The organism is Amycolatopsis sp. NPDC004772 (assembly GCF_053601215.1).
In genome coordinates this window covers 1-55,283 of record NZ_JBSGBK010000048.1, presented here as the reverse complement: position 1 = coordinate 55,283, position 55,283 = coordinate 1, and the positions used below count along the sequence as shown (strand labels likewise).

General features: G+C 71.2%; 56 protein-coding genes (1 of these 56 running past the window's edge). 36 read left to right on the top strand and 20 right to left on the bottom strand.

Annotated elements, in window-relative coordinates; translation table 11 throughout:
* The 6 genes from ACWEF6_RS26265 to serC all read left to right on the top strand — a co-directional run.
* On the top strand, positions 1-95 hold the end of the coding sequence (locus ACWEF6_RS26265; RefSeq protein ID WP_449678793.1) for an ABC transporter ATP-binding protein. It extends 745 nt beyond the left edge of the window; 95 of the gene's 840 nt are visible here — the last part of the coding sequence; its start codon lies off the left edge, out of view; its stop codon occupies positions 93-95.
* Positions 92-901, top strand: a complete 810-nt coding sequence (locus ACWEF6_RS26260; protein WP_449685370.1) for an ABC transporter permease — start codon at positions 92-94, stop codon at positions 899-901. The genes ACWEF6_RS26265 and ACWEF6_RS26260 overlap by 4 nt, the downstream gene beginning before the upstream one ends.
* Positions 898-2,058 carry a sensor histidine kinase gene (locus tag ACWEF6_RS26255; RefSeq protein WP_449685373.1) on the top strand — a complete coding sequence of 387 codons (1,161 nt, stop codon included), beginning with the start codon at positions 898-900 and terminating at the stop codon, positions 2,056-2,058. Before ACWEF6_RS26260 ends, ACWEF6_RS26255 begins: the two co-directional genes overlap by 4 nt.
* Positions 2,055-2,675 carry a response regulator gene (locus ACWEF6_RS26250; RefSeq protein ID WP_013230184.1) on the top strand — a complete coding sequence of 207 codons (621 nt, stop codon included), beginning with the start codon at positions 2,055-2,057 and terminating at the stop codon, positions 2,673-2,675. Before ACWEF6_RS26255 ends, ACWEF6_RS26250 begins: the two co-directional genes overlap by 4 nt.
* 108 nt (positions 2,676-2,783) lie before the next feature.
* The gene (locus ACWEF6_RS26245; RefSeq protein ID WP_449685369.1) at positions 2,784-4,124 is read left to right on the top strand and encodes a serine hydrolase domain-containing protein; all 1,341 of its coding nucleotides are present in this window, start codon (positions 2,784-2,786) and stop codon (positions 4,122-4,124) included.
* 352 nt (positions 4,125-4,476) lie between these two features.
* Complete coding sequence (gene serC / locus ACWEF6_RS26240; RefSeq protein WP_310968674.1) at positions 4,477-5,601, top strand: phosphoserine transaminase; 1,125 nt, start codon at positions 4,477-4,479, stop codon at positions 5,599-5,601.
* Here the strand turns inward: serC and ACWEF6_RS26235 are convergent.
* The 6 genes from ACWEF6_RS26235 to ACWEF6_RS26210 all read right to left on the bottom strand — a co-directional run bounded on the left by ACWEF6_RS26235 (position 5,594) and on the right by ACWEF6_RS26210 (position 12,109).
* A complete protein-coding gene (locus ACWEF6_RS26235; RefSeq protein WP_449685368.1) occupies positions 5,594-6,829 on the bottom strand; it encodes a glycosyltransferase 87 family protein in 1,236 nt (411 codons plus the stop codon). The two genes, serC and ACWEF6_RS26235, sit on opposite strands and share 8 nt — an antisense overlap.
* Before the next feature lie 47 nt (positions 6,830-6,876).
* Positions 6,877-8,403 carry an amidohydrolase family protein gene (locus tag ACWEF6_RS26230; protein WP_449685367.1) on the bottom strand — a complete coding sequence of 509 codons (1,527 nt, stop codon included), beginning with the start codon at positions 8,401-8,403 and terminating at the stop codon, positions 6,877-6,879.
* Positions 8,404-8,593: 190 nt separating this feature from the next.
* Complete coding sequence (locus ACWEF6_RS26225; protein WP_449685366.1) at positions 8,594-9,799, bottom strand: ABC transporter permease; 1,206 nt, start codon at positions 9,797-9,799, stop codon at positions 8,594-8,596.
* Entirely contained in the window at positions 9,796-10,482 is a 687-nt protein-coding gene (locus tag ACWEF6_RS26220) for an ABC transporter ATP-binding protein (RefSeq protein WP_449685365.1), read from the bottom strand. The genes ACWEF6_RS26225 and ACWEF6_RS26220 overlap by 4 nt, the downstream gene beginning before the upstream one ends.
* Positions 10,479-11,573, bottom strand: a complete 1,095-nt coding sequence (locus ACWEF6_RS26215) for a peptidoglycan-binding protein (protein ID WP_449685364.1) — start codon at positions 11,571-11,573, stop codon at positions 10,479-10,481. Before ACWEF6_RS26215 ends, ACWEF6_RS26220 begins: the two co-directional genes overlap by 4 nt.
* Positions 11,570-12,109, bottom strand: a complete 540-nt coding sequence (locus tag ACWEF6_RS26210) for a hypothetical protein (RefSeq protein ID WP_449685363.1) — start codon at positions 12,107-12,109, stop codon at positions 11,570-11,572. Before ACWEF6_RS26210 ends, ACWEF6_RS26215 begins: the two co-directional genes overlap by 4 nt.
* Before the next feature lie 112 nt (positions 12,110-12,221).
* On the opposite strand from ACWEF6_RS26210, the gene ACWEF6_RS26205 reads away from it, so the two are divergent.
* The 3 genes from ACWEF6_RS26205 (at position 12,222) to sepH (ending at position 15,070) form a co-directional block, all read left to right on the top strand.
* Positions 12,222-12,884, top strand: a complete 663-nt coding sequence (locus ACWEF6_RS26205) for a response regulator transcription factor (RefSeq protein ID WP_086844992.1) — start codon at positions 12,222-12,224, stop codon at positions 12,882-12,884.
* Positions 12,881-14,032 carry a sensor histidine kinase gene (locus ACWEF6_RS26200; RefSeq protein ID WP_449685362.1) on the top strand — a complete coding sequence of 384 codons (1,152 nt, stop codon included), beginning with the start codon at positions 12,881-12,883 and terminating at the stop codon, positions 14,030-14,032. The genes ACWEF6_RS26205 and ACWEF6_RS26200 overlap by 4 nt, the downstream gene beginning before the upstream one ends.
* A 192-nt stretch (positions 14,033-14,224) precedes the next feature.
* Complete coding sequence (gene sepH, locus ACWEF6_RS26195) at positions 14,225-15,070, top strand: septation protein SepH (RefSeq protein ID WP_310968682.1); 846 nt, start codon at positions 14,225-14,227, stop codon at positions 15,068-15,070.
* Here sepH and ACWEF6_RS26190 read toward each other — a convergent pair.
* Positions 15,067-15,417: an MmcQ/YjbR family DNA-binding protein gene (locus ACWEF6_RS26190; RefSeq protein WP_449685361.1), complete on the bottom strand. Its 351-nt coding sequence runs from the start codon at positions 15,415-15,417 to the stop codon at positions 15,067-15,069. The two genes, sepH and ACWEF6_RS26190, sit on opposite strands and share 4 nt — an antisense overlap.
* Positions 15,418-15,457: 40 nt before the next feature.
* Between ACWEF6_RS26190 and ACWEF6_RS26185 the strand changes: the two genes are divergently transcribed.
* Positions 15,458-16,891, top strand: coding sequence for a hypothetical protein (locus ACWEF6_RS26185; RefSeq protein WP_449685360.1), 1,434 nt, complete (start codon positions 15,458-15,460; stop codon positions 16,889-16,891).
* Here ACWEF6_RS26185 and ACWEF6_RS26180 read toward each other — a convergent pair.
* Together ACWEF6_RS26180 and ACWEF6_RS26175 are read right to left on the bottom strand one after the other, a co-directional pair.
* The gene (locus tag ACWEF6_RS26180) at positions 16,888-17,499 is read right to left on the bottom strand and encodes a DUF2537 domain-containing protein (protein WP_310968685.1); all 612 of its coding nucleotides are present in this window, start codon (positions 17,497-17,499) and stop codon (positions 16,888-16,890) included. The two genes, ACWEF6_RS26185 and ACWEF6_RS26180, sit on opposite strands and share 4 nt — an antisense overlap.
* A gap of 31 nt (positions 17,500-17,530) precedes the next feature.
* Positions 17,531-18,337: a TrmH family RNA methyltransferase gene (locus tag ACWEF6_RS26175; protein ID WP_449685359.1), complete on the bottom strand. Its 807-nt coding sequence runs from the start codon at positions 18,335-18,337 to the stop codon at positions 17,531-17,533.
* Positions 18,338-18,547: 210 nt separating this feature from the next.
* On the opposite strand from ACWEF6_RS26175, the gene ACWEF6_RS26170 reads away from it, so the two are divergent.
* The 5 genes from ACWEF6_RS26170 to ACWEF6_RS26150 all read left to right on the top strand — a co-directional run bounded on the left by ACWEF6_RS26170 (position 18,548) and on the right by ACWEF6_RS26150 (position 23,121).
* Entirely contained in the window at positions 18,548-20,047 is a 1,500-nt protein-coding gene (locus tag ACWEF6_RS26170; RefSeq protein ID WP_449685358.1) for a glutamate-cysteine ligase family protein, read from the top strand.
* Positions 20,048-20,062: 15 nt separating this feature from the next.
* Entirely contained in the window at positions 20,063-20,659 is a 597-nt protein-coding gene (locus ACWEF6_RS26165; RefSeq protein ID WP_449685357.1) for a TetR/AcrR family transcriptional regulator, read from the top strand.
* 72 nt (positions 20,660-20,731) lie between these two features.
* Positions 20,732-21,391 (top strand): biliverdin-producing heme oxygenase, encoded by a 660-nt coding sequence (locus ACWEF6_RS26160; protein WP_449685356.1) that lies wholly within the window; start codon positions 20,732-20,734, stop codon positions 21,389-21,391.
* Between the two features lie 189 nt (positions 21,392-21,580).
* Positions 21,581-22,204 (top strand): superoxide dismutase, encoded by a 624-nt coding sequence (locus ACWEF6_RS26155; protein WP_003088226.1) that lies wholly within the window; start codon positions 21,581-21,583, stop codon positions 22,202-22,204.
* 104 nt (positions 22,205-22,308) lie between these two features.
* On the top strand, positions 22,309-23,121 hold the full coding sequence (locus tag ACWEF6_RS26150) for an arylamine N-acetyltransferase family protein (RefSeq protein WP_449685355.1): 813 nt from the start codon (positions 22,309-22,311) through the stop codon (positions 23,119-23,121).
* Positions 23,122-23,359: 238 nt separating this feature from the next.
* On the opposite strand, the gene ACWEF6_RS26145 is transcribed toward ACWEF6_RS26150, so the two are convergent.
* Positions 23,360-24,616, bottom strand: coding sequence for an MFS transporter (locus tag ACWEF6_RS26145; RefSeq protein ID WP_310968692.1), 1,257 nt, complete (start codon positions 24,614-24,616; stop codon positions 23,360-23,362).
* A gap of 113 nt (positions 24,617-24,729) precedes the next feature.
* On the bottom strand, positions 24,730-25,161 hold the full coding sequence (locus ACWEF6_RS26140; RefSeq protein ID WP_086844964.1) for a MarR family winged helix-turn-helix transcriptional regulator: 432 nt from the start codon (positions 25,159-25,161) through the stop codon (positions 24,730-24,732).
* 110 nt (positions 25,162-25,271) lie between these two features.
* On the opposite strand from ACWEF6_RS26140, the gene ACWEF6_RS26135 reads away from it, so the two are divergent.
* The gene (locus ACWEF6_RS26135) at positions 25,272-25,844 is read left to right on the top strand and encodes a hypothetical protein (RefSeq protein ID WP_449685354.1); all 573 of its coding nucleotides are present in this window, start codon (positions 25,272-25,274) and stop codon (positions 25,842-25,844) included.
* On the opposite strand, the gene ACWEF6_RS26130 is transcribed toward ACWEF6_RS26135, so the two are convergent.
* The gene (locus tag ACWEF6_RS26130) at positions 25,845-27,314 is read right to left on the bottom strand and encodes an NCS2 family permease (RefSeq protein ID WP_449685372.1); all 1,470 of its coding nucleotides are present in this window, start codon (positions 27,312-27,314) and stop codon (positions 25,845-25,847) included.
* An 82-nt stretch (positions 27,315-27,396) separates the two neighbouring features.
* Between ACWEF6_RS26130 and ACWEF6_RS26125 the strand changes: the two genes are divergently transcribed.
* Positions 27,397-27,624, top strand: coding sequence for a DUF2530 domain-containing protein (locus ACWEF6_RS26125; protein ID WP_310969660.1), 228 nt, complete (start codon positions 27,397-27,399; stop codon positions 27,622-27,624).
* Here the strand turns inward: ACWEF6_RS26125 and ACWEF6_RS26120 are convergent.
* Positions 27,621-30,428 carry a sacsin N-terminal ATP-binding-like domain-containing protein gene (locus ACWEF6_RS26120; protein WP_449685353.1) on the bottom strand — a complete coding sequence of 936 codons (2,808 nt, stop codon included), beginning with the start codon at positions 30,426-30,428 and terminating at the stop codon, positions 27,621-27,623. The two genes, ACWEF6_RS26125 and ACWEF6_RS26120, sit on opposite strands and share 4 nt — an antisense overlap.
* The gene (locus ACWEF6_RS26115) at positions 30,425-32,662 is read right to left on the bottom strand and encodes a DUF3027 domain-containing protein (RefSeq protein WP_449685352.1); all 2,238 of its coding nucleotides are present in this window, start codon (positions 32,660-32,662) and stop codon (positions 30,425-30,427) included. The genes ACWEF6_RS26120 and ACWEF6_RS26115 overlap by 4 nt, the downstream gene beginning before the upstream one ends.
* A 51-nt stretch (positions 32,663-32,713) precedes the next feature.
* On the opposite strand from ACWEF6_RS26115, the gene ACWEF6_RS26110 reads away from it, so the two are divergent.
* The 3 genes from ACWEF6_RS26110 to ACWEF6_RS26100 are packed head-to-tail and all read left to right on the top strand — an operon-like array spanning position 32,714 to position 35,999.
* Positions 32,714-33,481: a glutaminyl-peptide cyclotransferase gene (locus tag ACWEF6_RS26110; protein WP_449685351.1), complete on the top strand. Its 768-nt coding sequence runs from the start codon at positions 32,714-32,716 to the stop codon at positions 33,479-33,481.
* 50 nt (positions 33,482-33,531) lie between these two features.
* Positions 33,532-35,511, top strand: coding sequence for an MFS transporter (locus ACWEF6_RS26105; RefSeq protein WP_449685350.1), 1,980 nt, complete (start codon positions 33,532-33,534; stop codon positions 35,509-35,511).
* Between the two features lie 11 nt (positions 35,512-35,522).
* The gene (locus ACWEF6_RS26100; protein ID WP_449685349.1) at positions 35,523-35,999 is read left to right on the top strand and encodes a DUF2771 family protein; all 477 of its coding nucleotides are present in this window, start codon (positions 35,523-35,525) and stop codon (positions 35,997-35,999) included.
* On the opposite strand, the gene ACWEF6_RS26095 is transcribed toward ACWEF6_RS26100, so the two are convergent.
* The gene (locus ACWEF6_RS26095; RefSeq protein ID WP_013230216.1) at positions 35,996-36,382 is read right to left on the bottom strand and encodes a cold-shock protein; all 387 of its coding nucleotides are present in this window, start codon (positions 36,380-36,382) and stop codon (positions 35,996-35,998) included. The two genes, ACWEF6_RS26100 and ACWEF6_RS26095, sit on opposite strands and share 4 nt — an antisense overlap.
* Positions 36,383-36,513: 131 nt before the next feature.
* On the opposite strand from ACWEF6_RS26095, the gene ACWEF6_RS26090 reads away from it, so the two are divergent.
* Positions 36,514-36,747, top strand: a complete 234-nt coding sequence (locus ACWEF6_RS26090) for a hypothetical protein (RefSeq protein ID WP_449685348.1) — start codon at positions 36,514-36,516, stop codon at positions 36,745-36,747.
* Between the two features lie 53 nt (positions 36,748-36,800).
* Here ACWEF6_RS26090 and ACWEF6_RS26085 read toward each other — a convergent pair whose 3' ends face one another.
* Positions 36,801-37,418: an HAD family hydrolase gene (locus ACWEF6_RS26085; protein WP_449685347.1), complete on the bottom strand. Its 618-nt coding sequence runs from the start codon at positions 37,416-37,418 to the stop codon at positions 36,801-36,803.
* Positions 37,419-37,513: 95 nt separating this feature from the next.
* On the opposite strand from ACWEF6_RS26085, the gene ACWEF6_RS26080 reads away from it, so the two are divergent.
* Positions 37,514-38,113 (top strand): TetR family transcriptional regulator, encoded by a 600-nt coding sequence (locus ACWEF6_RS26080; RefSeq protein WP_449685346.1) that lies wholly within the window; start codon positions 37,514-37,516, stop codon positions 38,111-38,113.
* Entirely contained in the window at positions 38,110-39,078 is a 969-nt protein-coding gene (locus ACWEF6_RS26075; RefSeq protein ID WP_310968702.1) for a R2-like ligand-binding oxidase, read from the top strand. Before ACWEF6_RS26080 ends, ACWEF6_RS26075 begins: the two co-directional genes overlap by 4 nt.
* A gap of 154 nt (positions 39,079-39,232) precedes the next feature.
* Here the strand turns inward: ACWEF6_RS26075 and ACWEF6_RS26070 are convergent, their stop codons facing one another.
* Positions 39,233-40,372 carry a hypothetical protein gene (locus ACWEF6_RS26070; RefSeq protein ID WP_449685345.1) on the bottom strand — a complete coding sequence of 380 codons (1,140 nt, stop codon included), beginning with the start codon at positions 40,370-40,372 and terminating at the stop codon, positions 39,233-39,235.
* A 90-nt stretch (positions 40,373-40,462) separates the two neighbouring features.
* Positions 40,463-42,121: an AMP-binding protein gene (locus ACWEF6_RS26065; RefSeq protein ID WP_449685344.1), complete on the bottom strand. Its 1,659-nt coding sequence runs from the start codon at positions 42,119-42,121 to the stop codon at positions 40,463-40,465.
* Between the two features lie 102 nt (positions 42,122-42,223).
* Here ACWEF6_RS26065 and ACWEF6_RS26060 point away from each other — a divergent pair, with 102 nt between their 5' ends.
* From ACWEF6_RS26060 to ACWEF6_RS26005, 12 genes are all read left to right on the top strand, one after another.
* Entirely contained in the window at positions 42,224-43,123 is a 900-nt protein-coding gene (locus ACWEF6_RS26060; protein ID WP_449685343.1) for a hypothetical protein, read from the top strand.
* A 37-nt stretch (positions 43,124-43,160) separates the two neighbouring features.
* A complete protein-coding gene (locus ACWEF6_RS26055; RefSeq protein ID WP_449685342.1) occupies positions 43,161-44,765 on the top strand; it encodes an AAA family ATPase in 1,605 nt (534 codons plus the stop codon).
* Entirely contained in the window at positions 44,762-44,977 is a 216-nt protein-coding gene (locus tag ACWEF6_RS26050; RefSeq protein ID WP_176174579.1) for a DUF2997 domain-containing protein, read from the top strand. Before ACWEF6_RS26055 ends, ACWEF6_RS26050 begins: the two co-directional genes overlap by 4 nt.
* Positions 44,965-45,540 (top strand): 4Fe-4S single cluster domain-containing protein, encoded by a 576-nt coding sequence (locus ACWEF6_RS26045; protein ID WP_449685341.1) that lies wholly within the window; start codon positions 44,965-44,967, stop codon positions 45,538-45,540. The genes ACWEF6_RS26050 and ACWEF6_RS26045 overlap by 13 nt, the downstream gene beginning before the upstream one ends.
* A complete protein-coding gene (locus tag ACWEF6_RS26040) occupies positions 45,537-45,980 on the top strand; it encodes a hypothetical protein (RefSeq protein WP_449685340.1) in 444 nt (147 codons plus the stop codon). The genes ACWEF6_RS26045 and ACWEF6_RS26040 overlap by 4 nt, the downstream gene beginning before the upstream one ends.
* Positions 45,977-47,152: a helix-hairpin-helix domain-containing protein gene (locus ACWEF6_RS26035; protein ID WP_449685339.1), complete on the top strand. Its 1,176-nt coding sequence runs from the start codon at positions 45,977-45,979 to the stop codon at positions 47,150-47,152. The genes ACWEF6_RS26040 and ACWEF6_RS26035 overlap by 4 nt, the downstream gene beginning before the upstream one ends.
* A gap of 23 nt (positions 47,153-47,175) precedes the next feature.
* Positions 47,176-47,877 (top strand): ESX secretion-associated protein EspG, encoded by a 702-nt coding sequence (locus ACWEF6_RS26030; protein WP_449685338.1) that lies wholly within the window; start codon positions 47,176-47,178, stop codon positions 47,875-47,877.
* Between the two features lie 72 nt (positions 47,878-47,949).
* Positions 47,950-48,444: a hypothetical protein gene (locus tag ACWEF6_RS26025; protein WP_449685337.1), complete on the top strand. Its 495-nt coding sequence runs from the start codon at positions 47,950-47,952 to the stop codon at positions 48,442-48,444.
* Complete coding sequence (locus ACWEF6_RS26020) at positions 48,444-48,998, top strand: DUF3558 family protein (RefSeq protein WP_449685336.1); 555 nt, start codon at positions 48,444-48,446, stop codon at positions 48,996-48,998. The genes ACWEF6_RS26025 and ACWEF6_RS26020 overlap by 1 nt, the downstream gene beginning before the upstream one ends.
* 14 nt (positions 48,999-49,012) lie before the next feature.
* The gene (locus ACWEF6_RS26015; protein WP_449685335.1) at positions 49,013-50,422 is read left to right on the top strand and encodes a hypothetical protein; all 1,410 of its coding nucleotides are present in this window, start codon (positions 49,013-49,015) and stop codon (positions 50,420-50,422) included.
* A 47-nt stretch (positions 50,423-50,469) separates the two neighbouring features.
* Positions 50,470-51,216 carry a PhzF family phenazine biosynthesis protein gene (locus ACWEF6_RS26010; protein WP_449685334.1) on the top strand — a complete coding sequence of 249 codons (747 nt, stop codon included), beginning with the start codon at positions 50,470-50,472 and terminating at the stop codon, positions 51,214-51,216.
* A complete protein-coding gene (locus ACWEF6_RS26005) occupies positions 51,216-51,590 on the top strand; it encodes a YccF domain-containing protein (protein WP_310968715.1) in 375 nt (124 codons plus the stop codon). The genes ACWEF6_RS26010 and ACWEF6_RS26005 overlap by 1 nt, the downstream gene beginning before the upstream one ends.
* Here ACWEF6_RS26005 and ACWEF6_RS26000 read toward each other — a convergent pair.
* Together ACWEF6_RS26000 and ACWEF6_RS25995 are read right to left on the bottom strand one after the other, a co-directional pair.
* Positions 51,587-52,387: a metallophosphoesterase family protein gene (locus ACWEF6_RS26000; RefSeq protein WP_449685333.1), complete on the bottom strand. Its 801-nt coding sequence runs from the start codon at positions 52,385-52,387 to the stop codon at positions 51,587-51,589. The genes ACWEF6_RS26005 and ACWEF6_RS26000 overlap by 4 nt on opposite strands.
* A 37-nt stretch (positions 52,388-52,424) precedes the next feature.
* The gene (locus ACWEF6_RS25995) at positions 52,425-53,219 is read right to left on the bottom strand and encodes an HAD-IIA family hydrolase (protein WP_449685332.1); all 795 of its coding nucleotides are present in this window, start codon (positions 53,217-53,219) and stop codon (positions 52,425-52,427) included.
* Positions 53,220-53,409: 190 nt separating this feature from the next.
* On the opposite strand from ACWEF6_RS25995, the gene ACWEF6_RS25990 reads away from it, so the two are divergent.
* Positions 53,410-55,185, top strand: coding sequence for a multicopper oxidase family protein (locus ACWEF6_RS25990; RefSeq protein ID WP_449685331.1), 1,776 nt, complete (start codon positions 53,410-53,412; stop codon positions 55,183-55,185).
* Positions 55,186-55,283: the final 98 nt, after the last annotated feature.

Genomic DNA, 55,283 nt, shown 5'->3' with positions numbered 1-55,283 from the left:
AGCTCTCGGCCGGGGGCCGGGAGCTCGCGGGCCTGACGGTGACCCGGCCGAGCCTGGAGGACATCTACCTGGACCTGATCGGAGACAAGGCATGACCACGCTCGTTCTCCCCGGCCCGCTGACGCTCGGGCTCGCCCGCGGCGGCACCGAGCTGCGGCAGTTCTTCCGGCACAAGGAACAGGTGGTCTTCACCTTCTCCCTGCCCGCAGTGCTGATGATCCTGCTCGGGTCCATCCTGGACGGTCCGACCGCGCTCGACGGCGTCACGTCCGGCCAGCTGCTGGCGGCCGGGATGATCGGCTCCGGCATCGTGTCGACGTCGTTCAACAGCATCGCGACCGGCGTCTCGGCCGACCGCGAAACCGGGGCCCTCAAGCGCCTGCGCGGCACGCCGATGCCGCCGGCGTCGTACTTCATCGGCAAGATGGTGCTGGTCGCGGTGTCCAGCCTGGCCCAGACGGTGCTGATGGCCGGGGTCGCCGTGCTGCTGTTCGGGCTGCAGCTGCCGTCCGACCCGGCGAAGTGGCTGACGCTGCTGTGGGTGTTCGCGCTCGGCATCGTCTCGTGCACCCTGCTCGGGATCGCCATCAGCTCGCTCGCGAAGTCCACCAACGGCGCGGTCGCCATCGTGCAGATGCTGTACCTGGTGCTGCAGTTCATCTCCGGCGTGTTCGTCTCGCCGATCACGAACCTGCCGAAAGTTATGGTGGACATCGCGTCGTTCTTCCCGCTGAAGTGGATCTGCCAGGGGTTCCGGTCGGTCTTCCTGCCGGACGGCGCCGTGAGGATGGAGATGGCCGGGACATGGGAGCTTCCGCGGGTGGCGCTGGTGCTGGGGATCTGGTGCGTGGCGGGGGCGGTGCTGGCGCGGCTGACCTTCCGGTGGACCGACGCGAAGTGAAGGACGCCTGGGACCGGTTCAACTGGCTCTGGGAGATCCTCTTCGCGGTGGCCTACCTGGCCACGACCACGCTGGTGCTCCTCGACGGCGCCGACCCGGGGTGGACGGCCGTCGCGGCCGGGGCGCTCACCGCGCTCGCGCTGAGCTACCTGCTGTGGGGCCGCCGGCTCGTCCGGGACGACGACTCGTCCATCCGGCAGCGGTGGGTGTTCGCCCTCCTGGTGCTGGTGCTGGTCGGGATCGCCATGCTCGCCGAGGGCACGTCCGGCTTCATCCTCTTCATGGCGTGCCCGCTGCTGTTCTCGACGCTCGAGTTCCGGCCGGCCGCGGTCCTCACCACGGTGGCGATCCTGCTCAACCCCGCGGCGGCCGTCGTCAACGACGGGTTCACCGGCCCGACGCTGCACATCATGCTTCCGATGACGGCCATCCTGGTCGTCTTCGGCGTGCTGTGCGGCAAGTTCATCGGGCACGTCATCGAGGAGAGCCGCGGGCGCGCGGACCTGATCGCGAAGCTCGAGGCGAGCCAGGCGGAAGTCGCCCGGCTCTCCCGGGAGGCGGGCACCGCGGCGGAGCGCGAGCGGCTGGCGCGGGAGATCCACGACACCCTCGCGCAGGGGTTCACCAGCATAGTGACCCTCGCCCAGGCCATCGAGTCCGAATTGGACACCGACCCGGCCGCGGCCCGGCGGCACGCCGAGCTGGCCGCCCGCACCGCGCGGGACAACCTCACGGAGGCCCGCGCGATGGTCGCCGCGCTGGCCCCGGCCGACCTCGCGGCCGGCTCGCTGGTGGACGCCGTCCGGCGGCAGGCCGACCGGCTGGCCGATTCGTCCGACGTGGTGGTCCGGTACGAAGTGGACGGTCCGCTGCCCGCGCTCGGCATGGCGGGTGAGGTGGTCCTGCTCCGGGGCGCACAGGAAGCGCTGAACAACGTCCGCCGGCACGCGGCGGCGTCGGCGGTGTCGGTGCGGTTGTCCGCTGTGGACGGTTCGGTGCGGCTGTCCGTGCGCGACGACGGCGCCGGCTTCGACCCCGACCACGCCACGGGTTTCGGTCTGCGTGGGATGCGATCCCGGGCCGAGCAGGTCGGTGGCAGACTGAGTGTCCGGAGTGGCCCCAGCGGCACCGAACTCACCCTGGAGGTGCCGGCTTGATCCGCGTCATGCTCGTCGACGACCACCCCGTCGTCCGCGAAGGCCTCCGCGGCATGCTCGAAGCGGAGCCGGACCTGACGGTCGTCGGGGAAGCGGGTTCCGGGGACGAAGCCGTCGCGCTCGACCGGGTCGCCGTTCCCGACGTCGTGCTGATGGACCTGCGGATGCCGGGCCTCGACGGCGTCGGGGCGACCAAGCGGATCCTGCGCGAGCAGCCCGGCCGCCGGATCGTCGTGCTGACGACGTACGAGACGGACGCGGACATCCTGCGCGCGGTGGAGGCGGGCGCGTCGGGCTACCTGCTGAAGGACGCCTCGCGCGCGGAGCTGGCCAACGCGATCCGGGCGGCGGCCCGCGGGGAGACGGTGCTGGCGCCGTCGGTGGCCGGGAAGCTGGTCAACCGCGTCCGCAACCCGGAACCGCAGCCGCTGTCGGCCCGCGAGGTGGAGGTCCTCCGGCTGGTCGCCAAGGGCGGGACGAACGCCGACATCGGCCGCGCGCTCCACATCAGCGAAGCCACGGTGAAGACCCACCTGCTCCGGGTGTTCGGCAAGCTCGGCGTCTCGGACCGCACGGCCGCGGTCACCACGGCGATGGCCCGCAACCTCCTCGGCTGACCGTGACCCGGCGGGCATCACCCCTCCGGACACGCGCGATGCCTCTTCCCGCACACGGTGGGCGGGCCGGGGCCTGCTTCGCCCGCCCGCGCGCGGCAGAATGCCCCCATGCTTGCCTCGACCGAACTCGCCCTGCTCCGCCGGATCGCGCACGAGCAGGCCGCCTGCCGGGCTCCGTCGCTGGTCGCCGCCGTCGTGCGGGACGGGGAGATCGTCTGGTCCGGTGGCCGGGGACGCGTCGGCGGCGAGACCCCGGGCACCGACACCCAGTACCGGCTGGGCTCGATCACCAAGACCCTCGTCGCCACCGCCGTCATGCGGCTGCGCGACGAAGGCCTGCTCGATCTCAACGACCCCCTGGAAAGGCACGTCCCGGGCACGCCGTTCGGCGCCGCCACCGTCGCCCAGCTGCTGTCCCACACCTCCGGCCTGACGTCCGAGTCGCCCGGCCTGTGGTGGGAGCGGACCCCGGGCGCCGACTGGGACGCGCTGGTCGGCAGCCTCGCCGAAGGCGCGACCAAGCACCGGCCGGGCGCGCGGTTCCACTACTCGAACGTCGGCTACGGCGTCCTCGGCGAACTCCTCTCCCGCCACCGCGGCAAGGGCTGGCTGTCCGTGGTCGACGAGGAGGTCCTCGGCCCGCTCGGGATGACCCGCACGACCCCGCACCCGGTCGGCGCGCACGCCGAGGGCTTCGCCGTCCACCCCTTCGCCGACGTCCTGCTGCCCGAGCCGAGCCCGGACGCCGGCGCGATGGCCCCCGCCGGGCAGCTGTGGTCGACCGCGCGGGACCTCGGCCGCTGGACGGCGTTCCTCGGCGGCGAGACCGGCGGCGTGCTCGCGCCGGAGACCGTCGACGAGATGCGGACCATGGTCACCGTCGACGACACCGACGTCTGGACGACCGGGTTCGGCCTCGGCCTGATGGTCGTGCGCTACCGCGGCCGCCGGCTGGCCGGCCACACCGGCTCGATGCCCGGCTTCCTGGCCGTGACGCTGGTCGACCCGGCCGCGCAGACCGGCGCGCTGGTGCTCGCCAACTCGACGTCCGGCGTCGGCATCACCCAGCTCTGCCTCGACCTGATCACCATGACCGACGAGCTGGAGCCGCGGCTGCCCGCCGAATGGCTGCCGTCGCCGGTGGACCCCGAGCTGCTGGCGCTGACCGGGCTCTGGCACTGGGGCCCGACGGCGTACCACCTGCGCATCCAGGGCGACGGGCTGCTGCTGCTCGCGCCGGTGGAGGGCGCCGGGCGCAGCTCCCGCTTCCGCGCCACCGGCAAGGACACCTACGTCGGCCTCGACGCGTACTACGCCGGCGAGACGCTCGAAGTGGACCGGAACGCCGACGGCGTCGCCACCCACCTCGACCTGGCGACGTTCGTCTTCACCCGCACGCCGTACGACCCGGCCGCCCCGGTGCCGGGCGGCGTCGAGAACTGGCGGTGAGCCGGGCCCCGCTCGCACCCCCAGAGTGGCGAGCGGGACCCTCGGTTCAGGGCGGCGGTACGCGCCGAGTGGGCGAACCAGTTGGCCGCCGATGGCCGCGACCCCGGCGGGGAGCGCGTTCCACGGCGCGGCGCCGGAAAACTCTGCTCGGCCGGGGACGCTACCGGCGCCCCGGCGGGCCGGTAACCGTGTTTTTACCCCCACCGCGGTGCAGCCCGATGGCGTAGCCGCCGCCGTCCGGAAGGCCGTGGCGCGCTGCACCGGCGGCGTGGCCGATCGCCCGTCGATTCCACATTCCGGACACCGCCCCACCTCTGTTACCTGCCTTGTCCCGACCTGAGAGACTGGCCACATGACCGACGCTGAGTTGACCATCCCCGCCGACCTCAAGCCGGCCGACGGCCGCTTCGGCTGCGGCCCGTCGAAGGTCCGCGCCGAGCAGCTGAGTGCCCTGGCGGAGTCCGGCTCCACCTACCTCGGCACGTCGCACCGGCAGAAGCCGGTCAAGTCCCTCGTCGGGCGCGTGCGGGCGGGTCTGTCCGAGCTGTTCTCCCTGCCCGAGGGCTACGAAGTCATCCTCGGCAACGGCGGCACCACGGCGTTCTGGGACGCGGCCGCCTTCGGCCTGGTCCGCGAGCGCGCGCAGCACTTCACCTACGGCGAGTTCTCCTCGAAGTTCGCCACCGTGACCAAGGGCGCGCCGTTCCTGGCCGACCCGATCGTCGTCAAGGCCGAGCCGGGCAGCGCCCCGGACATCGCCTACGAAGCCGGCGCGGACCTGGTCGGCTGGGCGCACAACGAGACGTCCACCGGGGTCGCCGTGCCGGTCCGCCGCCCCGAGGGCAGCGAGGGCGCCCTGGTCGCGATCGACGCCACCTCCGGCGCCGGCGGTCTGCCGGTCAAGGCGGAGGACTTCGACGTCTACTACTTCGCGCCGCAGAAGTCCTTCGCCGCGGACGGTGGGCTCTGGATCGCGCTGGCCTCCCCGGCCGCGGTCGAGCGGATCGGCGAGATCGGCGGCGGCGACCGCTGGATCCCCGAGTTCCTGTCGCTGACCACCGCGCTGGACAACTCCCGCAAGGACCAGACGTACAACACCCCGGCCGTGGCCACGCTGTTCCTGCTCGCCGAGCAGATCGAGTGGATGAACGGCCAGGGCGGGCTCGCCTGGACGACCTCGCGCACGAAGGACTCTTCGTCGCGGCTGTACGAGTGGGCCGAGAAGACGAGCTACACCACGCCGTTCGTGAAGGACCCGGACCTGCGCTCGCAGGTCGTCGGCACGGTGGACTTCAGCGACGACGTCGACGCCGCCGCGGTCGCGAAGGTGCTGCGCGCCAACGGGATCGTCGACACCGAGCCGTACCGCAAGCTGGGCCGCAACCAGCTGCGCGTCGGCCTGTTCCCGGCGATCGACCCGGACGACGTCACCAAGCTGACGCAGGCCATCGAGTACGTCGTCGAGCGGCTCAGCTGACCTGAGGTTCCTTGGAGGGGACCTCCGCCGCTTCCGCGGTGGGGGTCCCCTTCTTCGTGGCCAGGCGGCGGGCGCCGAACGCGGCGAGGGCCAGCAGCGCGAAGCCGTACAGCTCGTAGGACTCCGTCGCCAGCCACCAGCCGGCCGACGGCGCCGGCCGCGGGGCGAACCACATCGGGCCGACGATGAACAACGTCAGCCCGGCGACGACGACCGCGGCCGCCACCCACCGGATCGCCCGGTCGAAGCGCCACGCGTACCAGCCGGCGAGGACGAGGACCGGCACGCACCACGTCCAGTGGTGGGTCCACGAGATCGGCGAAACCAGGAGCCCGCCGACCGCGCACGCGGTGAGCCCGAGCACCGGCTCGGCGGCGCGCACGATGATCACCGCGACCACGGCCATCACGGCGACGGCGGCGAGCAGCCAGGCGACGTTGCCCGCGGTTTCCGGCAGCCCGATCCGCGTCACCAGCCCCTTGAGCGACTGGTTGCCGACGTAGTCGACACCGCCGATGCGGCCCGCGTCGAAGACCAGCTTCGTCCAGTAGGTGAAGGACGCCGACGGCCGGATCAGCCACAGCAGCGCGCCGGCCACCACGAACCCGCCGACCACCCGCGCGGCCGACCGGAAATCGCGGCGGAACAGGAAGTAGACGACGAAGACGGCCGGGGTCAGCTTGATCGCCGCGGCCACGCCGATCAGCAGGCCCTTCGTCCGCTTCCGCTCGCCGGGCAGCAGGACGTCGAGCACCACCAGCACCATGAGCAGCGCGTTGATCTGCCCGAAGCCCAGCGTCGAGCGCACCGGCTCGAGCAGGGCGCCGGCGAGCTGCGCGCCGATGGCGACCAGCGCGGCGACCACCCGGCCGCGGACCTTGGTGGCGTCGGTCAGCGAGCCGTTGAGCGTCGCGACGTAGAGGTAGGCGACCACGCCGGTCGCCAGGATCGAAGCGATGCTGACCAGCTTCATCGTGACGGCGAACGGCAGCAGCGTGCCGGGCCAGAACGCGGCCGCGGCGAACGGCGTGTAGGTGAACGGCAGCAGGATCTGGTGCGTGGTCGGCACCCAGGCGTCGTACGGCGAGCCCTGCTCGGCCAGCGCCTTGGCGCCGCCGAGGTAGACCTCCAGGTCGAGGCCGTCGAACCGCTTGAGCACGAGCACCAGGACGACGGCGGCGATTTCGAGCACGACGAGCGCCCCGACCAGCTTCCGCCCAGTGAGCACACGTCCCCCTCGAACCAGGTCTTCGACCGGCCGAGATTACCCGGCGCTCAGCAGCAGCCGTGCACCGGCAACCGCACTGACCTGGCGTTCGCCGTCGCGGCCGGCCGGCTCGCGGCGGCTTCGACGCCGGCGAGCAACCCGCGCAGCGCGGCCCGGTCGAGGACGCGGCCCGCGGTGACGACGGTGTCGATCCGCCGGACCGCGCGGATGTCGGCGAGCGGGTCGGCGTCGAGCAGCACCAGGTCGGCGACCTTGCCGGGGGTGATCGTCCCGGCCGTGGCCGCCAGGCCGAGGAACGCGGCGGCGTCGCGGGTCACCGTCTGCAGCGCCTTCCGCGGGCCGAGCCCGGCCGCGACGAGGTAGTCGAGCTCGTCGTGCAGGCTGAAGCCCGGGTAGACGTACGGGTTCAGGCAGTCGGTGCCGCCGAGCACCCCGACCCCGGCGCGGTGCGCCTCCCCGATGAGCCGCAGCTGCGCCTGGAAGTAGGCCTCCTGCTCGGCGATCTGCTGGGGTGTGACCGGGGTGAACAGCGGCAGCCGGTCGGCCCAGAGGTCGAGGATCACCTTCGGGATGTACTTGTTCCGCGGATCGTTCGCGAACGCCCCGACGGGGCGCGAGATGACGCGGTTGACCGCGAAGGTGGGGCTGAGCCGGCTGCCGGCCTCCTTGAGACCGGCGAAGTGGCGGGCCGCCGTGGCCGGGTCGTAGGCCTGCGCGGCCTGCCGGTCGAGTTCGCGGGCCAGGTTGAAGAAGTCGCGCGGGGACGCGGGGTCGAACGGCGTCGCGTCGAGGCGGGCCAGGAACTCGTCCCGGCGGCTCGAGGTGGCGATCGGCAACCCGAAGTTGTGCTCGAAACTGCGCTGCCCGGCCCGGGCGGCTTCGAGCACGCGAAGCCGGTAGGGCCAGTGCCCGGCGAAGGGCAGGCCGTGGCGCCGGCATTCGTCGGCGATCGCGGCGAACACGTCCCGCGGCAGGTAGAAGTAGACCTTCACGAAGTCCGACCGCTGGGCGACGGCCTCCCGGACCGCGGCCCGCGCTTCCGCGACGGTCCCGACCTGGACGACCGGCGGGCCGAGCAGCGTCACCGGGCCGTCGATGATCCCGCTGGCCAGCACGATCCGCGGGCCGAGCAGCGCACCGGTGTCGAGCTTGTCGCGGGTGGCGCGGTTCTCGTCGTAGCCCTGCATCTCGCGGATGCCGGTGATGCCGTTGGCCAGGAAGAGCGGCGGCGCGATGTCCTCGAATTCGATGCCGTGGCTGTGCATGTCCCAGAGCCCGGGCACGAGGTACCGCCCGCGGCCGTCGACGACCCGCGCGCCCCCGCACGGCGGCACCTCGCCGGCCGGCCCGACCCAGGCGATCCGGTCCCCGACGACCACGACGGAGGAGCCCGGCCGCGCGGGACCATCGGTGCCATCGACCACGGTGGCACCGCTGACGACGACAACCTCACGCCCGGCCGCGGCAGCCTCTTGAGCGAAGACGGCAGGAGCCACCCCACCGGCGGCGAGCCCGGCCCCGGCTGTCGTCAGCCACCGCAGGAAATCACGCCGATTCGCCTCGACTCGCAGCACGCCGCCCCACCCTTCGATCGGCTCCCGTCCGGTAATCCAACACCGGGCGACGGGGGTGGGGAATCTTCCGACGTGCTGGGTTTCGCGTCGGAAGTAACCGGCGGACGGGTGATTGTGCATGCTCGACGACAGGACCGGGACGGGCCCCGCAACCACACAGCGCCGCAGAACCCGCCCGGCCCACCTCACCTCAAGCCAGCGCCCGCGTGGGTGCCAGCCGAGCCGCCCGCACCGCCGGGTACGCCCCCGCCACCGCGCCCACCAGCGCGGCGACTCCGACGCCGCCCGCCAGTGCCCCCGTCGGCAGCACCGCGGGCCACCCCTGGCTGAGCGCGTAGCCCGCCGTCACCAGCACCCCGGCCAGCACCCCCGCCAGTCCGCCCAGGCCCGACAACAGCACCGACTCCGCCAGGAACTGTCCCCGGATCTGCCTCCTCGTCGCCCCGAGCGCGCGCCGCATGCCGATCTCGCGCCTTCTCTCCAGCACCGAAATCACCATCGTGTTCGCCACCCCGACGCCGCCGACCAGCAGGGCCACGCCGCCGAGGCCGAGGAACAACGCGCTGTACGTCGTGTCCGTCAGCTTCTGCGCCGCCAGTGCGTCCGACGGCCGCCGGACCTCGACCTCGTTCGGGGCCTGGGGGTTCAGCGTTGCCGCCAGGACCGAACGGACCTCGTCCACCGCGGAATCCGCCGCGCGGACGTACACAGTGGACGGATGGCCGTCGAACTCCAGGAGCCGCTTGGCGACGTCCCAGCCGACCATGGCCGACCGTTCGATCTCGGGCGCCAGGGGCATCGGCGCGAGGAGGCCCACCACCGTGAACCACTGCGTCCCGATCAGCACCTGCGGCGGCCTCGCCGGGTCGATGTGGTCGATGCCCAACCGAGCGGCGGCCTGGGAGCCGAGCACCGTCACCGGGTAGTTCTGGTTGCCCGTCGCCAGGAACGCGCCGGCGCGGACCTTGCCGTTCAGCACGGCGAGCAGGTCCGGGCGCGCCGCGTACACCGACAGCCCGGACGTGTCGTCCGGCGTGATCTTGTCGCTGCGGCGGACGCTCGCCGACGTCGTCCCGGTGCCCGCCGCGGCCTGGACCGGGCCGATCCGGCGGGCCATCGCGACCGCGTCGTCCGGCAGGGTCGCGTTGGCCCCGAACAGCGTCTGGCCCGGCCCCGCCGTCAGCAGGTTCGGGCCGAGCGCCGCCAGCCGGTCGTGCAGCGCCTGCGCCCCCGACGCCGGGATCGCCAGCACCGCCACCATCGCGGCGACGCCGATCGCGATGCCCAGCGCGGACAGCACCGCCCGCACCGGCCGCGTGCGCATGCCGTGCGCCCCCAGCGCGACGACGTCCGGCGGCTTGAGCCGGGCCGGCTCCGGCAACGTCACCAGCGTCATCGCGCACCCACCAGGCCGGTGTCCAGCCGCAGGCGGCCGTCGAGCAGCTCGATCCGGCGCGGCATGCCCGCCGCGATCTCGCGGTCGTGGGTGATCACGACGATCGTGGTGCCCTCCGCCGACAGCTCCCCGAGCAGCGCGAGCACAGACGCGCCGGTGCCGGTGTCGAGGTTGCCGGTCGGCTCGTCGGCCAGCAGGATCGCCGGGTCGTTGACCACCGCCCTGGCGATCGCGACGCGCTGGCGTTCGCCGCCGGAGAGTTCGCCGGGCCGGTGCCACGCCCGGTGTCCCAGCTTGACGCGGTCGAGCGCCGCCAGGGCCCGCGCGCGCCGCCGCCGGCGCGGCACCCCGGCGTAGAGCAGGCCGGTGCACACGTTGTCCACCGCACTCATCCCTTCGTCGAGGAAGAACTGCTGGAACACGAACCCGATCCAGCGCGAGCGCAGCGCCGAGACCTTCCGGTCGGGCAGCGCGGCGACGTCGTGGCCGCGCAGCTCCACCCGTCCCGCCGACGGCCGGTCGAGGGTGCCCATCAGGTGCAGCAGGGTGGACTTGCCGGATCCGGACGGCCCGACGATCGCCACCATCTCGCCGTCTTCCAGCGCGAGCGAGACGCCGTCGAGCGCGGCGACCCCGCCGGGGTAGGTGCGCGTGACCTCGTGCACGCGCAGCACGGGCGTCACGACGTCGTCACCACCCGCAGGCCCGCCTCCAGGCCGGCGCCGGTGACCTCGACCTTCCCGCCGCTGAACAGTCCGGTTTGGACACCGATCAGCCGCCGCCGGCCGTTTTCGTCGACCTCGACCGCGTACCCGCCTTCGGCGAGCGCGAGCAGCGCGCCGACCGGGACCGCGAGCACGCCCCGGCGGACGTCCTTGGTGAACCGGACGGTCGCCGGCGAGGAGTCGAGCGTGCCGGCCACGGCCGGGTCGTCGAGCCGGACCGTCACGGTGATCTTGGGCTTGCCGTCGTCCTGGCCCGCCTGGTCCTTGCCCTCGACCGCGGTCCGCCCGACGTCGGTGATCGTGCCCGGCGTCGTTTTCCCGTTGATCGTCACGGACGCCTTCGCGCCCTGCTGGGCGAGGCTCTGCTTCGCCGCGTCGAGCTTCACCTGCACCGACCGGACGGTGCCGGTCGTCTTGAGCACCTCGCCCTGGGCCGGCGAGCCGGGCTTCGCCGACAGCGCCGACACGCGGACTTCGCCCGCCGCCAGCACGACGTCGCCCTGCCCGAACGTGCCGGTCTGCTCCAGGCCGAGGGACTTCTGCCACTTCTTCAGCGCGGCCGCCGTCGCCGACGTGAACTTCTTGTCCGGCGTGCCGAAGCCGCCGAAGCCGCACGCCTTGAGGTTCTCCTCCAGCTGCTTGACGTCGGCGCCATCGTCCACGCCCGCGGCGAGGTCGCGGTAGAACGGCAGGGTGCCGTAGAACAGCGGCACCGGCTTCGCGTCCACGCCGTACACCGCTTTGCAGCGGGTCAGGGTGGCGCCGGCGTCCGGCAGCGACGTGATCGTGCCCGGCTTGCGGCCCGCGACGACGGATTCGTCGCCGTAGCCGAGGGTGCCGTCGGCCTCCTCTTCCTCGCTCAGGTCGGTTTTGACCACCTCCGCGGTCTCGACGGCGGGCGGTGCGGCCTCCTTGACCGGCGTCGCGCTCGACACGCGCGTCAGGATCACGACCGAGCTGGTGCCCAGGACCACGACGAGGACGGCGCCGGCGATGAACCACCGCGTCCGGCCGCGGCGGCGGGGCTTCAGGAGCGTCACTTCGTTCACTTGCCCGCCCTCGAACTGATGCTCATGCCGAGCCCGCACGCCTTGGCGGCCTCTTCGAACTTCTTCGGGTCGTCGCCCGGCCCGCCGATCCGCGTTGCGCCCTTCCCGTTGGGGTCGGGGTCCGGCATGTCGATGCCGTGCTCGCGCATGCACTTGGCGTCCTTGCGCATCTTGTCGAGCTCTTCGGCGCTCGGCGGCTTCATCTCGCCGCCGTTGGGCATCAGGTGCTTGCACGCCTTCTGCGCGGCCTCGAGCTTCGAGGAGTCGACGCCGTCGCCACCGAGGGTGATCGCCATCCCCCCGCCCTCCCCCGCCGGCTTCGGGTCGGGCATGTCGATGCCGTGCTCACGCATGCACTTGGCGAAGTCGCGCATCTTGTCTTCGTCGCTCTTGCCGCTGTTGTCGGCCGCGGTGGGCCCGCCCGTCTTCGGCGGCGTCGAGATCGAGGCGACCTTCGACCCGTCGTCGGGCTTCGCCCCGCAGCCGCCGAGCAGCAGGGCTGTCCCCAGTGCCGCGACGACGATCCGTGTCCGCATGGCTCGCTTCCTTTCGTCCGGTTGGGGGTCAGGTCTACGGATCGGGGGATTCGGGCGCGCTAAGCGACGTCGCTTATGCGGTCCTTATGGCCTCCCTGCGCAGACTGGGCCGGTGCGGGTGCTGGTGGTGGAGGACGAGCGGTTGCTGGCCGACTCGGTCGCGGAGGGGTTGCGGCGCTTTTCGATGGCCGTCGACGTCTGTTACGACGGCGAGCAGGCGATGGAACGCGTCGGCGTGCACGGCTACGACGTCGTCGTCCTCGACCGCGACCTGCCGAAGGTGCACGGCGACGACGTCTGCGCGGCGGTGGTCCGTGCGGGCGGCGAGGCGCGGGTGCTGATGCTGACCGCGGCCGCCGACGTCACCGACCGGGTCGCCGGCCTCGGCCTCGGCGCCGACGACTACCTGACGAAGCCGTTCGCGTTCGCCGAGCTGGTCGCCCGGGTGCAGGCGCTGTCGCGGCGCGCGCGGCCGGCGTTGCCGCCGGTGCTGGAACGCGACGGCGTCGTGCTCGACCTGCCGCGCCACCAGGCCGCGCGCGACGGCCGGTTCCTGCTGCTCTCGCCGAAGGAGTTCGCCGTGCTGGAGGTGCTCATGCGGGCCGAGGGCACGGTGGTCAGCGCCGAAGAACTGCTGGAAAAGGCCTGGGACGAACACGCCGACCCGTTCACCAACGCGGTGCGCGTCGCGGTGATGACGTTGCGGCGCAAGCTGGGCGACCCGCCGGTGATCGAGACCGTGCCGGGCGCCGGCTACCGGTTCGGCGCGCCGTGAACGGCCTGTCCGTCCGGACGAAGCTGACGGCCTGGTACGGCGGGCTCTTCCTGGTCGCCGGGGTGGTTCTGGTCGTCATCAACTACCTGCTGGTGCGGAGCACGCTGCCGGATCCCACCCGGGCCGCCTTGACGACGGTGGGCTCGGCCGACGTGACCTTCGGCGTCGCGGCCCGCGCGGCGATCCCGTCCCCGGGGGCCGCGGTACAGCTGCTCAGCGGCTCGCTCGACGAGTACCGCTCCTCGACGCTGTCGACGCTGCTGGTCGGTTCGGCGATCGCGCTGGTGGCCACGGCGGCGCTGGCCGTGCTGTTCGGCTGGCTGATGGCGGGCCGGGCGCTGCGGCCGCTGCACGACATCACGACGGCCGCGCGCCGTCTGGAAGCGGGCAAGCTCGACCGGCGGATCAACCTCGAAGGGCCGCCGGACGAGCTGAAGGAGCTGGCGGACACCTTCGACGGCATGCTCGACCGGCTCGCGGAGTCGTTCGACAGCCAGAAGCGGTTCGTCGCGAACGCGTCCCACGAACTCCGGACGCCCCTGGCGGTGCAGCGGACGCTGATCGAGGTGGCGATGGCCGACCCCGACGTCCCGCCGGAGCTGAAGAAGCTCGGCACGCACCTGCTGCACACGAACGAGCGCAGCGAGCGGATGATCGAGGGGCTGCTGATCCTGGCCCGCAGCGACCGCGGCCTGCACGCGCGCACGCCGGTGCGCCTCGACGAGGTCGCCGCGGCGGTCGTCCGGGCGACGTCCGCCCAGGCCGAGGCGGCCGGGGTGAGGGTGGAGACCCGCCTCCGGGCGCGAGTGGTGGCGGGCGACCCGGTGCTGCTCGAGCGGCTGGTGACGAACCTGGTGGTCAACGCGATCACGTACAACGCCCCCGCCGGGTGGGTGTACGTCGAGGTGCGCGGTGACCCGGCCCTGGAGGTGCGGAACTCGGGTCCGGTGGTGCCGCCCGAGGCGGTGCCGACGCTGTTCGAGCCGTTCCGCCGGCTGGGCGGCGCGGAGCGGACGGGCGACACGCGCAACGCGGGGCTCGGGTTGTCGATCGTCCGCTCGGTGGCCCAGGCCCACGGCGGCTACGCCGAAGCCCAGCCCGGCCGCCGCGGCGGGCTCGTGGTGACGGTCCGGCTGCCGCCTTCTTGATCCACTCGATCGTGACTTTGCGTGTCCGGCGTGTCACCCTGTTGCCGCTGACCTGGCTGAGCGAGGATGCGGAGGACGCAAAGTGAACAGTGGGCAGTTCGATGCGGACTCGGCGCGCCTCGCACGTCAAGCCGACGCGCCGTTCTAACGTGGGCACCCACAACGGTGAAGAAGATCGGGGAGGCGAGAACAATGCGGGCGCTGCGAGTGGTCGGACTGCACGAGGACGGCAAGTCCATCGTGCTCGAAGACCCGGCGAGCCGTACTCGTTTCCTGCTCCCGGCTGATGAGCGACTGCGCGCGGCGGCGCGGGGTGACATCACCCGCCTCGGCCAGATCGAAATCGAGTTGGAGAGCCAGATGCGGCCACGCGAGATCCAGCAGCGCATCCGGGCCGGCGAGTCCGTCGAGCAGGTCGCCGCGAGCGCCGGTGTCTCGACGCAGCGCGTCGAGCGCTACGCCTACCCCGTCCTGCTCGAGCGGTCCCGGACCGCCGAGCTGGCGCAGAGCGCCCACCCGGTCCGCGAAGACGGCCCCGACGTGCAGACGCTCGGCGAGGTCGTCGCGCACAGCTTCGGCGTCCGCGGCCACGACTACTCACGCGCCACCTGGGATTCCTGGAAGGGCGACGACGGCCGCTGGGTCGTCGTGCTCAGCTGGAAGGCCGGGCGGTCGGACAACCGCGCGCACTGGGCGTTCTCGCCGGGGGCGCACGGCGGCACCGTGACGGCGCTGGACGAGAACGCCGAGGTCCTCCTGGACCCGAACGCCTACCGCGCGCCGCGCACGGTCCGCGCCCTCGAGCCGGCCCGCGAGACGGAGTTCCAGCCGACGCTGGACTCGGTGGAGCCGGAGCGCGCGCAGCTGCCGTCGGCCGAGCCGGACCCGGACGACGACACCCGCGAGATCCCGCGCGTCCCGGTGGACCCGGACGAGGACGCCGCGGTGCCGGAGCCCCGGCCGAAGGCCAAGAAGAACCACCCGATCGTGCCGTCCTGGGAGGACGTGCTGCTCGGGGTCCGCTCGCAGCGCGGCTAGACCACCCGCGCCGCGAGCGTCTTCGGCGCCACCAGCCGGTAGGCCTCGCGCACGATCCGGTCGACCTCCACCCAGTCGACGTCGACGTCCAGCCGCACCCCCAGCCACCCGCGGTGGCCGACGTACGGCGGCCGGAAGAACCGCTCCGGCTCGGTGCGCACCAGCTCCTCCTGCACCCCTGGCGGCGCCGGGCACCAGAAGGCGAGCACGTCGTCGTGGTGGTGGTCGGCGAACATCACGAACGTCTTCTTGCCGCGCACGAACCAGGTCGGCTCGCCGTGACTGAGCCGTTCCGTCGTCTCCGGCAGGGCCAGGCACAACCCCCGCAGAACGTCCAGCTGCTCCATCCCGTCAGGCTACGATGTCACTGAGGGGGAGGGACCGATCATGCAGCGTGACCAGCAAGCCTGGCTCGTCCGCTTCGGCGAGCTCAGACACCGCGCGTTCAGCGGCGTTCCGGTGGTCGACGTGGTGCCGGCGCAGTGGGGCCTGGACCCGACGACCGTCCGGCAGGCCGCGCACTCGCGCCGGTACCGGGAAACCGCGCCTGCGCAACCGGAATCCCTGCGGTTCGAGTTCGCGCCCTGGCTCTTCCCGCCGCCGTTCGACCACGGCCCGGGCACGGACGCCGACCGCCGCCGGCTCGCGAAGCTGCTCGACGAACAGGAGCAGTTCTGGGCCAGTTCGCGCCGGCTGCGGCTCGGCCGCGACGACATCGGCAAGGCCGCGGCGGCCGCCGGGATGACCGTGGTCGCGGAGGTCGCCGACCGCACCGACCGGTTCCTGCTGCTGCGCCGCACCGGGCTCCCCGACGAGGAGCTGCGACCCCGCACGGCCGGACGCCGGCTCGACCTGACCGCGGTCCAAGGCGTGGCCGCCGTCCTCGGCGTCGCCGTGGCCGCCGCGGGCACCTGGATCGCCGCCACCACCGAGCAGAAGTGGCCGGTCCTGCTGATCCCGGTCTTCCTGATCGCCGCGGTGGCGGCGCAGTTCCTGATCCGCGCGGTCGCCGGCCGGTCGCCGCGCATGCCGTGGCTGGACGAGCCGTTCGACGGCAGCCCGCAGGTGATCGTGCCCCCGCCGCCGTCGGTGTCCGCCGAGCTGCTCGGCGAAGTCGCTTCTCTCCACGGCTACTTCTCGGCCGGCCCGTGCGAATCGACCCGCAACCGCCGCGATCTGCTGTTCCGGAAAACCCGTCCCGGACTGGTTTTCGGCACGCCGGCGCCTCGGATGCCACCGTCCTACGAGGTCCCGGCCGGGTCACCGGGCCGGGAGCAGTGGCTGCGCAACCACCTCGAGGGTCGTGACGAGCTGTGGGTGAGCGTCCGGCACGCGAAGCTGACGCCGGCCCGGATCGCCGAGATCGCGGGCGGCGAGGGGTTGCGCCCCGCCGCGGAATTCGCCGACCGCACCGACCGGATCCTGCTGCTGCGCCGCGGATCGCCGGTCGCCGCGCGGAAGTTCCGGATGTCGTTCGCCGGTTTTCTCGCGCCGGCGTTGTGGGCCGTGCTGTGCTTCGGCGGCGGCATCGTCACGGGGGCGCTCACCGGCCAGGAGCGCCTCTTCGCGATCAGCTTCGGCCTCACCGTCCTCGGCGTGCCACCGCTGTTGTGGGTGCTCCGGGTCTTCCCCCGCTCGGCGCGCGTCGGCTGGCTGGCGGGTGAGTTCGACGGCAGCGCCAGCGTGACGTTCTTCTCCGGCCAGTTCGACGTCTCCCCCGAACTGATCCGCCAGATCGCCGCCTTCCACGGCTACTCCTTCCGCAGCCAGACGGCGACCCAGGCCCAGGGCACCCTCGTGACCTACGCCAGGTTCCGCTAGAAGGCGATCACCAGCACGCCGAACCACGCGATCACGACCCCGCCGGCCGCGCCGTAGGCGGCCCAGCGCAGGATCGGCGTGCGGCGGATCAGCCACAGCGACGGCGCGATCCCGGCCGTCACGATCACCGACGCCCCCAGCGCGACCCAGCCGCTGGTTTCGCGGACCAGCGTCGATGCGAGCGCCAGCATGGCCACGACGACCACGGCCGCGATGAACGCCGAGACGGTCAGGCCGGTCAGCCAGGGCGTCGGCTCGCCGGGCGGGCCGGGCGGACCGAGCACCGCGCGGACGAACCGGTAGCCGGGTTCGGTGGGCGGCGCGGGCGGCTCGACGACCGTGTCTTCACCCGTCACCGGATCCACGAACCGCACGGTCGTGCCCATCACCGAAGCGAGCCGGGTGGCCAGCTGGCGGCCGCGTTGCGAAACCACCGCGCCCGCCTCCACCCCGGGATCGGCGGTGACCGCGGAAGCCACGCGCGCCCACTCGTGCAGGGCCCGCGCCAGGTCGGCGCCGATCGCGAGCTTGTGCGGGTCCACCTCGCGCGCGTGCTCCCCGCCCGGGCCGGCCAGCACGGCGCGTTCGCCGCGGATCCGCAGCTCCATGGTGCCCCTTCCCGCCTCGGAGACCAGAACTTTAGCCGCCCCTGGCCAGTTCGTAGAAGGCGACGGCGGCGGCCGTCGCGATGTTCAGTGAATCGACTCCGGCCGGCATGGGTATCCGGACGGCATGATCAGCCGCCGCGAGCGCCGTTTCGGTCAGCCCGGGACCTTCGGCGCCGAAGAGCAGCGCCACCCGCCCGGGCGCGTGCTCCCGCAGCGCGGGCAGCGGGATCGACCCCGGCCGCGGGGTGAACGCCGCGACGGCGAACCCGCGCGCCCGCAGGTCGTCGAGCCCACCCGGCCAGTCCGTCAGGTGCCCGAACGGCACGCGCAGGACGTGGCCCATCGACACGCGCACGCTGCGCCGGTACAGCGGGTCGGAACAGCCGGGGCCGAGCAGCACCCCGCCGACGCCGAGCGCGGCCGCGTTGCGGAAGAGCGCGCCGAGGTTTTCGTGGTCGCCGACGCCTTCCAGCACGGCGATCGGGCCGGTGCCGCCGACGACCTCCGGCACGGTCAGCGGCGCGGGCCGGTCGGCGACGGCGAGGATCCCGCGGTTGAGGTGGAACCCGACCACGTCGGCCATGGTTTCCGCGGAGGCCACGTACTGCGGCACGTCGAGTCCGGCCAGGTCATCGGCCAGTTCTTCGAACCGCCGCGACACGCCCAGCAGCGCGCGGACCGGGTAGCGGGACGCCAGCAGCCGGGACACCACGACGGTGCCTTCGGCGATGACGAGACCCCGCCCGCCGGGCCGGTCGGGGCGACGGTCCGCAGTGGACAGGTCGCGGAAATCGTCGACGCGGGGATCGCCGGAGTGGTCGATGTGGATCACGCCCATCCGCCCAGTCTGTCACCCGCTTGCCGGGCGCATGATTGGTCCGAACGTCCACCGCATGGTGGTACGAACGGGGCCATTTTGCTTTCGGTTAACCGCCCGTGACGGAGAGCACCAGTTTGGCCGCTAGCCCGGGTGCATCGCCTGTGTAACGGTTGTCCGCCGGGGCCTGAAACACGTCCTAGTCCACGCCGACACGAAGCAGGGATGGTCATGGGGATGGACCTCGAGGCTCAGTCGTTCAACACGCTGGACCGAGGAAGGTACCGCCGGAAGGTGCAGCGCTGCCTCGACACGCTGGCCCGGATGCTCACCGACGGCAGCTTTTCGTTCCCCCGCAAGAACATCGGCCTCGAAGTCGAGCTGAACCTCGTCGACCGGGAACTGCGGCCGTCGATGACGAACACCGCGGTGCTGGAGGCGCTCGACGACCCGTCGTTCACCACCGAGCTGGGCCAGCACAACATCGAGCTGAACGTCCCGCCGCGGCCGCTGGCGGGCGATTCCGCGCTCCAGCTGGAAGACGACCTGCGCGCGTACCTCGACACCGCGGCGACGAAGGCGCGTGACACCGGCTCGTCGCTGGCCATGATCGGCATCCTGCCGACGTTGAAGCACGAGCACTTCGACCAGAAGTGGCTCACCAACAAGACCCGGTACTCCACGCTGAACGACCAGATCTTCGCCGCGCGCGGCGAACGCACGGTGCTCGCCATGGAGGGCGCGCCGCTGCCGGGCCAGCAGCCCGAACGCCTGCGCAGCTATGCCGAGTCGATCCTGCCGGAGGCCGCGTGCACCAGCGTGCAGCTGCACCTGCAGGTCGCGCCCGAGGAGTTCGCCGCGCACTGGAACGCGGCGCAGTGCCTGGCCGGGCTGCAGATCGCGCTCGCGTCGAATTCCCCGTTCCTGCTCGGCAAGGCGCTGTGGCACGAGACGCGGATCCCGCTCTTCCTGCAGGCGACCGACACCCGGCCCGAGGAGCTGAAGAACCAGGGCGTCCGGCCGCGGGTGTGGTTCGGCGAGCGCTGGATCACGTCGATCTTCGACCTGTTCGAGGAGAACGTCCGCTACTTCCCCGGCCTGCTCCCGGAAACCGACGCCGAGGACCCGATCGAGGCGCTCGACGCGGGTCAGGCGCCGAAGCTCACCGAGCTGCGCATGCACAACGGCACGATCTGGCGCTGGAACCGCCCGGTGTACGACGTCGTCGACGGCCTGCCGCACCTGCGGATCGAGAACCGGGTGCTGCCGGCCGGACCGACCGTGGTCGACACGGTGGCGAACGCGGCCTTCTTCTACGGCGCCCAGCGCGCGCTGGCCGAGGCGGAACGCCCGGTGTGGAGCCAGATGTCCTTCCAGGCCGCCGAGGAAAACCTGTACGCGGGCGCGCGACGCGGTTTCGACGGGCAGCTGTACTGGCCGGGCATCGGCTGGATCCCGCCGGACGAGCTGGCGCTGCGCGTGCTGCTGCCGCTCGCCCACGAGGGCCTGCGCCGCTCCGACGTCTCCGACGAGGCCCGTGAGCGCTACCTCGGGATCATCGAGCGCCGCTGCCTGGCGCGGCGGACGGGCGCGACCTGGCAGCGCGACTACGTCCTGCGGGCGCAGGAACGCGGGCTGGACCGCGAGGCGGCACTGAGCCTGATGCTGGGGCGCTACCTGGAACTGTCCGAGGCGGGCGAACCGGTTCACACGTGGCCGGTGGCCGATTGACGCTAGCCTGGGCGGATGCCGAAGATTCTCGGTGAGTCGCTGGAGGCGCACCGGCGTGAGGTGCGGTCCCGGGTCTTCGAAGTGCTGCGCGCGCAGCTCTACGAGCGCGGCTTCGACGCGATCACGCTGGCCGGTGTCGCCTCGGCGGCCGGGGTGGGCCGGACGGCGCTGTACAACCACTTCCCGGACAAGGAGAGCCTGCTCGTCGCGTTCGTCGAGGACGAGGCGGCCCAGTACGTCACGCGGCTGACCGAAGCCGTCGAGGCCCAGGCGGACCCGGTCGACCAGCTGGCCACGTTCGTCCGGCTGCAGCTGCGCGTGCTGGCCGAGTACCACATGCCACCGGGAACGGCGCTCGCGTCGGCACTGGCCCCGGCGGCGTACCGGCGGATCAGCGCGCACGCCGACCCGATCACCGACCGCCTCCGCGCCATCCTCGCCGGCGGCGTCGACCTGGGCCGCTGGCCGGCCGAGGACCCGGACGTCCTGATCCCGATGATCACCGCGGCGCTGGGCAACCGGACGCTGGTCGACGGGCCCGCCGACCAGCTGGTGGACGTCGTCGAAGCGGCGGTGCGGTTCGTCCTCCGGGCGGTGGGCGCGAGAGTTTAGGGTGGCCTAAGTCCGATTCATGCCCTACGATCTTTCTGACAGCCTGTCAGATCGATCGCCGGGAGGCCTGCCATGTCGGTGACCACGGACGCCCGCCCCTTCTCGGCGACCTTGCGCGCGTCGACCCTCGAAGTCCACGACCGGGCGAACTACTCCGCGTACATGCGCGCCCTGCTCGGCGGGGAGCTGACCCGCGACGGCTACACCCAGCTGGCGATCCAGTACTACTTCATCTACGGCGCGATCGAGGCCGCGAGCGACGCGATGGCCGGCGACCCCGTCGGCGGTGAGTTCGTCTTCGACGAGCTGCGGCGCCTCCCGCTCCTCGAACGCGACCTCGCCCACCTGGCCGGCCCGGACTGGCGCGCGACGATCTCGCCGCTCGCCTCCACCCGGGCATACGCCGACCGGATCCGCGAAGCGTCGGCGTGGGCCGGCGGGTACGTCGCCCACCACTACACGCGCTACCTCGGCGACATCGCCGGCGGCCAGGTCATCCGGCGGACGCTCGAGAAGAACTACGACGTCGCCGAGGCGGGCGCGCTGTTCTACCACTTCGACCGCATCGGCAGCGCGCCCCGCTTCCGGGACCAGTACCGGGCGAAGCTGGACAACGCGCCCTGGGACGAGGCCGAGCGCGCCCGCGTGATCGACGAGACGCTGGTGGCCTTCGAATGCAACGTCGCCGTCTTCGACGAGCTGGCGCTGCGCCTCGACGAGTTCCGTGCCTGATCTCACAGGCCGTTGACCTCCACTTAAGTCCAAGTTGCAGGCTCGGTTTCGGGTGGTGCACCTCCGGGGTACGCCATCTACGGATCGCCGTCCCAAGCTGTGACGGCCACGCGCCCCCGCTCGCCGCGAGGGGGCGTGTGCTACTAGGTTCGGTACCGGAAACTTGTGTCGAAGACAGAAGGAGGGCCAATGGCCCGCTACGAGCTCCCCGATCTCGACTACGATTACGGCGCCCTCGCGCCCCACATCTCCGGCGAGATCAACGAGCTGCACCACAGCAAGCACCACGCGACCTACGTCAAGGGCGCGAACGACACGCTCGACAAGCTCGAAGCCGCCCGCGAAGCGAACGACTTCGGCTCGATCGTCGGCCTGGAGACCACGCTGGCCTTCAACCTGGCCGGCCACGCCAACCACGTCGTGTGGTGGAAGATCCTGTCGCCGGAAGGCGGCGACAAGCCGACCGGCGAGCTCGCCGCGGCGATCGACGAGGCGTTCGGCTCCTTCGACAAGTTCAAGGCGCAGTTCACCGCCGTCTCGACCACGATCCAGGGCAACGGCTGGGGCGCGCTGTCCTGGGACCCGATCGGCAAGACGCTGATCACCCAGCAGCTGCGCGACCACCACAACAACCTGATCCTGCCGACCGTGCCGATCCTGCTGGTCGACGTCTGGGAGCACGCGTTCTACCTGGACTACAAGAACGTGAAGCCGGACTACGTCAAGGCCCTGTGGAACATCTTCAACTGGGCCGAGATCAGCAAGCGCTTCGACAACGCCGTCGCGGGCGGTAACGGCCTGCTCCTCGGCTGAGTTCTTCCGCGTCGAACGGGGCCCTCCCTTCCGGGAGGGCCCCGTTTTGCGCCGGGTGAAAACGCCTTGACCTCCAGCGCGGTCGAGGTGTTTGAGTGGGTGCCATGGACATCGACGCGTACCTGGCCCGCCTCGGCGTCGCCCGCCCGGCGGCACCCGACCTCGCGACGCTGCGCCACCTGCAGGAACGCCACCTGGCCGCGGTGCCGTTCGAGAACCTGAGCAGCCACCTCGGCGAGCCGGTCGTCCTCGACGAGGAGGCCCTGTTCGCCAAGATCGTCGGCCGCCGGCGAGGCGGATTCTGCTACGAGCTGAACGGCCTGTTCGCGGCCCTGCTGCGCGAGCTGGGTTACGACGCTTCGCTGCGCGCGGCCCAGGTCTTCCGCTCGGACGGCACGGTCGGCCCACCACTGGACCACGCGGCGATCGTCGTCGCCTTGGACGCCGAGGAGTGGCTGGTGGACGTCGGTTTCGGCCGCTTCGCCCGGCACCCGCTGCGGCTGTCCGCCGTGGACGCCCAGCGCGACGCGGACGGTGAGTTCCTGATCCTGGACGCCCCGCACGGCGACGTCGACATCCTGCTGGACGGCAAGCCGCAGTACCGCCTGGAGCGCCGCCCGCGCCCGCTGGCCGACTTCATCCCGATGGCGTGGTGGCAGACGACGTCCCCGGAATCCCACTTCACGCAGTCGCTGACGTGCTCCCGCCCGACGTCCCAGGGTCGTGTGACGCTGTCGGGCGACAAGCTGATCGAGACGGTGGACGGCGTCCGGAACGAGGTCCGCCTGCCGTCTCCCGAGGCGGTCCACCTGGCGTACCGCGTGTACTTCGGGATGACGCTGACGCGCTTGCCGGTACCACCGGGCGGGAGTCCCTTGACGGGCGACGTGCCGCAGCCCGACACTGCGCTGAGGTGAACGAAGCCCCGGCCTGGGGTTTTCCCAGGGCCGGGGCTCCGTCCGTTCCCGAACTGACTGCCGCTCCCACCACGAAGCGGACATGTATGAGGTTAGCCTAACCTCATCTCCGCGGGCAAGGGGTCGGCCGCAGAGACTCGGATCTCACTCTTCCGGGTGACACTCAGGGCTCGCAGCCGCGGTTTTTGTCGGTGGTCGCGGTTACGGTCACGCCGTGGATACGAATCGATACGTCCCGTCAGACCTTGGCCCGCTTGAGCACCCGCAGCCCCAGGCCGCGCTTCACCGGCCAGGAAATCCCGCCCCGCCGGATCAGCACCACCGCGCACACCACCGCGGCCACGGCCGAAACCGCCCCACCGATGTAGAACGGAGACCGCCCGCCGAACTCCTGGGCCATCCACCCCACCATCGGCCCGCCGATCGGGTTCCCCCCGATCAGCACGAGCACGTACAGCCCCATCACGCGGCCCCGCATCTCCGGGCTGACCGACGTCTGCACCAGGGCGTTCGCCGTGTTGAGGAAGGTCATCGTGGCGAAGCCGAGCGGGATCAGGCCGAGGCCGAACGTCAGGTACGTCGGCATGAAGGCGGTGAGCAGCTCGAACACGCCCAGGAAGAACGCCGACACGAGCATCAGCCGCACCCGCGGCCGGCCCTTGGTGCCGCGGCGGGCCGACATCAGCGCGCCGGTGAACGTGCCGACCGCGACCAGCGTCGAGAGGAGGCCGTAGCCGTCGGCGGCGGTGTGGAACACGTTCGCCGCGACGATCGGGAGCGAGCTGAAGTACGTGATGCCGAATGTGCTGACGAACAGCACCAGCACCATCACCGTCACCAGATCCGGCCGCCGCCGGACGTAGCGCAGGCCCTCGGCGAGCTGGCCCTTCTCGCGCGGCACCGCCGCGACGCGGAACAGCTTGTCCGGGTTCATCAGGACCAGCCCGGTGATCACCGCGACCGTGCTCAGCGCGTTCGCGATGAACAGCCAGCCGGTGCCGATCCAGGTGATCGCGAACCCGGCGATGGCCGGGCCGACGATCCGCGCCATGTTGAAGATCGACGAGTTCAGCGCGACGGCGTTGGCCACCTGGTCGCGGCCCACCATCTCGGCGACGAACGACTGCCGCGTCGGCACTTCCAGCGCGGCCGTCACGCCGAGCGTGAAGCACAGGACGTAGACGTGCCACAGCGCGGCGATCCCGCTCAGGTCGAGCACGCCGAGGATCGCGGCCTGTGAACACGCTGCCACCTGGATCCAGGTGAGCAGCCGCCGCTTGTCGACGCGGTCGGCGAGGACGCCGGCCCAGAGCGAAAGGAACAACGTGGGCGTGAACTGAAGCGCGACCGCGACACCGAGGGCGATCGGGTTGTTGCCGCTGAGGGTGAACACCAGCCAGTCCTGGGCGATGCGCTGCATCCAGGTGCCGATGTTCGAGATGACCTGGCCGGTGAAGAACAGCCGGTAGTTGCGGACGCGCAGCGAGGCGAACATGCTGCCGCGCTGGGGAGAGGATGGAGGCGACGCGGACGGCGGTGAGGCCGTCTCCCGGGTAGCAGTGGTCTGGATCGAACGCTTGGTTTCGCTACCCGTGGCCGTCACCGTGGTTAGTTCCCCGCCATCCTGTCTATGATTTCGGCGGCTTTGGAGAGCACTTCACGCTCTTCGTCGCCGAGTTCCGCCAATTGCCGGTCCAGCCACGCCTCCCGCACGGAGATGGCCTTCTGCACGTAGGCCAGCCCGCTCTCGGACAGCTCGACGATGGCCTGCCTGCCATCGGTCGGGTGCGGGCGCCGCTCGACGAACCGCAGCTCCTCGAGCGCGGCGATCACCCTCGTCATCGAAGGGGGCTGGACGCCTTCCTTCGCGGCGAGCTGACCCGGGGTCAGCGCACCGCACTTGTGGAGGGTGGACAGCGCGGCGACCTGAGTCAGCGTGAGGTCGTCCCCGACGCGCTGTGCCCGCAGCCGGCGGTTGAGCCGGACCACCGCAAGACGCAGACGGCTCGCCAACGAGCGTTCGTGCGTGTCGCCGGACATATAGTTAGCATACCTTACGAAACTTCGGCCGAGCGGGTGATCTCCGTCAACCCGCAACCTGGAATACGGTCGCGCGTCCTCACCCAGGAGCGAAACCCCTGGGGAGCACGATGAACAAGAAGCTGGTGGGCTCGGCCGTGGTCGGCGCGGCGGTCCTGGCGGTCGTGGCGGCGCAGTTCCTGGGCGGCGGTGACGACGCGCCCGCGGCCGCGCCCGCACCACCACCGTCAACGCCGGCTCCCGCCATCGTCCAGGGGTCCCTGGAGGTCTACCGCTTCCCCGACGTGGCCGGTGGGCGCGGCTGGTCGATCGAGATCCCGGTCCCGGCGGGCTGGACCGTCACCCACGAGAACGACCGGGCGAGCTACCGCAGCGGTCAGCTCCTCCTGGAGACCGACAAGGTGCCGATCACGCAGGAGGACGCACTGAGCGGGCTCAAAGCCGTGGCCGCGAAGGCGCACCAGGACAGCTCGGTCCTCAAGCCCGCGCAGGCCGGCGACATCCAGGACGCGGCGGAATGGGACTACACCTACCTCCGCGACGGCCACCCCGAACGGGCCGCCGTCATCGGGATCGGCGCGGGCGACAGCCTCGTCACGATCCGCTACGAGGCGCCGCCCGCCGAGTTCGACCGCAACCGCGGCGTGCTGGACGCCGCGATGAAGGTCAGCGCGCCGGGCTGATCAGCGGAACGCCGCCTGGATCGGCCCGACCGCGAAGTACGCCACGAAGGCCAGCGCGATCACCCACATCAGCGGGTGCACCTGGCGGGCCTTGCCGGTGGCCGCGCGGATGACGACGTAGCTGACGAAGCCGGCGCCGATACCGTTCGCGATCGAGTACGTGAACGGCATGACGACGATGGTCAGGAACGCCGGCAGTGCGATCGAGAAGTCGGTGAAGTCGATCTCGCGGACCTGCGACATCAGCATCGCGCCCACGACGACCAGCGCCGGCGCGGCCGCCTCGACCGGCACCACCTGGTACAGCGGCGTCAGGAACATCGCGGCGAGGAACAGCACGCCGGTGACGATGTTCGCCAGGCCGGTCCGGGCACCTTCGGCGATGCCGGACGCCGACTCGACGAACACCGTGTTGGAGCTGGCCGAGCCGAAGCCGCCGGCCGCGCCCGCGAGACCCTCGACGAACAGCGCCTTGCCGACGTTGGGCAGCTGGCCGTCCTTCGGGAGCAGGTCGGCCTCCTTCGCGAGGCCGGTCATGGTGCCCATGGCGTCGAAGAAGTCGGCGAGCACCAGGGTGAACACCAGCAGGCAGACGGTGATGATCGGCAGCCGCGTCCAGGCACCGAAGGAGACGTCGCCGACGAGCGAGAGGTTCGGCAGGCCGAACACCTGGTCCGGCAGCGCCGGGTAGCCGAGGTTCCAGCCCTTCGGGTCGGTGCCCTTCGACGGCCCGGCGTTGACGATCGCCTCGACGACGATGGCCAGCACGGTCGAGCTCAGCACGCCGATCAGGATCGCGCCCTTGACCTTCCGGACGACCAGGATGCCGGTGACCAGCAGGCCGACGACGAACACCGCGGTCGGCCAGGAGGCGATCGAGCCGTTGATGCCGAGGCCGACCGGGACGGTGGTGTGCGCGGCGTCCGGCAGCCGGCGCACGAACCCGGCGTCGACCAGGCCGATCAGGCAGATGAACACGCCGATGCCGACGGCGATCGCGGACTTCAGCGCGGCCGGCACGGCCCGGAACACCGCGGTGCGGAACCCGGTGAGCACCAGCAGGACGATGATCACGCCCTCGATGACCACCAGGCCCATCGCCTCGGGCCAGGTCATCTGCGGGGCGATGGTGACCGCGACCAGGCTGTTGATGCCCAGGCCGGTCGCGATGGCGAACGGGTAGTTCGCGATCAGGCCCATGAGGATGGTCAGCACGCCGGCGACGAGCGCGGTCACCGCGGCGACCTGCGGCACCGGCAGGATGCCGCCGAGGACGTCCTTGTGGGCGCCCGCGTCGTCGGCCGAGAAGCTGCCGATGATCAGCGGGTTCAGCACCACGATGTAGGCCATCGTGACGAAGGTGACCAGGCCGCCGCGCAGCTCGCGCGAGACGGTCGACCCCCGCTCGGTGATCTTGAAGAACCGGTCCAGTGTGGACGTCCCGGTGCGGGTCGTCTCCTGCTCCGCCATTCGCCTGCCCATTCTCTCGCTGCTGCGGAGTACCCTGCACCTCGTGAGTGAACCGATCAATCCACCGGAGGTTACGGGCTCGTTGCGGCACACGCCGGAGCTGCCCAAGAAGCTGACCGACCTGACGCCGGTGGTGATCGTAGGCACCTCGATCTGGGCTGTCGCGCTGGTGGTGCTCTTCTTCACGACTTCGGGGCTGTGGGTGCAGACGGCGCTGTCCGGTTTCGCGCTCGGCTTCATCGGCATGGCGATCATCGCCTGGCAGCGCGCCGCCGCCCGCCGCGGCTCGAAGTCGGCCCAGCGCCTCTAGCCCAGCATCGTCCTCGGCGACGGGTCGTCGAGCAGCGCGGTGATCAGGTGCCGGTCGGGCCAGCGCCCGGCCGCCCAGGCGAACGCGCGCGCCAGGCCCTCCGACGTGTCGGCCGCGTGCAGCCGGTCATCGGACCACCACGGGACGTCGTGATCGGCGTCTTGGATGCGCACGGTGAGCGGGTCGTGCACCAGCACACCGCCGTCCGGGACCCGGATGCCGAGCTGGTCGGCGACGAGCTTCAGCGCGGGCAGCTCGGCCCAGGGCGCGTACTCGCCCTCGCTGACGACCCGGGCTTCCTCGGTGCTCGCGAGCGGCAGGTCGAGCAGGTCGGCGAGCCGCTCCGGGTCCTCGGGGGCGACCACGTACCGGCCGGGCTCGAGCGCCCCGGCGACCCACGGCACGTCCAGCACCAGCGCGTCGTCCACAACGGACCCATCGGCGGCCCGCACGCCTCGCGGCACCCCCGGGTCCACTCCGGACTCGACAACGGCGTCGTAAGCGCGTGTGGTCAGCCCGAGCGACACCTCGCGGCTCGGATCGGCAAGCCGGTCGAGGAGATCCCTGGCCTCATCCACAGTGGACAGATCGAGGTCGTTGCGCACCCCGGCGATCTCGAGGAGCTCCTCGCTCAGGCCGACGTCGGGAACCTCGTCGAAGAGCCCGGCCAGATCGGCGTCCGGCAGCCGCCACTCGTTCGGCGCGGCGCCCTCGAGCACGGCGTACTGCGCGATCCACCAGGCGGCGTGCCCGTTCGGCGCGCGCAGCGCCTGCCAGGTCTCCGGCCGGGCTGCGAGCAGGCGCAGGGCGGCGGGCCAGGCGTCGTCGGCGACGAGGTCGAGGTCCCGGATCGCGACGAGCGTCGACGGCGGTTCCGGCAGCGAGTCCCACCAGGCTTCTTCGTCGGGCAGGTCGTGGTCGGGTTCGTGCGGTTCGTCGTCGACGACCACGGCGAAGGAGTCGAGCACCCCGGCGGCCTCGAGGGTGCTTTGCGGCCAGTCGCCGGCGAAGTCCTCGTCGAGGACGTCCATGGCGCCGTCTTCCTCGAAGACCTCTTCGTCGAAGATGTCGAGCAGCGGCGAGTTCGGGAGGACGAGTTCGCCGGCGCGGCGCCAGGTGTCGGTGCCGGGCAGGGCGAGCGCCCCGACCCAGCGCGGGGCATCGTCCCCGCAGTCGGCGATCAGCCGCAGCACGGCACCGGCGAGCGTCGTACCGTCCAAACCGGACCGGACGTCCTCGACACTGCGCTCGACGGCATCCCGCAGCTGGTCGGCGTTGAGCAGCTCCCGGGCATCGGCATGCTTGGCACCCAGCCGTTCCAGCAGCGGATGCGACGCGGCGGGGTGCACCAGCCGCAGTCCCGGAATATCCACATCGGACAGCAGGTCGAGCAGTTCGGCCGAGCCCTCGACGAGCAGACAGCCCCGAGCACCCGGCAGCGTCCGCCCGTCGGACAGGGGGACGGGCAGCCCATCCAGCCGTTCCCCGGCGAGAGCGTGCGACTCGACGGCGATCGCCAGGGCGGCGTAGAGGTCCCGCCACCAGCCCGGATCCCGGGTGACACCGGTCAGCGTGTCCAGCACCTCTTCGATGCCGATCACTTGCACCGCAACGACTTTGAGAACTTGAGCAGGCCCGTCGATCAGCCCCGGCACCAGGTCCTTCAAAAGCGCGGACAGCCCCGGCACGTCGACGTCGAGCACCCGAGCCTGCCGACCGGAAACCTCGTTGCCGTCCTTAGTAGACAGCCACGGTTCCACGCTGAGCGCTGCCATCACTTCGTCGCGAAGCTTGTTATCCACAGTGGACTTCGGAAACCCGGGAGCCGGAACAAGCGCGAACCGCTGGTCGGGCGGCAGTAGCCGCACAAGCCCGACGTACTCTTTCGCGGCCGCCTCAAGCGCTTGCGCCAGCTCGGGTCCGGGCAGAGCGCGCCGCCGCGACGGTTCGACCGGAACGGAGGCAAGCAGCCGAGCGGGCAGCGACAGCGCGTCATCGGTGGGCGTCGGGGCGTGCAGAACGTCCTCGAGAAGCGGCCGGGGATTCCCATCGGAGCCGACCGGGACGGCCCACACGACGTCACCGCGATGGGTCAGCCAGCGCGTTTCCCGTTCCGGGCCACGGATTCCGACGAAGTCCCCGTCGGCTTCACGCGTCCAAACGCGACCATCCACATAGAACTCCGCGAGCCAGGGCAGAGCAAGCAGCAGATCGGCGACGTCGTGGGCAAGATCGTCAAGGAGGGCGCGCCCGTCAACACCGTTCCGAAGAGGCAATCGGACTTCGGTGTCGAACCCGGGCGGAACATCGGCCGGGACGGGCCAGGGAAGCCGAAGGACGGGAACGTCCCCCTCGATCCCGGCGGCTTCCCGGGTGCGCTGGGCGGAGAAGGCGACCCCGCCGCTGCTGGAGACAACGCGGGGTTCATCGGAAACGGTCCGCACGGCGGCGAACCCGACACCGAAGCGCCCGACGGTCTCGCCGGTCTTGCCGGAGGCCCGCAGCGAGGCGAGCGAGGCAACACCCCGGGCGTCGAGCGGAGCCCCGGTGTTGGCGAACCGCAGTTCGGCGTCCACAAGAGACACCCGAACCCGCCCGGGCTTCCCACCGGCCATGGCGGCATCGGCGGCATTCTGCGCGAGTTCGACGAACAGCCGATCCCGGTAGGCGCCAACCCGAAGATCACGTTCGACGTTGGTGTCTTCGGTGAGCCGCGTGGGCGAGTCCCGCCAGGACCGCAGGGTGGCTTCACGAAGCCGGGCGGTCCCGAAGGGATCGCCCGGTTCAGGGGTGTCGCCGATCACCGTTCGGGAGAGCCGTCGACCTGAGCCTGAGCTTCATCACCGGCAGCCTCGGTGGCGACGGCATCGGTCACCTCAGCCTGAGTGGGCTCCGCTTCGGAGGGCTCGGGAACCTCGGTCACCGCGGGCTCATCGGCGGGCGCTTCCGGAACCACGGGCTCAGTCTCCGCAACAACGGAAGCCTCGGCGGGCGCGGCGCTCTGATCGGCCACCGCCGCAGGCCCTTCGCCTGGCTCGGCCACCGCAGCAGCCGAATCAACCACCCCCGGCTCGGGCGCGGCACCCGACTCAGCCACACCATCAGCGGCGGCCTCAACCGGCTCGGCCACCGCACCCGTCTCCGGCTCGGTCACGGTTGAAGCGAATTCACCCGACTCAGCAACCTCGCTGGTCGCCACCTCGCCGGTCGCCGCCGGTTCCTCCGCCACTACCGGTTCGGCTGCCTCGACCGGCTCCGCCACCGCCGCATCCCCCGGCTCGGCGATCTCGTCGGCCGCAACCGGCTCTGCCGCACTTTCAGCCGCCGTCTCAACCGGCTCCGCCACCGCCGCGGCCGGATCGACCGCCGTTTCCACGGCCACCAGCTCGGGTTCCACCGCGACGGGCTCAGCCGCTTCAGCTGCAGCCGGTTCACCTTGCGCCGCCTGCGCGACCTCTGGCTCAGCAGCCACAGGCTCAGCCGCTTCAGCTGCTGCCGGATCACCTTGCGCCGCCTGCGCAACCGCCGACTCCGCCGCCACAGGCTCAGCCACCGACGCAGCCGCTTCGGCGGCGGGCTCGCCCTGCGAGGCCTCTGGCTCAGCAGCCACCTGGACCTGCGCCAGCTCCGGCTCCACTTCCGCCGGCGAGACGTCCGACTCCGCTATCCCCGTCTCACCCTCCGCCGCCGGCGACTCCACCTCAGCCGCCACCGGCTCGACCTCAGCCGCCTCCGGCTCGGTAGCTGCCACCGCCAGCTCGGGCTCCCCCGCCTGAGGCTCCGCGGCCTCCGGCTCACTGGCCTCCGCCTCAGCGGCCACCGGCTCCGCAGCCTGCGGCTTCACCTCGGCCGCCTCCGGCTCCCCCGCCGCTACCGGCTCCGCGGCCTGCGGCTCCGCCTCAGCGGCCTTCGCGGCTTCGAGCTCCGCGCCGGCCTCCGTCTCCACCGCGACCGCCACCGGCTCCGCCCCGGCCTCCGGCTCCGCGGCCTGCGGCTTCGCCTCCGCAGTGGCTTCCGCCCCGGCTTCCGGCTTCGCCTCCGCCTCCACCGCGGCCTCAGCCGCCTCCGGCTCCGCGGCCTGCGGCTCCGGCTCCGCGGCCTGCGGCTCCGCCTCCGACGCCGCCGACTCCGCCTCGGCCTCCGGCTTCGCCTCAGCCGCCTCCGACGCCGTCTCCGCGGCCTCCGGCTTCGCCTCCACCCCGGCCTCCGCCGCGGCCTCCGGCTTCACCTCAGCCGCCTCCGACGCCGCCTCCGCCGCTTCCGGCTTCGCCTCCACCTCCGCCACCGGCTCAAAGTCCAGCAGCGAATCGTCGTAAACCAGCTCCGCCACCGGGACGGACGACGTCACCTCGACCTCGACCTCCGAGTGCGCTCCGCATCCGTACTCCACGTCCACCACGTGGCCGTCCGCCGGGGCGATGTCGTTGCTGCAGACCCCGAACACCCCTCGCAGCGAACCCGCCAGCGGCACGAAGAACCCGCATGTCCCACAGACGTCCGGCGCGCTGCGGGCCATGTCGGACCTCGGGCCGAACTCGCCCGCGTGCCACCTGGCCGCCGCCTCCGTGCGGCCGAAGCGGGACAACTCGTGGACGCGGCCCAGGCCGATCTCGCGGGCCGTCTCCTGCACCGCCGGGTCGTCCGACAGCAGGTACGCCGGGGCCAGGCGGGGGTCGTTCTCTGCCGTGGGGAAGATGTCGCCCACTCCGAGGTCGCCCGCTCGGACTCGGCGCTCCCAGGGCACCCAGGCCGGGGCCACCAGCGCCGCGGGGCCCGGGACCAGGACCACTTCGCTGACCGTCACCGGCTCGTCGTCGCCCGCCAGGGCGACCGTGACCGACCAGCGCCAGCCTCCGTAGCCCGGGACCTGGGCCTCGAACAGGTGACTTGCCGTGACCGCGTCCTCGCGGGTGACACCCACGTGGGCGCCGAGCTGCTCCTCGGGTGCGTCCTCCAGCACCGCAGCTCGCGCGAACTCCACCGCGTCGGCGAGTTTGCGCTGCACGGAACCGTCGTCCAGGGTCAGCAGCAAAGTCATGCGGCCAATTGTGCCGCACGCATCCGCGGCGCCCGTGCCAGGCTGTTCATCGTGCGCACGCCGATCGTCACCGTCCTGCTGCTGGCCGCCGCCCTCGGTGGCTGCGCCAGTGCTCCGGCGCAAGAACCCGGGCCGGAACGGCTCACCGTCCAGATCGTCGCGACCCTGCCGCACGATCCCGCCGCCTTCACCGAAGGCTTCGAGTTCGCCGGGGACACGCTGTACGAGAGCACCGGGCTCGCCGGGAAGTCCGCGCTCACCGCGGGCCCCGCCGGCGGGCCGCCACGGACCACCGCCACGCTGCCGTCGCCGATGTTCGGCGAGGGCGTCACCGTCCTCGGGCCGACGCTGTGGCAACTCACCTGGCAGGACGGCGTCGCCATCGAACGCGACGCCACCACCCTCGCCGAGCTGCGGCGGGTCCCCTTCCAGGGTGAAGGCTGGGGCCTGTGCCACCAAGCCGACGGCCGCCTGGTCATGAGCAACGGCTCCGCGCAGCTCACCTTCCGGGACCCGAAGACCTTCGCCGTCACCGGGAGCGTCGACGTCGGGCGCGACCAGCTCAACGAGCTCGAATGCGTGGGCGGGGACGTCTACGCAAACGTTTGGCACACCGACACCGTGCTGCGGATCGACGCCGCCACCGGGCGCGTCACCGCGACGATCGACGCAGGTCAGCTGCGTGCGAAGGTGAACGCGACCGGCGCCGAAGACGTGCTCAACGGGATCGCCGCCGTCCCGGGCACCGGCGATTTCCTGCTCACCGGGAAGCAGTGGCCGACCACGTTCCGGGTGAGGTTCGTCCCGGCTCCGGTGTGAAAGCACGGATGAGCAGGCGGAACCGACCCCCAGTAAGGCAGGATTGACACGTGGCACTCTTCGGCTCCCGCTCCGACGGCTCCGGCTCGCAGCAGCGCGGCCGGAAGTCCAAGCGGCGCTGGACGCCGGAACCGGGCGCCGCGCGGGCCCGGTCCTGGCGGGACGCCGCCGCGCCGCGCGCCGAGCACGGCAGCCCGCCGCCCCCCACCCGCGTCCAGCGGCCCGTCGAGCACGGCAACCCGCCGCCAACCCGCGTCCAGCAGCCCGTGGACCACGGCAATCCGCCGCCCACCCGCGTCCAGCGGCCCGTGGAACAGGGCAACCCGCCGCCCACCCGGGTGCCGCCGCGCGCCGGGTTCCACGACGGCCGGGTGCCCAACGCCGACGAAGCGCCGACCGCCGCCGCGCCGACCGGTCACCGGCCGCCCCCGCGTGGGGCCCGGCCCTACGACCCGCACCGCACCGAGCCCGTGCGCCGCGAACCGCCCGGTGGCTTCTACCAGGGCGAACGCCACCCTGGCAGCGGTGAGTACGAGCACTACGACACCGGCGGCTACGCGGGCGAACCGCGGCCCCCGGAGCCGGGGCCCCCGCCGCCGCGGGAAGAGCCACGCACGCCGGGCGGCACGCCGAAGCTCCCGAAGAAGATCACCGTCACGCGGGTGGCGGCGATGCGCAGCCGGCAGCTGACCGGCCAGGCCGTCGACGCCTTCCAGCGCGCGACGAAGGCCGACGGCGCCGAGAAGTCCGGCCTCACCTCGCTGACCTACGCCGTGATGCTGAACTACGCCAGCGACGCCGCCATGGCGATCGCGCTGGCCAACACGCTCTTCTTCGCCGCGACCAGCGGCGAGAGCAAGGGCAAGGTCGCGCTCTACCTGCTCATCACGATCGCGCCGTTCGCGCTGGTCGCGCCGGTGATCGGGCCCGCGCTCGACAAGGTGCAGCGCGGCCGGCGGCTGGCGATGTGCGCCTCCTCGATCGGCCAGGGCCTGATGGCCGTCGTGATGGCGCTGCACTTCGACGACTGGCTGCTCTACCCGGCCGCGCTCGGGATGATGGTGCTGTCGAAGTCGTTCACCGTGCTCAAGGCCGCGGTCACCCCGCGGGTGCTGCCGTCGGAGATCACGCTCTCCAAGACGAACGCCCGGCTGACCACGTTCGGCCTGGTCGCCGCGGGTGTGTTCGGCGCGCTGGCCAGCGGCGTCAACGCGATCACCGGCTCGGCGGGCGCGCTGTGGTTCACCGCGCTGATCTGCGTCGCCGCGGCCGTCCAGTCGATGCGGATCCCGGCCTGGGTGGAGGCGACCGAGGGCGAGGTGCCGACGTCCCTGTCGGCGCACCCGAAGGAGAAGAAGCGCCGTCAGCCGCTGGGGCGCCACATCGTCGTCGCGCTCTGGGGCAACGGCTCGGTGCGCGTGCTCACCGGCTTCCTCATGATGTTCGCCGCGTTCGCGGTGAAGGCGCAGACCGAGGGCAGCGGGCAGACGCCGTTCATGCAGCTGCTGCTGCTCGGCGTGATCGGCGCCGCGGCGGGCGCCGGCGGGTTCCTCGGCAACGCGCTGGGTTCGCGCCTGCACTTCGGCAGCCCCGACCAGGTGATCGTCGGCTGCGTGGCGGGCTGCGTGCTGGCCGCGCTGGTCGCGACGCTCCTGCCCGGCCTGGCCACGGCCGCGATCGTCGGCCTGATCGGCGCGACGGCCAGCGCGCTGGCGAAGATCAGCCTCGACGCCGTCATTCAAGAAGACCTGCCCGAGGAGTCGCGCGCGTCGGCGTTCGGCCGCTCGGAAACCGTGCTGCAGCTCGCCTGGTGCCTCGGCGGGGCGGTCGGCCTGCTGCTGCCGCCGACGTACTGGATCGGCTTCCTGGTGATCAGCATCCTGCTGGCGGTCGGCCTGGCCCAGACGTACCTGGTGCGCCGCGGCGGGTCGCTCGTGCCGGGCCTCGGCGGCGACCGGCCGCTGCGCCCCGAGCCGACCGGCAGCTTCCCGGCCCAGGGCCTGCCCCGGGACCCGACGGCCCGCCGGTAGGGTCTGGGCCCATGCGACGTTCCCGGGTGGTGGCCCTGCTTGCGGCCGGTGGGTTCGCGGCGGCCGGCTGCTCGGCGCCCGGCCCGGCCGAGGTCACCTTCTACGCCGACGGCCACACGATCAACACGACGCCGGTGCTTTCGTGCGACTACTCCCGGCAGCTCGCGCAGCCGTGCAGCGCCACGGGCGACACGCAGACGCTCAAGGTCCGCCCGGGCAAGCCGGTGCAGATCTCGGTGCCCGGCGAGGTCGCGGACGCGCCGTGGCAGATCGTCTACGAGTACGTCACCCCGCAGGGCGAGTACAAGCAGAGCGATCCGATCCCGTTCACGTCGCTGGACCGCTACGCCTACACCGTGACACCCCCGACCCCCGCCGACCGCATTTCGGCGGTGGACGTGCAGAAGTACACCGCCGTGCTCAACTCGAGCACCGGTGAATCGGGCCTGCTGCCCAGCGACGTCTGGGGTCTCCGGCTGGAGGCTTAGGGGTCGATGTCCCGGGCGACCGCGCGCATGATTTCGGCGATCTGCTTGGTGTGCTTGCGGTCCGGGTAACGGTTGCGCCGCAGGTCCGGCTGCACCTTCAGCTCCAGGAGCTTGATCATGTCCTCGATCAGGCCGTGCAGCTCCTCGGCCGGGCGGCGGCGCGCTTCGGCGACGGACGGCGGCGGGTCGAGCAGCCGGACGGAGAGCGCCTGCGGCCCGCGGCGGCCGTCGGCGACGCCGAACTCCAGCCGCTGTCCGGCCTTGAGCCCCTCGACGCCCTGCGGCAGCGCGGCCTTGCGAATGTAGACGTCGGCGCCACCGTCCTGCGTGACGAACCCGAACCCCTTCTCCGCGTCGTACCACTTGACCTTGCCGGTCGGCACTTCCCTCACCAGTCCTTCTGCTGTCCGCTCACGACGAACGCGCCCGGGGCGTACCCAGGGCGCGCTGGGTAAAGGGTATCTCGCCACAGGCCCTGGGGAGAAGTCGATACCGGCGGATACCCTCATGCCTCATGAAGACCACGACGAAGGAGGCCGCCGTGGCCGCTCGCGGCAAACCGTTCCTGATGCGCGTCGGCATCGGGCTGTTCGGCCTCGGCATGCTCGCCGTGCTGGCGGTGTTCATCATGTTCGCCGCCGGCCTGGAGAACCTGCCGATCTGGTTGTCGGTCGCCGCCGGGGTCATCACGCCGCTGGGCCTGCTCCTCGGCCTGATCGCCCTGGTGATCGAGGCGCGCGCCAAGTAGACACAGCGCAGCTCCGCTGCTCCGTTGAGGGCGGTGGCGGGGGCATGGATGGACTAGGGCACCGCCGCGAAGGTCTTCTCGAACCAGTCCGGGAACTCCGTCAGCGACTCGAACACCACCTCCGCTCCTTCGCTCAGCAGCAGCGTGCGATCACACGGCCCGGTGGTGACACCCACCGCGATCGCGTTGGCCGCGAGGGCACCCCGGATGTCGCCCGCGTGATCTCCGACATACACCCGGGCGTCGTGGGCGAGGAGCGCTTCGGCCTTCTGCGTCGACCACAGCTCGCCGATCACTTCGTCGACTTCGAGCCCGAGCGCGTCCACGTGCAACTGTGCGTTGGGCCCGTACTTCCCGGTGACGACCAGCGTGCGCCCGCCCGCGGCGTGCACCGCGCGGAGTGACTCGGCCGCGCCCGGCAGCGCGACCGCACTCGGCACGACCACTTCCGGGTACATCGCGCGGAACCGGTCGACGAGCCCCGGGATGCGTTCCTCGGGCGCTTCGAAGCCGCGCAGGATGTCGTCGAGCGGCGGCCCGAGGTTGGCCGCGAACGCCTCGCCGTCCAGCGGCAGGCCGGATTCGGCGCCCAGCGCGTTCATCGCCGCGGCCATGCCCGGCCGGGCGTCGATCAGTGTCATGTCGAGGTCGAACCCCACGGTGATGCCCACGATCCACACGGTACTGGGCACCACCGACAGTTTTACACGTAAGCCGATCATGTACAGCACCTTGACAGTGGAGTGATCTGTGTCAAGGTGAGGGTGTGACCAGCTTCACCGAACGGACGAAGGCGTCCCTGCGGGAGGCGCTGCTCGACGCCGCCGCCGACCTGCTGCCGGACCGCGGTCACGCGGGCCTGCGGATGGCCGACGTCGCGGCGAAAGCCGGCGTGAGCAGGCAGACGGTCTACAACGAGTTCGGGAACAAGGCGGCGCTGACCCAGGCGGTGGCGCTGCGCACCGCGTCGGAGTTCCTCGACGGGATCCGGCAGCGGTTCGAAACGGCGGACGGGCTCCTGGCGGGCATCCACCACGCCGTCGTCTACACGATCGAGCACGCGCGGGAGAACCGCCTGGTCGCGGCGGCGCTCGGCACCGAAGCCGGCGAAGACCTGCTGCCGCTGCTCACCACCAGGGGCGAGCCGATCCTCACCGCGGCCGCGGACCTCGCCGCCGAGCAGTACCGCGAGTTCGAACCCGAGCTCTCCGCGGGAGCCGCGGCCCTGCTCGCGGAGACCGTCGTCCGGCTTTCCCTGTCCCACCTGGTGCTCTCCACGCACTCGGCGGCCGAGGCGGCCGACGCCGTCACCGCGGTCCTGGAACCCGCCATCCGCCAATTCGTCCACAATGGAGTGAAACGATGACCGACACGCTCCCGGAGCTCCGGACCGGCTTTTCCTCACTGCGCAAGGGCGGGCTGAACTGGGATTCCTTCCCGCTGCGGCTGTTCGTCAAGGGCAACAAGAAGTTCTGGAACCCGGCCGACATCGACTTCAGCCGCGAACGCGAAGGCTGGGACACGCTCAACGACGAGCAGAAACGCAGCACGACGTACCTGGTCGCGCAGTTCATCGCCGGCGAAGAGGCCGTCACCGAGGACATCCAGCCGTTCATGCGGGCGATGTCGGCGACCGGCCGGTTCGGCGACGAGATGTACCTGACGCAGTTCTGCTTCGAGGAAGCCAAGCACACGGAGGTGTTCCGGCGCTGGATGGACGCCGTCGGGCTGACCCAGGACCTCCACCCGTTCGTCGCCGAGAACCCGCACTACCGCAAGCTGTTCTACGAAGAGCTGCCGCAGTCGCTGCGGGCGCTGGAGGACGATCCCAGCCCGCTCAACCAGATCCGCGCGAGCGTCACTTACAACCACGTCATCGAGGGCAGCCTGGCGCTCACCGGCTACTACTCGTGGCAGCTGATCTGCACCCAGCACGACATCCTGCCGGGCATGCAGGAACTGGTCCGCCGCATCGGCGACGACGAGCGCCGTCACATGGCCTGGGGCACCTTCACCTGCCGGCGGCACGTCGCCGCGGACGACTCGCTGTGGGACGCGGTGCAGCAGCGGATGGGCGAGCTGCTCCCGCACGCGCTCAACATGATCCAGTGGGTGCAGGACCAGTTCGAGGAGATCCCGTTCGACAACGACCCGCAGGAGATCATCCAGTACGCGGCCGACCGGGCGCAGCGACGGCTGGGCGCGATCGAGTCGGCGCGCGGGATGCCGGTGGAGCAGATCGACGTCGACTATTCGCCGGAGCAGCTCGAAGAAACCTTCGGCGAAGAGGACGCGAAGGCGATCGCGGAAGCCGCTGCCGCGGTGGGCTGAGGACGCCCCGGCGGGTGGGGCACCTCGACCGAGGTACCCCACCCGGATCTTCACCAGTCCCAGCTGAGGATGATCATCGGACACCTCCTTCCGTGGAATCGCGCAGGAACACGCCTGGCCGCCCGGCGCGGTTTACCCGCGCTTCGCGGATCCGTCAGCTCGCCGGCCAGTAGACGGCGTGCCAGCCGAAGGACAGGTCGGACCGGCCAATGATCGTCCCGTCGGCGGAGATCCCGGTCGCCCAGCTGTAGCCACCGCCGGGCAAGGCGCCGAGGATCGTTTCCGTGCCGTCCGCGGCCCAGCGGGCCGCCACCGATTCGACGTTGCCGACGGCCGTGCCGGAGTCGTTGAGCGCCACCGCCTCGGACCGCCGGGTGGGCTCCAGCACGGTGGCCCCGCGCGCGCTCCAGCGCACCGCCCGGTCCTGGGCGAAGTCGACGGACCCGTTGCCCACGACCACCCCGGCGCGGTTGATCGCGCGCGGCGTCGCGGAGGCCGGAGCCGCCGGCCAGTCGAGCCGGACCCGCTGCCCGTCCCGCTTCCAGGCCACCGGGACCCGCGAGCCCGCCTCGGTGACGCTCCCGGCGATCACGCCGAAGTCGTTGATCGCGGCCGCCGTGGCGCCCGGGTTGCCCACGTTGCCCGGCGAGAGGTCGGTGATCGCGCCGGTGGCCGTCCAGCGGACCGCGTGCTCATTGCCGGCGGAATCCGAGGCGCTTCCGCTGATCAGCGAGCCGTCCGCGGTGATCCCGGTGACGACGCCCTGCCCGCCGCCGGGCAGCGAAGCGAGCTGGGTGACCGAGCCGTCCGGGGCCCAGCGCAGCGCGACGTACGTCCCCTGCGGGGTGCTGCCGCTGCCGGCGACCACGCCGGTCCGGCTGATGGCTCTCGCTTCGGAGGCCCCGGCCCACGGCAGCGCGGTGACGGAGCCGTCCGGGGCCCAGCGGACCGCGTGCTCCTCACCGCTCGCGTCCTGGGCCCAGCCCACGGCCACCCCGGCGTCGTCGACCGCGACCGCCCGGCCCTGTTCGCCGCCCAGCGTCGGCAGGGCGCTGATCCGGCCCTGGCTGTCCCACTTCACCGGGTGGAAGCGCATGCGCACGTCATACGGAAGCGACTCGCCGACCATGGTGCCGGTGGCGTTGATCGCGGCCACGGTGCTGAACGCGTCGCCCGGCAGGGTGCCCAGGTCGACCGGCGCGACGTCGGCCGCGGCCGCCACGCCCGGCAGGCCCAGCGCGGCCGCCGCGAGCAGCGTCCCCACGGTGATCGGTTTCTTCAGGCAGGACAGCACGACTCCCCCTCCGCCGGCAGTTCCCGTCGCTCCCGTGTCGGAAGCGCTCCCTCCGCCGTGAAGGAGCAACGCCCGGCTGCCCCGGTCGGTTTAGGCGTGTTTCGTGGCGGCCGCGTTCTCCAGGCCGAGCAGGCTGATCGACTTCTCCCGCATCTCGACCTTGCGGACCTTCCCGGTCACCGTCATCGGGAACTCCTCGACGACGTGCACGTACCGCGGGACCTTGTAGTGCGCCAGCTTGCCGCTGCAGAACTCGCGTACCTTCTCCGCCGTCAGCGGTTCCGCACCTTCACGCATCCGGACCCAGGCCATCAGCTCTTCGCCGTACTTCTCGTCCGGGACGCCGATCACCTGCGCGTCCAGGATGTCCGGGTGCGTGTAGAGGAACTCCTCGATCTCGCGCGGGTACAGGTTCTCGCCGCCGCGGATGACCATGTCCTTGATGCGGCCGGTGATGTTGAGGTAGCTGTCGCCGTCCATCACCGCCAGGTCGCCGGTGTGCATCCAGCGGGCCGCGTCGATCGCTTCGGCCGTCTTGTCCGGCTGCTCCCAGTACCCGAGCATCACCGAATAGCCGCGCGTGCACAGTTCGCCCGGCTCGCCGCGCGGAACCGTCAGGCCGGTTTCCGGGTCGACGACCTTGACCTCCAGGTGCGGCCCGACCCGCCCGACCGTCGACACGCGACGCTCGATCGAGTCGTCCGCGCGGGTCTGCGTGGACACCGGGGACGTCTCGGTCATGCCGTAGCAGATGGACACCTCAGCCATCCCCATCCGGTCGATGACCTGCTTCATCACCTCGACCGGGCAGGGCGAGCCGGCCATGATCCCGGTGCGCAGGCTGGACAGGTCGAAGCTCCCGAAGTCCGGGTGGTTCAGCTCGGCGATGAACATCGTCGGCACGCCGTAGAGCGACGTGCACCGCTCGGCCGCGACCGCTTCGAGGGTGGCCTCCGGGTCGAACGCGGGGGCCGGGATGACCATGCAGGCGCCGTGGCTGGTGCAGGCCAGGTTGCCCATCACCATGCCGAAGCAGTGGTAGAAGGGCACCGGGATGCAGACCTTGTCCGCTTCGGTGTAGTTGCAGAGCTCGCCGACGAAGTAGCCGTTGTTCAGGATGTTGTGGTGGGACAGCGTGGCGCCCTTGGGGAAGCCCGTGGTCCCGGACGTGTACTGGATGTTGATCGGGTCGTCGGCCGACAGCCCGGCCTGCAGGTGCGCCAGCTGCGCCGGGTCACCGCCGCGGCCGGCGTCCAGCAGCGCGTCCCAGTCCCCGCCGCCGAGGATGACGACCTGTTCGAGGGCCGCGCACTTCCCGCCCACCTCCTCGGCCATCGCGGGGTAGTCCGACGTCTTGAACTTGTCCGAAGCCACGAGCAGCCGGATGCCGGCCTGGTTGAGGACGTACTCGAGTTCGTGCGCGCGGTAGGCCGGGTTGATGTTGACCAGGATGGCGCCGATCTTCGCCGTCGCGTACTGGAGGAACGTCCACTCCGCCCGGTTCGGCGACCAGATCCCGACCCGGTCGCCCTTGCCGATGCCCTGCGCGACCAGCCCGAGCGCCAGCGCGGCCACTTCGGCGGCCAGTTCCCGGTAGGTCCACCGCCGGCCCGCGGCCCGGTCGACGAGGGCGTCCCGGTCCCCGAACGCGGCCACCGTCCGGTCGAAGTTGTCGCCGATGGTGTCCCCGAGCAGCGGGACTTCGGAGGTCCCCGAGGCGTAGCTCGGCAAGGCGGGCGCGTCAGGCATGGTGCCTCCTGAAGTCGGCGGTGACTGGGGCCGAGTCTAGGAATCAGGTGCCCAGTCGGCCACCACGGTGGCAGGATCCTCCTGGGAAGAGGGAGGGAACCGATGCGAAGAATCCTGGCTCTGGTGTCCGCTTTCCTGCTGCTGGCGGTGGCCGCCCCGGCGTCGGCGGCGACGAAGGTGATCGTGCTGCCCGGCGCCACGTCCGCGGAAGGGATCACCGCCGCCGGCGGCGGCACCTACTACACCGGCGACCTCATCGCCGGCACGATCTTCCGCGAGGACGTCCGGCGCGGCACGGCCGAGCGCTTCATCGAGGCGCCACCGGGCACCATGGCGGCCGGAGTGGACTTCGACCGGCGCCACGACCTGCTGTTCGTCGCCGGCGCGGCCGGCGGCAAGGCCTACGTCTACGACGTCCGCACCAAGGCGAAGGTCGCGGACTACACCTTCGGCGACCCGCAGACGTCCTACGTCAACGACGTGGTGGTGACCCCGCAGGGCGCGTGGTTCACCGACTCCTACCACCCGCAGCTGTTCTTCGTGCCGTTCGTGGCCGGACGGCTCGGCACCCCGCGCACCCTGCCGCTGAGCGGGCCGGGCGCGGGCGGCTCCCCCGGCGACTTCTTCATGAACGACATCATCGCCACGCCGTCCGGCGACACCCTGCTCGTGGCCGCCACGATTCCCGGCAAGGTGTACAAGATCGATCCGCGCACCGGGGTCAGCACGGAGATCGCGGGCGTGAACGCGCCCAGCGTCGTCAGTCTCGTGCTCGAAGGGAACCGGCTCTGGGCCGTGCAGCTCGACGACAAGATCACCCGTTGGTGTCTCGACGGCGACCTGGGCCACGGCGCGGCCACAGGCACGATCACCGATCCGCTGTTCGACCAGCCGGTTTCGGCGATCAAGATCGGCAACCACCTCGCCGTCGTCAACTCCCACATCTACAGCGGCTACCCGCCCACCAGCCCGACGTACGAAATCCTCGTCGTCGGCGCGTGAGTTGGTAGGGTCCGAACGGAATTCGAGGGGGCGATCGATGGCCGGGTTCCGCGACGAATTGACCCAGCTGCTGCAGGCGCGCTACCCGCTGCTCGTCGTCGAGACGCACGAAGAGCAGCGGGTGCTGCGGGAGATCCGCGCGGTCGCGGAAGACGCCCACCGGCTGCGGACCCCGCGGCGCGTCTACGTCTGGTCGTCCACCACCGGGCTGGCCCCCGCGGGCGGCCCGCCGATCAGCGAGACGCGCACCGCGGCCGCCGCGCTCGAGCGCGTCTACGGCTGGGGTGAGCCCGCCGTCTTCGTGTTCGCCGACCTGCACCCGTCGCTGGTGTCCGAAGGCGGGCACCGGCCCGATCCCGAGGTCGTGCGGCGGTTGCGGGAACTCGCGGCCGCGTTCAAGACCCGGCCGGTGCCGCTGAGCCTGATCCTCGTGTCGCCGTCGCTGCCCGTGCCGCCGGAACTGGAGCACGACGCGACCGTCGTCGACTTCCCGCTGCCCGACCAGCGCCAGATCGGCGAGCTGCTGGACAGCATGGTCGCCGCGCACCGGCAGAACGTCCGGATCAGCATCGACCGCGACGACCGGGACATGATCGTCGCCGCCGCGCGCGGCCTCACCCTGCCCGAGGCCGAAAACGCGTTCGCCAGGGCCCTGGTCGAAGGCGGCGGGCTGGACCCGAGCGACCTGGAGCTGATCCTCGCCGAGAAGCGCCAGGCCGTGCGGCGGTCCGGGATGCTCGACATCGTGCCGGCGGAAACGAGTTTCGACGCCGTCGGCGGCCTCGACCGGCTCAAGCGCTGGCTGACCAAGCGCACCGGCACGTGGACGCCCGCCGCGTCGGCGTACAACCTCGCGGCGCCGAAGGGCCTGCTGCTCACCGGCGTCCCCGGCTGCGGCAAGAGCCTGTCCGCGGTGTGCGTCGCGAACATGTGGCGGCTGCCGTTGCTGCGCCTGGACCTCGGGCGCGTCTTCGCCGGGCTCGTGGGGTCGAGCGAGAAGAACATCCGCACGGTCATCCGCACCGCGGAAGGGATCGCGCCGTGCGTGCTCTGGGTCGACGAGATCGAGAAGGGCCTCGCCGGCGCGGGCGGCGGCGGTGACGGCGGCACCGCGCGGCGCGTGTTCGGCACGTTCCTGTCCTGGATGCAGGAGAAGTCGGCGCCGGTGTTCGTGATGGCGACGGCGAACCAGGTCGGCTCGCTGCCGCCGGAGTTCCTGCGCAAGGGCCGGTTCGACGAGATCTTCTTCGTCGACCTGCCTTCGGCGCTCGAGCGCGCCGCGATCTGGCGGATCCACCTGCGCAAGCGCGTCACGGATCCGTTCGTGGGCAGCGAACTGGGGCTCGACGACGCGCTGTTCGCCGAGCTCGCCGACGTCAGCACGGGCTACAGCGGCGCCGAGATCGAGCAGGCCGTGCTGTCCGGGTTGGTCGACGCGTTCGCCGAGAAGCGGCCGCTGCGCCGGGACGACCTCGTGCGGGCGGTGAAGTCGACCGTGCCCCTGTCGGTCACCCAGGCCGACGAGATCCTGGCCATCCGGAACTGGGCGGAGACCAGGGCCGTGGCCGCCACGGACACCGGCGATCCCGAGCCCGTCGCGCCGCCACCGGCGTCACCGAGTGGGAGGACGATCGACGTATGACGCACCGCGTGACCGTGACGATCGGCAAGGACGGCTCGATCAGCGCCGAGACCCACGGCGTGACCGGGTCGAAGTGCCTGGACTACATCCCGCTGCTGGAGGACCTGCTCGGCGCGGAGACCGAGACGTCGGAATTCACCGAGGACTACCGGCGCACGTCCGCTTCGGTGGAAGACACCGCTTCGCAGCAGCAGTCGCAATGGAACTCCTGAACCTGCACCGGATCGTCGACGTCACCCTCGCCGAAGGCCCGGGGGCGCGGTGTGCCGTGTGGACGCAAGGGTGTTCGGTGCGCTGCCCGGGGTGTTTCAACCCGCAGACGTGGACGACCCGCGGCGGGTTTTCCTTGCCGTGGCCGGAGTTGGCCGCCCGGGTGCTGGCTGTCTCGGGGATCGAAGGCGTCACGCTGCTTGGCGGTGAACCGTTCGACCAGGCCGAGCCGCTGGGTCACTTCGCCGCGGCGGTCCGGGCCGAGGGGTTGTCGGTGATGACGTTCACCGGGCACGTCCTGGAGGACCTGCCGCCGTCGCTGCTGCTGGACTCGACGGATCTGCTGGTGGACGGGCCGTTCCTGGCGGACCGGCCGGAGCCGTCCCGGCCGTGGGCGGGCTCGGCGAACCAGCGGTTCCACTTCCTGACCGACCGCTACGACGAGTCGATCTTCAGCACTCCGAACCGCCTGGAACTGACGATCGCCCCGGACGGCGCGATCGAGCTGAACGGGTTCGCCACCACCGAAGTACTCGAAGCGCTGCTCGAAGGGGAACGCCGATGAGTGTCACGCTCAAGCTGCGCAGTGAGGCACTGGCCCAGCTCGACGCCGCCACGATCGCCGCGCACGCGCAGGCGCGGCCGGGGGTCGTCACTGTACGGACCCGGATGCGGCACCGCGATCTGCTGGCGCGCGCTTTGGCCGGGCTTCGAGCCCAGGTGACCGACGACGGCACGTCCGTCGTCGCCGCCTGGGAAGGGCGGCGGATCACGTTCGGCTACGGCCCCGAAGGCGTCCAGGTAGCGCACGTCGACGGGCCTGGCCTGGTGCCTGCGGAAGCGTCGCGGCTGGTGTTGTCGGTCGACGAGGCGTACGCGGCCGAAGTGCAGCGGGCGGTCCTGGCCCGGCTGAAGGAGCGGGCGGGGCAGGCGGGGATGCGCGTCGAGTCCGAGCGGGTCAACGCCGACCAGTCGATCAGCGTCACGCTGGCCGCCACGTCGTGACCGAGACCAGGGTCGGGCTGATCGAGTTCGGCAAGGCGATCCACGACTCGGTCACCGTCCCCGGTCTCGGCGAGCTGCCCGGCGGCCAGGTGAGCACGGGGCGCGCGGTCCGCGGCGCCCGCGCGCGGCTGGTGCGCGCCGACCGGGTGCTGGAGGACAACCTGCGCCTGGGGATCATGGTGCGGAAGAAGTTCTTCTCCAGCGAAGTCGAGCCGGTGACGGACGCCGGGTTCCTGAAGGACGTGTTCGTCGCCGTCGGGCGGCGGGACCTCGGCAACGGCGACGCGCTGGAGCTGTACACGGACGACGTCGTCGGGCCGGACCTGAGCCACCCGGAGGGCGTGGCGACGGTGGTGGCGCCGGCTTTCGAGCCGCTGACGGGGTTCCACGCGCAGGTGGCCGTCCGGGAGGGCGTCCTGCGGTTCGGTGCGTTGTGTGCTTCGTCGCGCGGCGGCCAGCCGATGCGGGTGCTCGGGCTGTTCGGGCCGGCGGGGCCGCTCGAGGAGCTGCGGCCGGGCCGGCCGGCGACGGTGTTGCTGGGCTTCCAGTGCGACGTACCACCGTTGGCCGGCGACACGCTGACGGCGTTCCCGGCCGGTGACGCCGGGGAGCAGCGAGCGGGGACGGCGGTGGTGCACGGCGTGACCGAACTCGGCACCGGCGCACTGGTGGCGGCGGTCGAGGTGCCGGAGGGGCGGAGCGCGGCGTTCACGGTGGGGGTCGGCGTCCGGGTGCTGCGCCCGATCGGGACGACGTTCAACGAGCGGCACACGGTCATCGCTTCGGGGCTGCCGGTGCTTTCGCTGGCACGGGACGGGATCGCGGTTCCGTCGTCGGCGGGGTCGCGGGTGTTCACGGTGGGGCTGGGGACGCGGGACCTGCGGCAGAACGACGTCCTCGAGGCGTATGAGCTGCCGTTGGCGCCTCCTCCGGCTCCGTTGGTGGATGTGAACGTGGCCGCGGAGCCGGAGCTGGCGGGCCTGCCGGGCTTGACTCCGGAGCGCGTGGCTTCGGCGCTGGAGCTGCGCCGGCGGCAGGGCGGCTTCCCGACCGTGGAGGCGTTCGGAGTGGCGATCGGCTTGCAGCCACACGAAATAGTCCGCCTCCGCGGACGGGCGACGGCCGGCCGGGTGACGTTCCGCGAGACGGGCGTTCGTCAGCTCGACATCTGAGGAGTTCCGCTACGCTCGCGGACGTGCCGGAGGAATTCTCGCTGGGCTTGACGGAGGTCGCCGCCGCGGTCCGGCGCACGAGCCTCCCGGCGAACTGGCACCCGTTCGAGATCCGCAGCCCGGGCCACACGCTGGAGGAGAACGAGCGCATCCTGGCCGCAGCGTGGGACGCGATGAGGGAGCGCGGCCTGGCGGGCGCGGAGAAACTGGACATCGAGGTCGAGCAGACACTCCGGGCGTGGACCCAGCCGGAGGTCCTGATCATCGTCCGCGCGGCCGAGGTGACAGACGCCCGCCAGGTGTTCTACCGAGCAACGATCGGCCACGGCCTGGGGGTGTTTTCGGAGTTGGCGGGTGAGGAGATCCTGTTCGCGCAGACGCGGCCGGACAGGCTGGTCGACCTGGTGGTCGGCATGCTGCCGAGCTACCGGCCGGTGCCGCTGGCGGAGCTGGCATTCGTCGCGCCGGGCACCCGTGAAGACGCCGCCGCGGCGGCTGAGTTTTCGTCCTGGCCCCTGCACCGCTACGGCACGTTCGAGCTGTCGGCCCGCCAGGGCCAGGGCGCACTTCACCCGATCGGCGCAGCCACGTTCATCGACAACGACGCCGGCCGGTTCGTCATGTTCAACGAGCCGCTCCCGGGCGACGAAACCCGCGTGCGATTCACCCCTTCGGATGGTTCTCACCTGCGGAGCTGGCTCCTCGACCGTGGCCGGAACCACTGACACCGCCGGTTCGTCACTAGTACAGTGCGGAGGGACCACGCAGGGTGGTCCTTGGACGACGGGGAGGGCGTCATGGGCGGTTCGCAGTTCGGCGCACCGGGGTCGTTCACACCCCCACCGGCAGCCGGCGACGCCGGGGCGAACTTCCTGTCAGGCCTGCTCGAGGGACCGGCGGACTCGGAAGCGGCCCAGCGGGTAAGCGAAGGCGGTCACCACCTGAAGTCCCTCGCCGAAGGCGGCCAGTTCGCGGTGAATGAAGAGGGTTTCCAGGCGTACATGAAAGCCTGCGACTTCTTCCTCGACGGTTACAACAGCATGATCCGCGAGGTATTCGTCCTGGCCAACCCGGCTCAGATGGGGGGCGGCGAGTACGCCAAGGCCGTGGCGGAGTTCAACGTGAAGGTGGCGAACGGCGACGAAGAGTCGCTGATCCCCAATCTCATCAAGATGCGTGACGGTGTCCAGCAAGCGCGCGAAGCCATGATCATCGCTCGCAAGAATTACCGCGAAACCGAGGAAGCGCACAGCATGACGTTCGCCCAAATGAACAAGGGGCTGCAGGAGTAGTGACCGCGCGAGGCATTACGATAGTTCTTGCCATTGCGGCTCTCGCCGGAGGCCTCGCGGGCTGTACGAGCGAGGTCGGAGGTCAGGCCGCTCCGAGCTCGCAGGCAGCGGGAACGACCACGCCCGCGACCGGCGACCCGGACAATCCGTTCGCGGGCCTCAGTCCCTGCGCCATTCTCGACCAGGTTCTCGCGGAGCAGGGCTTCCCTCCGGCCACTCCGACGCTCGCGGACTCCAAAAACGGCTGCGGCACCAAGAAGCCCACGTCCGGCAACGTCCAGTCCGTGGATGTCGCGCTGGTCCTCCAACCCGGCGGGAACTACAGGGACAATGTGAACAACCCAGGCCAGGCCAGCGAGGGGAAAGTCAACGGGCGCCCCGCAATCGAGGAGCAAGAGCCGCAGCACTCCTCGGGCCAATGTTCGATTCGCTTCCAGGTGAAGCAGAATTCTCGGGCTCTGCTGGTGCTCAGCTCGGATCTTGATACCGCGAGCGCATGCAAGCAGGTCGAAGACGTCGCTGCGAAGGTCGAACCGCTACTGCCGAAGAACTGAGACGGAGTCCAGCCATGAGTCAGCCGCACCGGGCGCAGCATCGCCAGTCCGAGGGTGACTACTACGCGGAAACCGCACAGAAGCTCCAGGGCGACGCCGAAGGCCAGCACCTGACCGAGAAGGCCGCGTCGAACTACTCGGTCGCGCAGGGAAAACTCCTGCAGGAGGGCCAGAACCTGCGCGGCGACTCCCCGGCACCCGGTGAGAACTACGCGAACAGCCCCCACGAAGTGCTCTACGACATGGTCCACAAGGACCTCGACATCGAAGGCATCAACGACCGCAGCCGGGTGGCCAATGTCTACGGCAACTGGCTGGCCGATGCCTCCAACCAGTTCCGCGATGCGGCGACCGCCGCCGGGGGTTCTTGGCAAGGGCCCGCGGCCGAGCAGGCGAACACCTTCTTCCAGAGCACCGCCGGTCACACCGAACAGACCGGCAACGCCATGCAGCTGGTCTCCAACCACTACTCGCAGCAGTCGGCGGCGGCTCACTACGCCAAGACCAACATGCCCGAGCCCACCGGGTTCGACCAGCAAGCCGAAATGGACAAGGCCCGGCAGCAGTACGAATCCGGCAACCTCATCGGGATGAACACGACGATGGTCGGCATCCAGGCCAAGCAGCAGCAGGCCGATGCCGCTCATCAGCAAGCCGTTCAAGTCCTGCAAGGCCTTGACTCCACCTACCACGAGACCGCCAGTACCCAGCCGACCTACACCCCGCCTCCTCAGCTCGGGCAAGGGGACTCCACCTCGGTCAGCGGGTTTCACGGCACCGGCAGCACCGGCTTCACCGGCACCCCCACCATCGGCGGCGGGACCGGCGGGACCACCGGCACCTTCGTCCCCGGCGGACCGGCCGGCACAGGCGGGGCAGGAGTCCCAGGAGCGCCGGGCGGCCCGGCACCCACCACACCGCCCACCTACGTCCCCCCGGGGGCCAGCAGCGGCACCGGCACCTTCAGCGGCAACACCAACTTCCGCGCCGCCCCCGCGGCCGGCACCTTCGGCCGGGTGACGCCCGATGGGCTCGCCCTGCCCGGGACCACCGCCGGTGGTGGCTCGACGACCAGCGGGGACACCGTCCGCGGTAAGAGCACCGGGCGGGCCGGCTCCGGGTTCGCCGGGTCGCGCGTGTCCGGGAGCGCCGGCAGCCCCGGCAGCTCAGACAGCGCCAAAGAAGGCGCCAAAACCGGCAGCAAGACCGGCGAACGGCTCGAGCGCGGGGCGACCGCGGCCGCCGCGGCCAAGGGCAAAGGCGGCACCGGGGCCGCCGCTCCGGGGGCGGCCGGGAAAAAGAAGGAAGACGACAAAGAACACAAGAACAAGTACGCCGTCGACGACGAGGTCTTCGACCTCAAGCCGGAGCGCGGGCCCGATGGCGAAAAGGTCGTGAAGCCGACCATCGGGGAGACCACCTAAGGGACAGACCCGAGGGAAACCCGAAATAGCCCGGCTACATTGGTGACATGCGCTTCTTCATCGTCGACGCCTTCACCGATCGCGCCTTCTCCGGGAACTCCGCCGGGGTCGTCCTGCTGGACGAGCCGGCCGACCCCGCCTGGATGCAGGCCGTCGCCGCCGAGATGAAGCACGCCGAGACCGCTTTCTTCGTCAGAAAGACGAAGTCGCTCCGGTGGTTCACCCCCGCCGTCGAAGTGGCCCTCTGCGGGCACGCCACCCTCGCCGTCACGCACGTTCTCGGCGGGGAACAGACTTACGTCACCAAAAGCGGCGAGCTGCGCGCCAAAGCCGAAAACGGCTGGGTCGAGCTGGACTTCCCCTCCGACCCGCCGCACCCCACCGACGACGACCTGTCCGCAATCCTGCCCGGCATCGAGATCCAGTACACCGGCCGCGGCGTCGAGAACCTCTTCGCCGTCGTGAAAGACGCCGAAACGGTCCGCGCCCTCGAACCCGACCTCGGCAACCTCAAGGACACCTGGACCGGACGGCTCCTGGTGACCGCGCAAGGCGACGAAACGGACTACGTGAGCCGCTTCTTCGCCCCCGGCGTCGGCATCGACGAGGACCCCGTCACCGGCTCCGCGCACTGCATCCTCTCGCCCTACTGGTCCGAGCGGCTCGGCAACAAAGAACTGACCGGTGAGCAGGCATCGAGCCGCGGCGGCATCGTGAGAACCCGCCAGGACGGCGACCGCGTCCACCTCGCCGGCCAGGCCGTCACCGTCCTGAGCGGGGAGCTGCACGTCTGATGCGCACGCTGCTGAACATCATCTGGCTCGTCCTGTGCGGCTTCTGGATGGCCGTCGGCTACCTGATCGCCGGCGTCATCTGCTGCATCCTGATCGTCACCATCCCGTTCGGGCTGGCGTCGTTCCGGATCGCGCGCTACGCCTTCTGGCCGTTCGGCCGCACGATCGTCGACCGGCGGGACGCCGGCGCCGCCTCGTGCGTCGGGAACGTCGTCTGGTTCGTCTTCGCCGGGTGGTGGCTGGCGCTCGGGCACGTCTTCACCGGCATCGCGCTCTGCATCACGATCGTCGGCATCCCGCTCGGCATCGCGAACTTCAAGCTGATCCCGGTGTCGCTCGTGCCGCTCGGCAAGGAGATCGTCGAGATCGCCTAGGACTCCGGCGAGAACGGCAGCTCGACCACCAGGCACGGCCCGCCGACGAACAGGCCGCCGTCGACGCCCAGCGCCTTGCCGCCCGCGTACAGGAACGGGCCCTCGATCTGGGTCGGGTGGATGCCCAGCTGGTCGGCGATGACGCTGTGCCCGTGCACGATCCGCGTGCCGCCGAGGGCGTCCATCAGCTTCTGGGCGTTTTCCTCGCCGTCCGGGCCGCGGAAGGCGTAGCGCGTCGTCATCCGGCGCCAGACGTCCCACCAGGCCTCGATGTCGCTGCCCTCGAGGATGTCGCGAGCCGCCTCGTTGATCTCGTCGATCGACGAGCCCCAGTCGAGGTACTCCAGCGTGTCCGAGTGCAGCAGCAGGTGGTCGGCGGCGACGGCGGCCAGCGGGCGCGCGGTCAGCCACTCGATGTGCTCGGGGGTCAGCCGGTCCTGGTCCGACAGCAGGCCGCCGTTGATCTCCCAGCTGCGGGCGAAGCTGCGCGGGCCGAAGTCCGACGGCACCGGCTCGTCGCCGAAGTGGTACATCCCCAGCGCGAGGATCTCGTGGTTGCCCAGCAGCGTCTGGACCTGGCCGCCGGCCTCGGCCGCCTCCGCTTCGAGCCGCATGACCAGGTCGATCGCTCCGACGCCGTCCGGCCCGCGGTCGACGAAGTCGCCGAGGAACCACAACTGGGCCTCGCCGCCGGACCAGTGGTCCTCTTCGTCGACCAGGCCTTCGGATCTCAGCGCGTCGGCGAGTTCGTCCCGGTGGCCGTGGACGTCGCCGACGACGTACGTCGACTTGCTCATCCGCTGACGATATGCCCTGTGGCCAGCCGCCTCACGGTCAGCCTTCGCCGAACGGATCCTGAGTTCGCCCGATCAGGTCGGCGATCGAGTCGATCACCATGGTCGGCCGGTACGGATAGCGTTCGGCCGACTCCGGGGTGGATATGCCGGTGAGCACCAGGATGGTCTGCAGACCGGCCTCGATGCCCGAGTGCACGTCGGTGTCCATCCGGTCGCCGATCATCAGCGTCGACTCCGAGTGCGCGCCCAGCCGCCGCAGCGCCGAGCGCATCATCAGCGGGTTCGGCTTGCCGACGTAGTACGGCGAGCGGCCGGTGGCCTTCTCGATCAGCGCCGCGACGGACCCGGTGGCCGGCATCGAGCCCTCCAGGCTGGGGCCGGTCGCGTCGGGGTTGGTCGCGATGAACTTCGCGCCACCCTCGATCAGCCGGATCGCGCGCGTGATGGCGCTGAAGCTGTACGTGCGGGTCTCGCCCAGCACGACGTAGTCGGGGTCGCGCTCGGTCAGCACGTACCCGACCTCGTGCAGCGCCGTGGTGAGGCCCGCTTCGCCGATGACGTACGCCGAGCCGTTCGGCCGCTGCGACGAGAGGAACTTCGCGGTCGCCAGCGCCGAGGTCCAGATCGACTCCTCGGGGATGTCGAGCCCGGTGCGCTCCAGCCGCGCCCGCAGGTCGCGCGGGGTGTAGATCGAGTTGTTCGTCAGCACCAGGAAGTCGATGCCGTTCGCCTTCAGCTCGGCGAGGAACTCGTCGGCCCCCGGGACGAGGTGCTCCTCCTTCACCAGGACGCCGTCCATGTCGGAGAGGTACGTCCACCGGCGTTCGCTCATGGCGCGAAACCTATCACGCGCGCGAGACACCTGCGTGATACACCGAAAAGGGCTACAGTTGGAATTACCGGTATCGCGAGGGGAGTCGCGTTGCCGGTCACCGAGGGGGTTCGGGGGAATACTTTTCGACGTCGACGGCGTGCGCGCCGCCGCGCAATTCTTCCTGCCCCCGCACCGAAGGGGGAGAATCATGACCGAAATCATCGAGCGCCCGGCGGCGGCCGGGCCGATCACCGAGCCGAACTGGGGACTCACCAAGTTCCTCGACCCGCTCCGCATTCCACCCGTGTTCCGGCCACGCGGCCGGGAAACGATCACCATTCCGATGGTCACCAAGCGGCAGCGGCTGCACTCGGAATTGCCCGAAAGTACGTTGTGGACGTACGCGGGACATTTCCCGGGTCCGACGATCGAAGTGCGCAGCGGCCGGCAGCTGCGGATTTCGTGGTCGAACGAAATCGACGGCGCGTTCCCGCTCGTCGCCGTTCAGGGCCCGTTGGCGAGCGCGCCGACCAGCCGTCCGGGCCGCGAACTGGACAAGGAGGGCTATTCGATCGTCGAGGGCGTCGCCGACCTGCCCGCGTGGACGGTCGTCCACCTCCACGGCGCGCGCACCAACGCCGGCAACGACGGCTGGGCGCACAACGCCGGCCTCGCAGGGACGTCCCAGCTGGCCGAGTACCAGAACCGCCAGCCGGCGATGCCGCTCTGGTACCACGACCACGCCATGGCGATCACGCGCTTCACCGTCCACACGGGCCTGGCCGGGCTGTACCTCATCCGCGACGACGAGGAGGACGAGCTCGGCCTGCCGCACGGCGACCGCGAGATCCCGCTGATCCTCACCGACCGGAACCTCGACACCGACCCGGCGACCGGCGCGCTCACCGGGCAGCTGCTCTACAAGTTCCCGGTCATCCCCGGCGGCCCGGCGATCCCGTTCTCGGGCCCGTTCAACCTGGTCAACGGCGTGATCTGGCCGCACCTGGACGTCGACCCGCGGTGGTACCGCTTCCGGCTGCTCAACGCGGCCAACTCGCGGTTCTACACGCTGAACCTGGTCGACGAGAACAACAACCCGGTCAACGACGCCGTCCGCCTGATCGGCACCGACGGCGGCCTGCTGCCCGCACCGGCGCCGCTGCCGGCCGGCGGCCTGACCGTCGCCCCGGCCGAGCGCTTCGACGTCCTCATCGACTTCAGCCGCTTCCCGGGGCGGAAGCTCAAGTTGCGCAACGCCGACCCGCGGCTGGGCGGCGTCGAGCCGGACCTGATGGAGTTCCGGGTCGACGGCCGGCCCCGGCACGACCCGTTCACGCTGCCGGAGAAGATCTCGACGTCGTACGTCCGGCTGCAGCACGGCACGACGCTGCCGGAGGACCACGACCACGTCTGGGTCGCGCTGCTGCTCAACCAGGCGGGCCACCCGGAGATGTGGGACCTCGAGCAGGTCGAGACGGACCCGGGCGGCGAGGGGATCATCCAGCTCCAGGACCCGAACGGCGGCCTGAAGACGTTCCGGATGGTGGGGCGGATCTTCGACGACACCACCGGCGTCTTCATCGACCACGACCGGTGGGCGGTGTGGAACATCCTGCACGTCGCGAACGGCGGGCCGGCCCACCCGATCCACATCCACCTGACGGAGTTCCAGGTGCTGTTCCGGCGGCGCTTCACGACGACGTTCGACCAGGCCGGCGAGCGGACGACGGCGCCGATCGACGGCTTCACCGACGTCCCGCTGGAGAAGTACGAGGAGGGCTGGAAGGACACGATCATCGTGAACCCCGGCCAGTGGGTGAGCGTCGCCGGGCAGTTCGGCGGTGGCACCGGCGAGTTCATGTACCACTGCCACATCCTCGACCACGAGGACGAGGGCATGATGCGGCCGTTCGTCGTGCACCCGCCGGCGGTGGCCAAGTTCCACGTCCACCCCGGCGGCGGCCACCACCACGACGCCGCCTGACCCGCGTCTCATGCGCCCCAATGTGGCGTTCGGTGCATCTGACGCACCGAACGCCACATTGGGTGCGTCAGACGCACCCAACGCCACATTGGGGCGCT

What these genes read in the sequence shown, in the direction of transcription:
- ACWEF6_RS26210 (WP_449685363.1), bottom strand. Translation starts at nt 12,109, where the DNA reads ATGCGGACACGGATCGTCGTCGCGGCACTGGGGACAGCCCTGCTGCTC.
- ACWEF6_RS26160 (WP_449685356.1), top strand. Translation starts at nt 20,732, where the DNA reads ATGTCGGTGACCACGGACGCCCGCCCCTTCTCGGCGACCTTGCGCGCG.
- ACWEF6_RS26140 (WP_086844964.1), bottom strand. Translation starts at nt 25,161, where the DNA reads ATGTCCGGCGACACGCACGAACGCTCGTTGGCGAGCCGTCTGCGTCTT.
- ACWEF6_RS26090 (WP_449685348.1), top strand. Translation starts at nt 36,514, where the DNA reads ATGAAGACCACGACGAAGGAGGCCGCCGTGGCCGCTCGCGGCAAACCG.
- ACWEF6_RS26040 (WP_449685340.1), top strand. Translation starts at nt 45,537, where the DNA reads ATGAGTGTCACGCTCAAGCTGCGCAGTGAGGCACTGGCCCAGCTCGAC.
- ACWEF6_RS26170 (WP_449685358.1), top strand. Translation starts at nt 18,548, where the DNA reads ATGGGGATGGACCTCGAGGCTCAGTCGTTCAACACGCTGGACCGAGGA.
- ACWEF6_RS26180 (WP_310968685.1), bottom strand. Translation starts at nt 17,499, where the DNA reads ATGGAGCTGCGGATCCGCGGCGAACGCGCCGTGCTGGCCGGCCCGGGC.
- ACWEF6_RS26245 (WP_449685369.1), top strand. Translation starts at nt 2,784, where the DNA reads ATGCTTGCCTCGACCGAACTCGCCCTGCTCCGCCGGATCGCGCACGAG.
- sepH (WP_310968682.1), top strand. Translation starts at nt 14,225, where the DNA reads ATGCGGGCGCTGCGAGTGGTCGGACTGCACGAGGACGGCAAGTCCATC.
- ACWEF6_RS26135 (WP_449685354.1), top strand. Translation starts at nt 25,272, where the DNA reads ATGAACAAGAAGCTGGTGGGCTCGGCCGTGGTCGGCGCGGCGGTCCTG.
- ACWEF6_RS26260 (WP_449685370.1), top strand. Translation starts at nt 92, where the DNA reads ATGACCACGCTCGTTCTCCCCGGCCCGCTGACGCTCGGGCTCGCCCGC.
- ACWEF6_RS26175 (WP_449685359.1), bottom strand. Translation starts at nt 18,337, where the DNA reads ATGGGCGTGATCCACATCGACCACTCCGGCGATCCCCGCGTCGACGAT.
- ACWEF6_RS26155 (WP_003088226.1), top strand. Translation starts at nt 21,581, where the DNA reads ATGGCCCGCTACGAGCTCCCCGATCTCGACTACGATTACGGCGCCCTC.
- ACWEF6_RS26065 (WP_449685344.1), bottom strand. Translation starts at nt 42,121, where the DNA reads ATGCCTGACGCGCCCGCCTTGCCGAGCTACGCCTCGGGGACCTCCGAA.
- ACWEF6_RS26165 (WP_449685357.1), top strand. Translation starts at nt 20,063, where the DNA reads ATGCCGAAGATTCTCGGTGAGTCGCTGGAGGCGCACCGGCGTGAGGTG.
- ACWEF6_RS26045 (WP_449685341.1), top strand. Translation starts at nt 44,965, where the DNA reads ATGGAACTCCTGAACCTGCACCGGATCGTCGACGTCACCCTCGCCGAA.
- ACWEF6_RS26075 (WP_310968702.1), top strand. Translation starts at nt 38,110, where the DNA reads ATGACCGACACGCTCCCGGAGCTCCGGACCGGCTTTTCCTCACTGCGC.
- ACWEF6_RS26185 (WP_449685360.1), top strand. Translation starts at nt 15,458, where the DNA reads ATGCAGCGTGACCAGCAAGCCTGGCTCGTCCGCTTCGGCGAGCTCAGA.
- ACWEF6_RS26000 (WP_449685333.1), bottom strand. Translation starts at nt 52,387, where the DNA reads ATGAGCAAGTCGACGTACGTCGTCGGCGACGTCCACGGCCACCGGGAC.
- ACWEF6_RS26025 (WP_449685337.1), top strand. Translation starts at nt 47,950, where the DNA reads ATGGGCGGTTCGCAGTTCGGCGCACCGGGGTCGTTCACACCCCCACCG.
- ACWEF6_RS26130 (WP_449685372.1), bottom strand. Translation starts at nt 27,314, where the DNA reads ATGGCGGAGCAGGAGACGACCCGCACCGGGACGTCCACACTGGACCGG.
- ACWEF6_RS26015 (WP_449685335.1), top strand. Translation starts at nt 49,013, where the DNA reads ATGAGTCAGCCGCACCGGGCGCAGCATCGCCAGTCCGAGGGTGACTAC.
- ACWEF6_RS26050 (WP_176174579.1), top strand. Translation starts at nt 44,762, where the DNA reads ATGACGCACCGCGTGACCGTGACGATCGGCAAGGACGGCTCGATCAGC.
- ACWEF6_RS26150 (WP_449685355.1), top strand. Translation starts at nt 22,309, where the DNA reads ATGGACATCGACGCGTACCTGGCCCGCCTCGGCGTCGCCCGCCCGGCG.
- ACWEF6_RS26115 (WP_449685352.1), bottom strand. Translation starts at nt 32,662, where the DNA reads ATGACTTTGCTGCTGACCCTGGACGACGGTTCCGTGCAGCGCAAACTC.
- ACWEF6_RS26225 (WP_449685366.1), bottom strand. Translation starts at nt 9,799, where the DNA reads ATGACGCTGGTGACGTTGCCGGAGCCGGCCCGGCTCAAGCCGCCGGAC.
- ACWEF6_RS26005 (WP_310968715.1), top strand. Translation starts at nt 51,216, where the DNA reads ATGCGCACGCTGCTGAACATCATCTGGCTCGTCCTGTGCGGCTTCTGG.
- ACWEF6_RS26055 (WP_449685342.1), top strand. Translation starts at nt 43,161, where the DNA reads ATGGCCGGGTTCCGCGACGAATTGACCCAGCTGCTGCAGGCGCGCTAC.
- serC (WP_310968674.1), top strand. Translation starts at nt 4,477, where the DNA reads ATGACCGACGCTGAGTTGACCATCCCCGCCGACCTCAAGCCGGCCGAC.
- ACWEF6_RS26060 (WP_449685343.1), top strand. Translation starts at nt 42,224, where the DNA reads ATGCGAAGAATCCTGGCTCTGGTGTCCGCTTTCCTGCTGCTGGCGGTG.
- ACWEF6_RS26190 (WP_449685361.1), bottom strand. Translation starts at nt 15,417, where the DNA reads ATGGAGCAGCTGGACGTTCTGCGGGGGTTGTGCCTGGCCCTGCCGGAG.
- ACWEF6_RS26010 (WP_449685334.1), top strand. Translation starts at nt 50,470, where the DNA reads ATGCGCTTCTTCATCGTCGACGCCTTCACCGATCGCGCCTTCTCCGGG.
- ACWEF6_RS25990 (WP_449685331.1), top strand. Translation starts at nt 53,410, where the DNA reads ATGACCGAAATCATCGAGCGCCCGGCGGCGGCCGGGCCGATCACCGAG.
- ACWEF6_RS26100 (WP_449685349.1), top strand. Translation starts at nt 35,523, where the DNA reads ATGCGACGTTCCCGGGTGGTGGCCCTGCTTGCGGCCGGTGGGTTCGCG.
- ACWEF6_RS26145 (WP_310968692.1), bottom strand. Translation starts at nt 24,616, where the DNA reads ATGTTCGCCTCGCTGCGCGTCCGCAACTACCGGCTGTTCTTCACCGGC.
- ACWEF6_RS25995 (WP_449685332.1), bottom strand. Translation starts at nt 53,219, where the DNA reads ATGAGCGAACGCCGGTGGACGTACCTCTCCGACATGGACGGCGTCCTG.